The sequence below is a fragment of the Pectobacterium brasiliense genome, assembly GCF_016950255.1.
GTDB lineage: Bacteria > Pseudomonadota > Gammaproteobacteria > Enterobacterales > Enterobacteriaceae > Pectobacterium > Pectobacterium brasiliense.
The window spans coordinates 3051742-3109412 of the sequence record NZ_JACGFN010000001.1; the positions used below are offsets into that span (position 1 = coordinate 3051742).

A 57671-nucleotide genomic window follows, 5' to 3' on the forward strand; every position below is an offset into this window, starting at 1 on the left:
AAAGCATAAGGCGGATTTTTTATATCCATTTTTTAATTGTGATTATTGTTCTGCTTCACAGTCCAGCGAACTATTTGATAAAAACCTGAATCTCTAAATCATGTTTCTTTTGTCAAGTTATCTTTGTTTTGTGTAAAATAGTTTTAATGATGCATTAATTTTACACCTTGCATCAGCAACGTGTTTTTTGGCAGTACTGTATTTCTCTATGGATAGGAACTTTATGAAAAAGCAGCTTATTTTTTCGGGATTGGTCTGTGTTTTAGCGTTGGCTGGTTGTGCTCGTACAGCGCCAGTTGCCAACGTTACGAAACCTATTGCGGTACAAGTGACAACCGATCAGGTAAAAATCGCCATCCTTCAGGCTGGTTTGGAGCGTAAGTGGGTAATGACACCCGTTTCTCCAGGGGTGATTAATGGTCATCTTAGCCAGCGTGACCATGTTGCTGATATCCGCATTACCTATTCACAGACAAGCTATTCTATTAATTACGTCGACAGTAAAAACCTCAAAGCAAAAAATGGTGAAATCCATAACAGTTATAACCGTTGGATAAGTAACCTCGATCGTGATATTCAGTTAAAACTCGCCAGCCAACAGATTAAATAATTTTAATAGTCGGATATCTTCATTGCTATCCGACTCTATTTTTCATTGTTCTTTCTGATCGTTTTTGTCCGACCTCAAGGGAAAATTCAGTGTATTACGGATATGACAAAGATAATGTCAGCGCGCTGGATGCTATTACCGAAGCGCAACGAATTGCGTTTGCTCCCATGCTATTTCAGGCCGCTATCAATCTGCGTAATCACGGTATTTTAGATTTTCTGGATAAGCGTGGTCATCAGGGAGCAAATCTTGATGACATTGTTGCCACTACCTCATTAAATCGTTACGCCGTTGAACTACTGCTCGATGTTGGGCTGAGTGGCCGCATTATCATTCAGAAAGAGGAAACCTACGCGCTGGCTAAAATTGGTCATTATCTGCTCCATGACCGCATGACGCGCGTCAACATGGATTTTACACAGGATGTTTGTTATCAGGGGATGTTTTACCTTGATGAGGCGTTGTCAAAAAATGAACCTTCTGGATTAAAAGTCTTTGGTGAATGGCCGACAATATATCCAGCGTTAAGCCAGCTCCCGCCTCAGGCAAAGTCGAGTTGGTTTGCATTCGATCATTTCTATTCCGATGCCGCATTTGAGGCTGTCTTGCCGCATGTATTCCAGCTCAAGCCAAAAAATCTCTACGATGTTGGCGGGAATACCGGTAAATGGGCGATGCGCTGCTATGACTACGATCGTGATGTGAACATGACGATTTTGGATTTGCCGGAGCAAATTGCGCTGGCGACAGAAAATATTGCAGAAGCAGGGAAATCTGATCGTATTCAGGGCTGTGCAGTTGATATGCTCTCCGATTGCCCATTGCCAGGTGAAGCGGATATATGGTGGATGAGCCAGTTCCTCGACTGTTTCAGCGAAGAACACATCGTGGCTATCCTGTGTAAAATCGCTGGTGTGATGAAGCCGGATGCCAGAGTCTGTATTTTGGAGATTTTTTGGGATCGTCAGCGGTGGGAGGCGGGCGCTTTTAGCCTGAATGTCTCTTCGCTCTACTTTACCTGTCTTGCTAATGGTACTAGCCGTTTCTATGCGGCCAAACGATTTTTACCCTTATTAGATCAGGCCGGATTTATCGTTGAAAATCAAATCGACAATATTGGCGTTGGTCACACGCTGCTGATCTGTAAAAAGCGATAATAAATAGCGGACGTAAACGGGAAATTGCAGCGATATAGCTGGAAGAAGGCAGTATGAGATTAGCATTTTCAATCATTGATTGGCAGGCCAGCGCGCCGGGCCTCAGCAGCGCGGACGATTGGCTGAATTGGTCGCGGGTGTCCGCTGCGATCAACGCCGAGCAACCTTTGGATAAATGTCGACATTTACCGATGATGATGGCTCGTCGCCTTAATCAAGGGAGCCGTTTGGCGGTCGATAGCGGGTTAGCGTTACTGCGTCGCCAGTCGGTGGATGCCATTGTCTTCACCTCGCGCCACGGCGAGCTGGAACGCAACCTGAGTATCCTGAAGGCGCTGTCAGAAAATGAGAATATTTCTCCTACTGATTTTGCGATGTCGGTACACAATGCGGCAGTAGGAAGCCTGACTATTACGGCGAAAGCCCCGCTGGTTTCTACGTCGATTGCCGCAGGGATGGATTCTTTCCAGCAAGGCCTTATTGAAGCGAAGGCGTTACAGGCTGCGGGATACCGCAATATTCTATTGGTTGATTTTGATGGCGCGATCCCTGATTTCTACCACCCACATGTTTCGGCAGAGATGCCTCGTTACCCCTACGCCGTCGCCCTATTGTTAGGGGATGGTGATGACATGGTGTGTGAATCGCGACCTCAGACGCAATCTCACAGCAGCGATTCACCACAAAGCCTGTTGTTCTTGCAGGATTTTCTTGCTGATAAGCCGAGTTTTTCCCTACCAGGTGAACGCGTTGACTGGGCGTGGGAGAGAAAGGATGTCTGAGTCATCGCTGGTGCTTCGTTCTTCTGCTCGTCTGAATCGTTTGTGGCGATTAATGATGACCAGCGTGTGTTTTGCCATGTTTGGCGTTGGCGGTTTACTGCTTTCTCTGGTGTGGTTCAATGTGTTGTTACTGATTCAGCGTGATACTACTCGCCGCCGCCAACTGGCTCGTCGCAGCATTTCCGCCAGCTTCCGATTTTTTTTATGCAGTGCCCGCAGATTAGGGGTGCTGGATTACCGCATTGACGGTATCGAAACCTTACAGCGCGATCGCAGCTGTTTGATTGTCGCCAATCACCCGACGTTAATTGACTATGTTTTGCTGGCATCCGTCATGCCAGATGCCGACTGTCTGGTTAAGGCTGATTTACAGAAAAACCTGTTTTTCCGCGGCGTCATTCGTGCTGCGGATTACCTGCTTAACAGCCAGTCTGATGCGCTATTGCCGGACTGTCAGCGACGGCTTGATAACGGTGATGCGATCATTATTTTTCCTGAAGGCACACGTACGCGTTATGGCGAACCCCTGGTTCTGCAACGCGGTGCCGCAAATATTGCGGTGCGTTGCGGATGTGATTTACGGGTTGTACATATTCGCTGTAGTCAAAAAACATTGGGAAAACAAAGTCGCTGGTATCACATTCCGTCTGAAAAACCGTGTTTCACAGTGAGCGTACGTGAACGCATTAATAACGACACTTTTATGGCGCCTGAAGAGGCGCGATCCTTGGCGGCTCGCCGTTTGAATCGCCTTTTGCAGCAATCTTTAACACCAGAAAGCTGATCACCATTTGGAAATACGTATGGAAAATCTGTTTGTTGAAATCAAAGAGATGATTATCGACTCTCTTAATCTTGAAGATATCAGCGTTGATGAAATAGAAACGGACGCCCCGCTTTTTGGCGAAGGCCTGGGTCTGGATTCTATCGATGCGCTTGAGCTGGGATTAGCGGTAAAAAACCGTTATGGCGTCGTGCTTTCTGCGGAAAGTGAAGAGGTACGCCAACACTTCTTTTCCGTTGCAACCCTTGCAGCTTTTATCAACACTCAGCGCGCCGTGAGTGCCTGATAGTAAAATAAAATGAGTTGATGATGGATAAAAACGAAATTTATCAGGAAATTACAGGCTTACTGGTCAAGCTGTTTGAACTGGATGCTGATGATATCAAACCTGAATCCCGCCTCTATGAAGATCTTGAGCTAGATAGCATTGATGCGGTGGATATGGTGGTTCACCTGCAAAAACGCATCGGGCGAAAAATATCGCCGGAAATTTTTAAATCTGTGCGTACCGTGCAGGACGTGGTTGATGCGGTAGAAAGCCTGCTCCGTGAAGGTTGATGAGTTCGCCAAGTGATGCGTGTGCTGATAAGTAGTCTGAACATCTTAATGACGCTCGCCTGGCCTTTTCTGGCCTGGTTTAGCATCACACACCCTGAGCATCGCTGGCTACTCGCGGTATTGGCGCTGATGTTTGTTCTTCGTTTCGCTACGTTGCGTGATGCAAACAATGCATTTAAAGGGACGGCGCTATGGCTGGCTGCGGCTGGGGTTGCGCTTTCCGTTGCCAGTTTATTACTGCGCGATGGCGGTTGGCTGCTGTGGTATCCCGTTGCGGTAAATAGCGTCATGTTGATGCTGTTTGGTGGCTCGCTCTATAGCGGCATGCCGCTTGTTGAGCGCCTTGCCCGCCTTCGGGAACCGGAACTCCCTGCTCAGGCTATTTCCTATACGCGTCGCGTGACGAAAGTCTGGTGTTGGTTCTTTATTTTTAACGGCAGTATCGCCGTGCTGACCTGTCTTGTCGGCAATCTTCATTGGTGGACGTTATGGAACGGCGTGATCAGCTATGTGCTTATGGGGTTGTTGATGGGGGGAGAGTGGTTGATACGCCAGCGTCTGAGGAAGCGCGTATGAACGGGTCGACTGTCCGCGCCGTCAAGGACTGGCTGGCGGGACATGATTCCCCTCAGCGCATTGTTGCCAGTAATGGTGCCAGTACGTTCACGCTGGGGTCGTTGAAAGCACAGGTAGTTGCACTTTGTCAGCAGCTAAGCCTGCGACATGAGACGCGCTGGGCGCTGTGTTTTGAAGACAGCTACCGCTTCACTATCGGGCTTTTGGCTGCTCTGCATGCGGGAAAAACCCCGGTCATCCCCGGCCACTGTCGCCAATCCGTATTAGAAGAACAGGCGGATGAGTTTGACGGAGTGTTGACTGATGTGTCCCTGCATCTGGATTGTCCGGTGTTTGCTCTGACGGCAGAGATGGAGAGCGTCGCGGATGACGTGCTGCCCACCATACCGGATGATGCCTGCGTTGTGTTATTCACGTCAGGTTCCACCGGCAAGCCTCGTCAGATTGTTAAACCGGTACGCTGTCTGGATGAAGAGTCACGTTGGCTGGCGGATCGCTGGGGCTCACGTTTACAAGGCTGCGATGTGATCGCTTCCGTTACCCACCAGCACTTATATGGCCTGACGTTTCGTGTCTGGCTGCCGATGGCGCTGGGGCTGCGCTTTGACAGCCGCCAACTGCTTTATACCGAACAGCTTACTTCACAACATCGCCAGCGGCGTTACGTGTTTATCAGTAGTCCGGCATTCCTACGTCGCATCGATCGTGCGCTCCCAGCTCTTTCGTGTTCGTTGATCGTTTCTGCGGGGGGAACCTTGCCCTGGCTGCATGCTGAGGCGGCAGCAGCGTGGTTTAGGCAGCCGATCAATGAGATATACGGCAGTACAGAAACGGGCGTTTTAGCATGGCGCTCGCGTGAGACGGATACCGTGCCGTGGCAGCTGTTCCCCGGCGTGTCACTGCGGCGCGATGAACAAGATAATTGGTGGGCGCAGTCGGCGCTGATTCCACATGCTCTGGGGCACAAGCTGGATGATCGACTGGCGTTTGATGACGCGGGGCATTTTCAGCTGTGTGGTCGACATGACCGCGTAGTGAAGATCGAAGATAAACGTATTTCGTTAAGTGAGATAGAACGGCGTTTACTCGATCTGCCCGACATTGCTGATGTGGTTGCGCTCCAGGTGACGCGCCCGGAGCGGAGCGGCATTGGCGTGGTGCTGGTGTTGACTACTCCCGATAAGGCCGATGACTTACCGAATTTGAAACGCCAATGGCGGCATGAATTGCAAAAATGGCTGGAGCCGTTAGCGATGCCGCGTTTCTGGCGCATCGTCGACGTTATTCCCCACAACAGCCAGAGTAAACGTGCCTGGCCGCAGATACAGGAATTGTTTCATGTTGCCCGTTGAGCTTGCCCGGCACGATGTAAAAAAGACGGATGAAACGTCTCAGGTTGAATTGATGCTACAGGCTGAGCCTGAACTGTTCTGGTTCAAGGGACACTTTACGGGTCAGCCGTTGTTGCCGGGCGTGGCACAGCTGGATTGGGTCATGCATTACGCAACGACGGTGCTGGCGCAAGGATGGACGTTTTTGTCCATCGAGAACATTAAATTCCAGCAGCCGATTTTGCCCGGCAAAACCCTGCGTCTGGTGCTGACCTGGAATGCCGGAAAGCAACAGCTGACTTTTAGCTACACCATTCTGGATGGCGAGACTGAGCGCACGGCCAGCAGCGGGAAAATAAAGCTCACGCCGATGAGGGAAGCTAGCTCATGTCAGTAAATGGCGCATTCTCGCCCTGCGTGGTGATCCCTTGTTATAACCACGGTGCCATGATGGCATCGGTGCTGGCGCGTTTGGCACCGTTAGCGCTGCCCGTTTTTATTGTTGATGATGGAAGCGATGCGGCAACGCAACACGTTCTCACGCAGCTGGCCGCGGAAAATGACGGTGTGACGCTGATTCGGTTGGCGCACAACAGCGGTAAAGGTGCGGCGGTGATTCGTGGTCTCGAAGCCGCAGCGCAGGCTGGCTTTAGCCATGCTTTACAGGTTGATGCCGACGGGCAGCATCAGATTGAGGATGCACCGCTTTTGTTAGATGAGGCTAAAACGCACCCGCATTGTCTGATTTCCGGGCGACCGCGTTACGATGCCTCTGTACCGAAATCACGCCTTTACGGGCGCTATGTCACCCATGTTTGGGTCTGGATTGAAACGCTATCCCTCTCCATCAAGGACAGCATGTGCGGCTTCCGTGTCTATCCGGTTGCTGCCACGGTCTCGCTTCTCTCCCGAAAGTCTCTCGGTCGCCGTATGGATTTTGATACGGAAATTATGGTGCGTCTGTATTGGGCGGGAACGCCCAGCCGCTTTATTGAAACGGCGGTGACGTATCCAGAAAACGGCCTGTCTCATTTTGATGCGCTGCACGATAACCTGCGAATTTCCTGGATGCATACCCGCCTGTTTTTCGGCATGCTTCCGCGCATTCCCGTGCTGCTAATGCGGCAACGTCAGCAACACTGGGCTGGCGTGTCTGAACGCAAAGGGCTGCTCGGTATGCGGTTCATGCTGGCGGTCTATCAGCGGTTAGGTCGCGGGGTATTTACGCTGTTTCTCTGGCCTGTGATTGCGTTTTACTGGCTGACGGGCCGTACCGCGCGTCAGGCGTCTCAGTCATGGCTACGGCAAGTCGGGGATTATGCGCGTCAGCACGGTATTCCGCTGCCTAAACCGCTTAACAGCTATCACCATTTTCTCCGTTTTGGTCAGGCGATGCTGGATAAAATCGCCAGCTGGCGTGGCGATCTACACTGGGGCCGCGATATTGATTTTGCCCCCGGCGCGCGCGAAACCATTGAACACAGCAGACAAAAAGGGCAGCTGATTCTGGCTTCACACCTCGGTGATATTGAGGTGTGCCGGGCGCTTGCGCAGAAGGTGAGCGGGCTGGTGATAAACGCGCTGGTGTTTACTGAAAACTCCCAGCGTTTTAAGCAGGTGCTGGAAGAGATTGCCCCGCAGGCCGGTGTGAACCTGATCCCCGTCAGCGACATCGGGCCGGATACCGCCATCATGCTGCAAGAAAAGCTGGATGCCGGTGAATGGGTGGCGATTGTCGGCGATCGCACGGCGGTCAATCGTCAGCGCGGCGGTGTGCGACGTGTGGTGTGGAGCCCGTTTTTGGGAAAAGAAGCGCCTTTTCCCCAAGGGCCTTTTATTCTGGCGGCGGCGCTGCGTTGCCCCGTACTGCTGATGTTTGTCATTCGCGAGCAGAAAAAGCTGCGCGTCTACTGTGAATCCTTTGCTGAGAGCATTGCGTTACCGCGTCCAACCCGACAGCAGGCCTTACAGCAGGTCGTCGATCGCTACGCCGAACGGCTGGCGCACTATGCGCTGAAATCCCCGCTCGACTGGTTTAATTTTTTTGATTTCTGGAGCCTGCCTGATGATGACGGCCAGGCTGCTGGGAAAAAGGAGTAAGGGTGCTAAACGATTCTCGCTTAAGCCATGAAGTTGAACTAACGGTGTCTTTCCATGACTGCGACCCGATGGGCGTGGTGTGGCATGGTAACTATTTTCGTTTTTTCGAAGTGGCGCGTGAGGCGCTGCTGAGCAAATTTAACTATGGCTATCGCGAAATGCAGGCCTCTGGCTATGTGTGGCCTGTGGTCGATACGCGGGTGAAATACCGTGCGGCGCTGACTTACGAGCAGCGTATACGCATTCGCGCCACTATCGAGGAAGTCGAGAATCGTTTGCGCATCGCCTACCAGATTTTCGATGCCGAAAGCGGCCAACGTGCCACGACTGGCTATACGATTCAGGTCGCGGTACAGGAAGGATGTCGCGAGCTGAGTTTTGTTTCCCCTCCTATTTTGTTTGAGCGCCTTGGAGTGACACCATGATACGACTGATTGTCGCGGTTCTTGTGCTGTTGAGCGGTGTGGCGCAGGCCGTTACGCTGGATGATTTACAACAGCGGTTCAGTAGCCAGCCTGTTGTGCGGGCTGATTTCACCCAACTGCGTGAAATAAAAGGCATGGCAAAGCCGCTGAAATCCGGCGGACAACTGCTGATCGCGCAGGACAAAGGGCTGTGGTGGCATCAGGCCACGCCGTTTCCGTTGACGATGGTGTTGGATGAAACGCGTATGGTTCAGGTAATGAACGGGCAAGCGCCGCAGATTGTTACGGCGGAAAGCAATCCGCAGATGTTTCAGTTTAACCACCTGTTACGCGCCTTGTTTCAGGCCGATCGCCTCGTATTAGAGCAGAATTTTTCCATCGATTTTACCGATCTCGGTAAGCAGCAATGGAGACTGGTGCTGACGCCTAAAACGTCGCCGCTAGATAAACTGTTCAACACGATTACGCTGAACGGCGGTGAGTTTCTTGACGGCATTGCGCTGGATGACCGCCAAGGCGATATGACCAGAATTACGCTGAGCAATCAGCGGATCGAACCCCGGATGTTGAGCGATGATGAGCAACAGCGTTTCGTTTTCTGACGGCATTCGTCGCGCGGCGCGGGTTTGGATTGGCTGCTGTGTCGCGTTGATTGCCGCGCTGGCGCTGCTGTTGCCGAAGGCACAGATCAACAGTAGCGTATTGGCGCTGTTGCCCAAGCAGTCGATGGGCGCACTTCCTCCTGAGCTACAGCAAGGCTTTATGCAGCGCCTCGATCGGCAGATGGTGTGGATGGTGACGCCGAGTGTGCAGGCGGGGCCCGAAGTAGCGGACTGGTGGCTCAAGCATCTGCGTGCGCTTCCCGATCTACAGCAGGTTAATGGCCCGATTGATGCCGAACAGCAGCAGCGATGGGGGAAATTCGTTTTTGAACATCGCAATGGTCTGGTCGATCCCGTCACGCGTGCGCGGCTGGAGAATGGCGGCGCGGCGCAGGCCGACTGGGTGCTGGCACAGCTTTATTCCGCGTTTGCCGGCGTGAGCGGCAAGGAGTTAAATCACGACCCTTTGATGCTGGTGCGCGGATCGCAACTGGCGTTGCAGCAAAATGCCAGCCAGTTGGGGCTGTCTCAAGGCTGGTTAACGGCAAAAGATACGCAAGGCCGCACCTGGTATTTCCTGCACGGTGAGCTTAGCACTGGCTCATTTGACATGGCGCGTAACCAGCAGTTGGTTGATAAACTCGGTGTCCTTGAGCGCGATCTCAAGGCTGCATTCCCTGATGCCGAGGTGCTCACTCGTGGGACGGTACTGTTCAGCAACTACGCCAGCCAACAGGCCAGGCAGGACGTCTCTACTCTCGGCGTCGCCACCGTGGCGGGCGTTCTGCTGCTGATCTTCTTTGTGTTTCGTTCACCGCGCCCGCTGTTGCTATGTGGATTATCGGTGGGCATTGGCGCGCTGGCAGGCACGGTCTTTACCCTGCTGCTGTTCGGTGAACTGCATTTGATGACGCTGGTGATGAGCATCAGCATTGTCGGGATCTCCGCGGATTATACGCTCTATTATTTGACCGAACGGATGGTGCACGGCGGCCATGTCTCGGCGCTGGAAAGCCTGAAAAAGGTGCTGCCTGCGCTTTTGCTCGCGCTGGGTACGGCGGTGGTGGCCTACTTGATCATGGCGCTGGCTCCGTTCCCCGGTCTACAGCAACTGGCGGTGTTCGCCGCAACCGGGCTGACAGCTTCCTGTCTGACCGTGGTGTGCTGGTATCCTTTTCTGGTTAAGGGGCTTCCTGTAAGGCCCGTTCCCGCGATGGTGCTAATGGGACGCTGGCTGGCCGCGTGGCGGCGTCAGCGTGCCGTGCGTTTGGGGATCCCACTGGCGCTGCTGGTGCTTTCTGTCGTGGGGCTGCTGCGACTGGAGGTCAATGATGATATCTCCCAGCTACAGGCGCTGCCGCAGGATTTGATGCAACAAGAGCGGCAGTTGACGGCATTAACGGGGCAGAGCGCCGATCAAACCTGGTTCGTGGTCTACGGCGACAGCGCAGAAGAGACACTGCTGCGTCTGGAACAGCTCTCACCTAAACTGCGTGACGCGCAGCAACAGGCGTGGCTAAAGCAGTACCGGCTGCTGCCGCTTTCTTCTCAGGCTCAGCAACAGCGCGATAGTCAGCTTATTGCATCGGCCGCGCCTGCGGTTATCGAGCGGCTTAAAGACACGGGCGTTGATGTGGTCATGCCGGATGTGCGACCGATGCCGGTCACGCCGGAGCGCTGGCTCGATAGCCCGATCAGTGAAGGGTGGCGGCTACTATGGCTGACGTTATCCAATGGGAAAAGCGGTGTTCTGGTTCCGGTCAGCGGCGTGAGCGATAGCGCTGCGCTGGGACAGATGGCTAAAACGCTGCCGGGCGTGGAGTGGATCGACAGAAAAGGGACATTCGATGCCCTGTTCGGTTTCTATCGCGCCATGCTGGGATGGTTGCTGGGGGCTGCGCTGGTCGTGATTGCGCTGAGCTACGTGATCCGTCTTGGGCTGCGTCGTGGCATCATCAATGTGGTGCCGTCGGTGCTGTCGCTAGGCGGCGGACTGGCGGTGCTGGCGTTGAGCGGTCATTCGCTGAACCTGTTCTCATTGCTGGCGCTGGTTCTGGTGCTGGGGATCGGCATCAATTACACGCTGTTTTTCAGCAACCCACGCGGTACGCCGATGACTTCGCTGCTGGCAGTGACGCTGGCGATGTGCGTCGCCATGCTGACGCTGGGTATGCTGGTTTTCAGCAGCACTCAGGCCATTAGCAGCTTCGGAATTGTGCTTTGTAGCGGTATTTTTATCGCCTTCTTGCTGGCGCCTCTGGCGTTGCCTGATTCAAAAGGGAAACGAAAATGACATTATTGCGACGTGGGCTTCTGCTTATTGGCGTGCTGCTGCTCAGCAGCTGTGCCAGCAAACAGCATGATGATAGTCGCCCACAGGCGTGGCTCAAGCCGGGTGTGAAAGTCACGCTACCCGCTCCCGCTATTACGCCATCGGTCAACGAGCAGCAACTGCTGACGGGAACCTTTGACGGTAAGCAGCAATCGCTGCTGGTGATGTTGAGTGCCGATGATAAGCAGCTTTCACTGGTCGGACTTTCCTCTATCGGTATTCGTCTGTTTAAGGTCACCTATGATGCGCAGGGTGTGCATACGGAACAGTCCATCGTCCTGCCGCAGTTGCCACCAGCCAGTCAGGTACTGGCGGATATTATGCTGAGCCATTGGCCGATTGCCGTGTGGCAGACGCAGCTGCCAGCCGGTTGGACGCTGAAAGATAGCGATGACAAGAGACAGCTGCGTGACGATCGCGGCACGCTGATTACAGAAATTCGCTATATGACGCGGAATAACCAGCGCGTGCCGATGAGCGTTCAGCAATTTGTCTTTGGTTATCACATCGTGATTCAACATCTGGATAGCTAGCATGATTTACATTAACGCCGTCGGGGCGCTGAATGCGCTGGGCAATAATCTGGATGAGATTGCCGGCAACCTTGCCAGCGGTCATGCGCCGGGCATGCGCCCTGATACCGAATGGCTACTGCATGACAAGCCCTGTTGGACAGGAAATGTGGATGCGGAATTACCGGTTATTCCGGTAGAGTTGGCGGCGCATAACAGCCGTAATAACCAGCTTTTGCTGGCCGCTCTGGAACAAATTCGACCTCAGGTGGACGCGGCTATCGCGCAGTTTGGCCCCGAGCGGGTAGCGGTGATTCTGGGCACCAGTACCTCAGGATTGGATGAAGCCGATCGGTATGTCAGCGAAAATCGTCCCACTTATCACTATGCGCAGCAGGAACTTGGCGATCCTTCCCGGTTTCTGGCCGCTTATCTGGCGTTAAATGGACCTGCTTACACGATATCAACCGCTTGCTCTTCCAGCGCCAGAGCGCTGATCAGCGGTAAGCGATTGATTGATGCCAGGCTGGTGGATGTCGCTATCGTCGGCGGCGCGGATACGCTGAGCCGTATGCCGCTAAATGGCTTCGACAGCCTTGAGTCGCTCTCTGCAACGCGCTGCCAGCCGTTCAGCGAAGAACGTAACGGGATTACCATCGGCGAAGGCGTGGCGCTTATGCTGATTGGGCGGCAGCCCGATCGCGTGGCGATATTGGGCGTCGGGGAGTCGTCTGATGCTCACCATATGTCGGCACCGCACCCGGAAGGTGAAGGGGCGATTCGCGCGATAAATATGGCGTTGTCGCAAGCGGGATTGCAGCCTGAGGACGTGGGGTATATCAATTTACACGGTACTGCCACGCGCCTGAATGACCAGATTGAAGCCAGCGTGGTTCACGCTGTGTTTGGCGATCGCGTGCCTTGCAGCTCAACGAAGCATCTTACCGGCCATACGCTGGGAGCTGCGGGGATCAGTGAAGCCGCGATCTGCTGGCTGCTTCTCACGCGGGATCTTCCTTTGCCTGCGCAGGATTTCTCATGCAGTCACCCCGATGCCTCACTGCCATCATGCGGCTTGCTCAATGTGCCTGCTCCGCTGAGCAAACCGGTCATTCTGTCTAACTCTTTTGCGTTTGGCGGCAATAATACGTGTCTGATTCTGGGGACGACTCATGAGTGAGTATCTGGCTGCGGCCTGTTATCTGCCCCATTCATCCCCAATGGTGCTGGTGGATGAGGTAGTCCATGTTGATGATGAACACGCACACTGTCGTGTAGCGGTCAGCCGCGAGAGTATTTTGGCACCGTTTCTGAATGCTCAGGGGCATCTGCCAGCCTGGTTTGGTATCGAAATTATTGCTCAAACGATCGGGGTCTGGTCTGGCTGGCACGGGCGTCAAATCAGCGGGCTGCAAGAGAAGCCGCGTCCTGGCATGTTGCTGGGCGGGCGGGGTTATCGCTGCAAGCAGGATAATTTTCCTGCCGGCTCCCTACTTGATGTGACCGTTACGCTGCTGATGCGTGACGATAAAATTGGTAGCTTTGAGGGTGAGATCGCGATAGCCGGGGAGACGTATGCCTCTGGCCGGTTGAACACCTATCAGCCTGACGAACATGAGTTATCAGCACTTTTAGAACAGGGAAAGCAACTATGACAACCGGAAGAACGACTATGACAACCGGGAAAACAAGCATGACGCGCTCTGTGTTAGTGACCGGTGCCAGTAAAGGGATTGGGCGAGCTATTGCGCTGCGTCTGGCGGCGGATGGTTTTACCGTGGTGGTGCATTATCACAGTGATGAAAACGGGGCGCAGGAAACCTTACGCCAGATTACGGCGCAAAGCGGTTCCGGTCGTATCGTCAGTTTCGATATCGCCGATCGGGAAACGTGTCGTACCGTGATCGAACAGGATATTGAGGCGAACGGTGCCTATTATGGCGTGGTCAGTAATGCGGGTATCACCTGTGACGGCGCTTTTCCCGCCCTCGACGAGCAGGCGTGGGATAGCGTCATTCACACCAATCTCGATAGTTTCTATAACGTGATTCATCCCTGTGTGATGCCGATGATCGGTCTGCGTAAAGGCGGACGCATTATCACGCTGTCTTCGGTTTCCGGGATCATGGGGAATCGGGGGCAGGTCAACTACAGTGCCGCAAAAGCGGGCATTATCGGCGCAACGAAAGCGCTGGCTATTGAACTGGCGAAGCGAAAAATCACCGTTAACTGCATTGCTCCCGGTTTGATTGATACCGGCATGATTCAAATGGAGCCGGTAGCCGTTGAAGAAGCCATGAAGATGATTCCCATGAAACGCATGGGGCAGGCGGAAGAAGTCGCCGGGCTGGCGAGTTATCTTATGTCTGATATCGCGAGTTATGTCACGCGTCAGGTCATTTCTATTAATGGAGGGATGCTGTGATGCGTCGTGTCGTGGTAACAGGAATGGGCGGTGTCACCGCGTTCGGTGAGTCCTGGGAAAGTGTCTCTGACGGGTTGCGTGCGGGTCGTAATGCGATACGTAAGATGCCCGAATGGCAGATTTATGATGGCCTGAATACGCAGCTGGGTTCGCCGATTGATCATTTCAGTTTGCCAGAACACTACACGCGTAAACGCATCCGCTCGATGGGGCGCGTGTCTCTGATGGCAACCCGAGCAACCGAGCTGGCGCTGGAACAGGCGGGATTGATTGGTCATCCGGTGCTGACTAATGGAGAAACCGGCATTGCTTACGGTTCCTCAACGGGCAGCACAGGGCCGGTGAGCGAATTCGCCACCATGCTGACCGAAAAGCACACCAATAATATTACCGGTACGACCTATGTGCAGATGATGCCGCATACCACCGCGGTGAATGCGGGCCTGTTTTTCGGCCTGCGCGGCCGTGTTATTCCGACGTCCAGCGCCTGTACGTCGGGGAGTCAGGCGATTGGCTACGCCTGGGAAGCGATTCGTCATGGCTATCAGACGGTCATGGTGGCGGGCGGTGCGGAAGAACTGTGCCCGTCAGAAGCCGCCGTGTTTGATACGCTGTTTGCCACCAGCCAACGCAACGACGCGCCGGAAACGACGCCGTCGCCTTTTGACACCAGCCGTGACGGTCTGGTTATCGGCGAAGGGGCGGGTACGCTAGTGCTTGAAGAGCTGGAACATGCCGTTGCGCGTGGGGCGACGATTTATGCCGAACTGGTTGGGTTTTACACCAACTGTGATGCGGCACATATTACGCAACCTCAGCGTGAAACCATGCAGATTTGTATTGAAGGATCGCTGCGCTGTGCGGGTTTGCAATCTGGCGATGTGGGGTATATCAGCGCACACGGTACCGCAACCGATCGGGGCGATGTCGCGGAGAGTCAGGCTACCGCCGCCGTGTTCGGTAAATCCACACCGATTTCGTCGCTAAAAAGCTACTTCGGCCATACGCTGGGTGCCTGTGGGGCGCTTGAAGCGTGGATGAGTATTGAAATGATGCGTGAAGGTTGGTTTGCACCGACGCTTAATTTACGGCAACCTGCAGAAGACTGTGGCGAGCTGGATTACATCATGGGTGAGCCACGCCATATTGAGACGGATTATATCCAGTCTAATAACTTCGCCTTTGGCGGCATCAATACGTCGCTGATTTTCCGTCGTTGGCAATAATGGATTGAGAACGTTAACGGGTTCATGATGAATAACAAACAACAATACCTGGATATCGCGGAAGGGAAGGGGGAAAAAGTACCTTCAACGATGGTGGCCTTTTCCTCACGAGAGATGAACTATCCGCTGCTGGAAAGCCTGCTAGAGGCGCAGTCATTTTTCACCGATGGTGAAGTAAGCTATACCGAGCAGGGACAGGGCGGATTCTTTTATACCTGTCGTCATCACGATCGCGAGCTAACCTTTTATCTTGAGGTATCGGAGCGTGATCCCGAGAATAGCATCACGCCGATACATTCAACCGACCCGATTTCACCCGAGCTGCTGGCGCAGGCTAATGCGGCGACGCAGGAAGTGATGGTTGAGTGTATTTTTGGGCCAAATCCGCTGGAAGACTACGTTCATCAGCTTCGTTTATTAAGCGCTGTGGTACCGGATTTTCTCCTGGGCATCGATATTTCCGCGGCTGGTAACGTGTTTACCCGTGAATGGCTGAATTTTCAGTTGGAAGATGATGTCCTACCGGAAATTGAATCGCTGTATACCATTCATGCCGTGTATGACACCGAGAACGATCCGCCAACGACCTTCTGGTTTCACTCGCATGGTCTGGCACGATGCGGCCTGACAGAGGCTGAATTAGTCATTCCAGAGACGCTCAGTTCGTATTATGGCATCCCGGATTTATTCAGAAGTTTTGTTAATAATGCCATTCAAAATCAGCAAATTACCTTTAACGAACCGATTCTGTGCGGGCAAACGGACAGCGGCTATGAATATCTGGTGGCGTTGCCGTTTGAAGAAGGGCTGCGGCATGTGAATCAATCCACGCCGATTGACCAACTGCGACCTTTGGAAGACATGCGCTACGATCTGGAAGGGACGCCGGAAGGCGTGTTTCTGGGCGATCGTGCCGATCGGGATGACGTGCATCAGGAGCCTTCCTGTATGCTGTTTCGTACCAACGAAGAAAATCCGGTACTGCAAACGTTCTTCAAAGGGTTTGATGAGCAGAACGCCATCATGTTCTGGCGCACGAATGCAGAAACGGCAGAAATGTCACGTAAGGCACAGCTGCGCTGGCGCTATTTCGTCAACATGTTTAAAAACTACCACGTGAGTGACGAACCAGCTAAGCCGGGTTTTTTAGCTAAGCTACTAAAAAAAGCACCTAAACCTGTCGAAAGTGAATGGCGCTTTATGGTGAAGTTTGGCATTCCTCATGGCGAAGAGGGGGAAGAGCGCGAGCACATGTGGTTTATACCCGAAAAAATCGACGACACGGTAGTGACGGGAACCTTAATCAATCATCCGTTCTACGTTGAGGATATGCAGGAAGGTGGCGTGTATTCCGTTGATATATCGCGAGTAACCGACTGGGCGATTTATTATCAGGGCGATAGCTATAAGCCTGATACGATTTACAAATTACTTAGCCATAGCCAGACTCACTGACCGATCTCCTGCACCAGTCAGAACGCCTGTTCTGGCTGGTGATGCTTGAATTTTCCTGCATCCTGCGCCATTGTCATAAAACTGTCATATTGCGTACATTTTACTGTCACCAAACTGTCCTATTTTTCCTCCTGCGAACTACACTCTGATTTGATAACTCTGATTGATAACGGCTCCATGTCGACACGTCGATTATCCCACAGGAGGGATTATGAAACTGATGCGTACCACTCTTGCCAGTGTTGTTGCGGCAACCTTTTCTCTGACGGCATTTTCTGCTTTAGCTGCTGCTAACCTCACCGGTGCCGGTGCGACATTCCCTGCGCCTGTTTATGCCAAATGGGCTGACTCCTATCAAAAAGAAACCGGTAATAAAGTTAACTATCAAGGCATCGGTTCTTCTGGTGGTGTAAAACAGATTATCGCTAAAACAGTCGATTTCGGTGCTTCTGACGCCCCTCTGGCTGACGACAAATTAGCACAGGATGGTTTATTCCAGTTCCCAACCGTTATCGGTGGCGTGGTGCTGGCAGTGAACGTTCCTGGTATCAAATCTGGCGAATTGACGCTGGATGGTAAAACGCTGGGTGATATCTACCTGGGCAAAATCAAAAAATGGAACGACCCAGCGATCACTAAACTGAACCCGAATGCCAAACTGCCGGATCAGGACATCGCTGTGGTTCGTCGTGCTGACGGTTCTGGTACGTCTTTCGTATTCACCAGCTATCTGGCAAAAGTGAACCCAGAGTGGAAAGAGAAGATTGGTTCAGGTTCTACTGTGAACTGGCCGACCGGTCTGGGCGGTAAAGGTAACGATGGTATCGCCGCGTTCGTACAGCGTCTGCCTGGTTCTATCGGTTACGTAGAATATGCGTATGCCAAGCAGAACAATCTGGCTTACACCAAACTGATTTCTGCCGATGGCAAAGCGGTTAGCCCGACTGAGCAGAGCTTCAGCAACGCGGCTAAAGAAATCGACTGGAGCAAGTCTTTCGCTCAGGATCTGACCAACCAGAAAGGCGCTGATGCATGGCCGATCACCTCAACGACGTTCATTCTGGTTCATACCAAACAGGAAAAACCTGAGCAGGGCGCTGAAGTGTTGAAATTCTTCGACTGGGCGTTCAAGAAAGGCGGCGAGCAGGCTACTGCGCTGGATTACGCTACCCTCCCGAATGAAGTGGTTGAGCAAATCCGTGCTGCCTGGAAAACGCAGGTAAAAGACAGCAGCGGTAAAGCACTGTACTAATTATTGTATCGACACATCGTGTTGATAACCGGAGCATGATGAGGCTGTCAGGTTCTGGGAAATACGTAGTGGAATAACAAGTCGTATCGGGGCGGAGAGGTGATAGTAACCTCTCTGCCTTCAATAGCTTATCAAATGTAGTTAAAACGAGAAGAGAGACGTATGGCGGAGTACAAGCCAACTATCAAAGCCCCGGGAAAGTATGGCGATATCCTCTTCAGCACGCTGGTAAAACTGGCGGCGCTGGTCACGCTACTGTTATTGGGTGGCATCATTGTTTCCCTGATTGTGGCGTCCTGGCCTAGCATCGAGAAGTTCGGTTTTGCCTTCTTGTGGACGAAAGAATGGGATGCGCCCGCAGAGCAGTTTGGTGCACTGGTTCCGATTTACGGCACCATCGTTACCTCACTGATTGCACTGATTATTGCGATTCCGATTAGCTTCGGTATTGCGCTATTTCTGACAGAACTGGCACCAGCCTGGTTGAAGCGTCCGCTTGGCGTGGCGATTGAATTGCTGGCGGCCATACCAAGTATTGTTTACGGCATGTGGGGGCTGTTCATTTTCGCTCCGCTGTTTGCCGAATACTTCCAACAGCCGGTAGGCAACGTCCTGTCTGGTATTCCTATTGTTGGCGCACTGTTCTCCGGCCCGGCGTTCGGGATCGGTATTCTGGCGGCCGGCGTCATTTTGGCCATCATGATTATCCCGTACATTGCGGCGGTGATGCGTGATGTGTTTGAGCAAACGCCGGTGATGATGAAAGAGTCCGCCTACGGCATCGGCTGTACGACGTGGGAAGTCATCTGGCGCATTGTGCTGCCTTACACCAAAAACGGCGTGATCGGCGGGGTGATGTTGGGACTGGGTCGCGCGCTGGGGGAAACCATGGCGGTCACCTTTATCATCGGTAACACCTACCAGCTCGACAGCGCGTCGCTATATATGCCTGGCAACAGTATTACCTCTGCGCTGGCGAACGAATTCGCCGAAGCGGAATCCGGTCTGCACACGGCGGCGCTGATGGAGCTGGGGCTGATTCTGTTTGTGATTACCTTTATTGTTCTGGCGTGTTCAAAGCTGATGGTTATGCGTCTGGCAAAAAATGAGGGAGCGCGCTAATGGCTACATTAGGCATAGAGCAAGAAGCCGCACTGGCACGCTCGCGGCGTAAAATGCAGGCCTGGCGTCGCCAGAAAAACCGCATTGCGCTGTTCTTATCCATGTCCACGATGGCATTTGGCCTGTTCTGGCTGGTCTGGATTCTGTTTTCGACCGTGACCCGAGGCGTGGATGGCATGTCTCTGGCGTTATTTACCGAAATGACGCCGCCGCCCAATACGGCGGGTGGCGGGTTGGCGAATGCCATCGTCGGGAGTGGATTGCTGATTCTGTGGGCAACGCTGCTGGGGACGCCGCTGGGGATTATGGCGGGCATCTATCTGGCGGAATACGGTCGTAAATCCTGGATTGCCGAAGTGATTCGTTTCATCAACGACATTCTGCTGTCAGCACCGTCGATTGTGGTGGGTCTGTTTGTCTACACGCTCGTCGTAGCAAAGATGCAGCACTTCTCCGGCTGGGCGGGTGTGATTGCGCTGGCGCTGTTGCAGGTGCCGATTGTGATTCGTACCACTGAGAACATGCTAAAACTGGTGCCGGATAGCCTGCGTGAAGCGGCTTATGCGCTGGGTACGCCGAAATGGAAAATGATTTCTGCGATTACGCTGAAGGCATCGGTATCGGGCATCATCACTGGGGTGCTGCTGGCTATCGCGCGTATTGCCGGGGAAACCGCACCGCTGCTGTTTACGTCGCTGTCGAATCAGTTCTGGAGCACGGATCTGATGCATCCGATTGCTAACCTGCCGGTCACCATATTTAAGTTTGCCATGAGCCCGTTTGTGGAGTGGCAACAGCTGGCCTGGGCGGGTGTACTGCTGATTACGCTGTGTGTGCTGCTGCTGAATATTCTGGCGCGCGTTATTTTCTCTGCCAAGAAGCACTAATTCGCTAAGAAATAGTCGTTTTCTGAGAAACATTAAATAAATTCAAGGTGCTGCCAGGCAGCGCCAGGAAAAAGAGAGAAGTCTTGATGAGTATGGCTACTGAGACATCCAACAAAATCCAGGTACGCGATCTGAATTTCTATTACGGAAAATTCCACGCGTTGAAAAACATTACGCTGGATATTGCCGCCAATCAGGTTACCGCGTTTATCGGCCCGTCCGGCTGTGGTAAATCCACACTGCTGCGTACGCTGAACAAAATGTATCAGCTCTATCCTGAGCAGCGCGCCGAAGGCGATATCCTGCTGGATGGCAATAACATCCTGACGGATAAGCAAGATATCGCGCTGCTGCGCGCCAAAGTCGGCATGGTATTCCAGAAACCGACGCCGTTCCCGATGTCCATTTACGATAACATCGCGTTTGGTGTGCGCCTGTTTGAAAAACTCTCTCGTGCCGATATGGATGAGCGTGTCCAGTGGGCGTTGACTAAAGCCGCGCTGTGGCAAGAGACGAAAGATAAACTGCACCAGAGCGGCTATAGCCTGTCCGGTGGTCAACAGCAGCGTTTATGCATTGCGCGCGGTATCGCGATTCGCCCGGATGTCCTGCTGCTGGATGAACCGTGCTCTGCGCTCGACCCGATTTCTACCGGCCGTATTGAAGAGCTGATCTCCGAGCTGAAAAAAGACTACACCGTGGTCATCGTGACGCACAACATGCAGCAGGCGGCGCGTTGTTCAGATCATACGGCGTTTATGTATTTGGGTGAGCTGATCGAGTTCAGCGATACTGATACCCTGTTTACTGCCCCACGGCAGAAACAGACTGAAGATTACATCACCGGCCGTTACGGTTGATTAGGAAGCATCATGGATAATCTGAATCTGAACAAACACATTTCCGGTCAGTTTAACGCCGAACTGGAACACATCCGCACGCAGGTCCTGACCATGGGCGGGCTGGTGGAACAACAGCTGAGTGACGCGATTACCGCGATGCATAATCAGGATGCGGAGCTGGCTCAGCAGGTTATTGAAGGCGATGCCAAAGTTAACCTGATGGAAGTGGCGATTGATGAGGCCTGCGTGCGCATTATTGCGAAGCGTCAGCCTACCGCCAGCGATCTGCGTCTGGTGATGGCGATCATCAAAACCATCTCCGAGCTGGAACGTATCGGTGACGTAGCGGATAAAATCTGTCGCACCGCGCTGGAGAAATTCTCCCATCAGCATCAGCCGCTGCTGGTGAGTCTGGAGTCATTAGGACGCCACACCGTGCAGATGCTGCATGACGTGCTGGATGCGTTTGCCCGCATGGATCTGGACGAAGCGATTCGTATTTATCGCGAAGACAAAAAAGTGGATAAAGAGTACGAAGGGATTGTGCGTCAACTGATGACTCACATGATGGAAGATCCTCGTACTATCCCTAGTGTACTGACTGCGTTGTTCTGCGCCCGTTCTATCGAGCGTATCGGTGACCGTTGCCAGAATATCTGCGAATTTATCTTCTACTTCGTCAAAGGTCAGGATTTCCGCCACCTCGGCGGCGATGCGCTGGAAAAGCTGTTGGCGCAGAAAGATAAAGCGGAAGAGTAAGCTAGTTTTTGTGCTCATCGTGATAACGCCCTGCTCGCAGGGCGTTATTTTTTATCAGGATAGTGAATCAAATCGTGGAAGCGCACCATGGTGCCGGCAGGGTTGTGGTAGCGGTGGTCTCTGTCGGCAGCAAAGCGTAGAGCATCCCCAGCGGACAATACATGCGTCTGCCCATCAACAGTCATCTCCAGTTGTCCCTCCAGCACAATAATATGCTCGATCACCCCGCTTTCATGCGCCGATGAGGTGCTGCTGGCACCCGCCTCCAGTTCAATAACCAACATATCAAAACGCAGTTTTTCGTCGAAGGGGAAGAGGGGAACCACGTGCATTCCCGCTTCGTTTTCCTTGAATGACGACCCCGCACCCGAGCGATAGGTCACGTCTTCATCCGCGAGCGTCGGTTCGATAAAGGTGGAAAACGCCACATTCATGCCGGTCGCAATTTTCCACAGCGTGGCGACCGTCGGGCTGGATTCACCGCGCTCGATCTGGCCGAGCATTGCTTTGCTCACGCCCGTCTCTTCTGCCGCCCGTGTGAGGCTCCAGCCTTTCTCTTGTCTTAACGTTTTCAACGTATTGCCAATACGGCGGGTTAGCTCATCAGACATCAATATTAGCTCCTTATTGTGCGTTATAGCGCACGATGTTATGTTAATGCTTTCTGTGCGTTATAACGCACGACAAGAGTGAAGGTATACCATGCCTGCGTCATTTGCGCTAAAAGATGTCACCTTTTCGACCCTCATCGCCGGTTTTGTTGCGGTGCTGGTAGGCTACACCAGTTCAGCCGCCATCATTTTTCAGGCAGCGGAAGCGGCAGGGGCCAGTGCGATGCAGATCGGAGGCTGGTTAAGCATGTTGGGGATTGCCCAAGGGCTGGCGTCGATTAGCCTGTCGCTATACTACCGTGCGCCGATACTGGCGGCTTGGTCAACGCCGGGGGCAGCGCTGTTGGTCACCAGCCTGCCGGGTACATCGCTCAATGAGGCGATCGGCGTGTTCCTGTTTGCCTCCGCGCTTATTTTTATCTGCGGGATCACCGGTCTTTTTGCCCGTCTGATGAATGTGATTCCGCAGGCTATTTCTGCCGCGATGCTGGCGGGGATTTTGCTGCGTTTTGGCGCGGATGCCTTTCTTTCCCTGCAACAGGATTTCTGGCTGGCTTTTGCGATGTGCGTGACCTATTTGCTCAGCCGTCGGCTGCTGCCGCGCTTTGCCATTGTACTGACGCTGCTTGCTGGCCTGCTGTTGGCCCTATTTCGTGGGCAAATTGCGGTTTCTGATTCGCCGCTGGTGTTCGCTGTACCGGAACTCATTACACCGCATTTTTCGTGGGCGTCTTTGCTGGGCGTTGGCATTCCATTCTTCATTGTCACCATGGCATCACAAAACGCACCGGGCGTTGCCACGCTGAAAGCGGCGGGCTATCAGGTTCCTATCTCACCGCTGATTACCGTTACGGCATTAATCGCGCTGATTTTGACGCCGTTCGGTGGTTTTTCCGTATGTATCGCCGCGATTACCGCCGCGATCTGTATGGGACCGGATGTGCATCCCGATCCGAAGAAACGCTATCTTGCCGCCATCGCTGCCGGTGGCTTTTATCTGCTGGCGGGCGTTTTTGGCGGATCGATCGGACAGCTTTTCACGGCGCTACCGCAGCCGCTGATTCACGCTATCGCCGGTTTGGCGCTGCTCAGCACCATTTCGGGCAGCCTGTATCGCGCTTTGCTGGATGAACAACAGCGCGATGCCGCAGTGGTCACTTTCCTGATCACCGCCTCCGGATTAACGCTATGGGGAATCGGTGCGGCGTTTTGGGGACTGATCGGGGGGATGATGACCTGGTTAGTGCTGTCCGGGGGAAAGCGACGCCACGCTGATGGCATCAGGAATACAGGCGAGCGCTAATCTTAAATTAATCCTCAACGAATAAGAGAACGCCGTTTTTTCGGCGTCGCGATTTTAGTTTCATTGATGAATGTCCCGCTACGATTTCGTCATCTTAATCATGGTGACATTCATGGACATTACTTCTACACAATCACTTGGCAATACGAAAACCCAGTTTCGGGCCGCATTTTCCCTGTTGCTGGCATTGGCAACGGGTAAACACAAGCCGGATCGGCGCTGGGAGAGCCTCCAGTGGCGTATGAAATATACATCCCGAGTGATGCTTCACCCGCTGCTGACCATGAAATGGCTCAGTTTTATCGTCGATTATCCCGTACAGGATATTTTTCAACGTGACGGAAATGAGCTGTACAGTAAGCTCCAGCGCCCATACCTGATGGCGTCGCTACCGGCACATAAAACCTGTACGGCCTTAATGGATCATTACCGCTTTATTCGAACGTTGCCGTTACACCGCCAGCGTTTGTTATATAGCCAGAACGGGGGCGGTAACGTGCTGGCCAGTTTTCAGGGAAAAAGCGGTGAAAATTACACGCTTCGCCTGATGACTAACGATCAAATGTGTAAGGAAGGTGAGCTCTCCCTACAGCTTGAGAACAGCAAGCACGTGTTGGCACAGATGACGTTCTCCATCCTGCGCATTGAAGGGGAAATGAGCCTGTTTGTCGGTGGGATTCAGGGACCGGATGCACAAACGCCGCATCAGGTTATCCAGGGCGCGACGCGAGATTGCCATAGTCTGTTTCCCAAACGTATTCTTCTGGAAGGCCTGATTAACCTGGCCTGTAACCTTAATTTGGCGCACGTTATCGTGGTCAGTAACGAAACGCATATCTATAAACACTGGCGCTATCGCAGTAAGAAACGCCATGTTTTTCTGGCCGACTACAATGCGTTCCTTTTCGCTCATGGCGGTCAACTGCGGCCTGATGGCAACATTGCGCTTCCGTTATCGCTTGCGAGAAAGTCTGAACAGGACATACCCAGCCGCAAGAGGGCAGAATATCGCCGACGCTATGCGCTCTTTGATGAGGTAGCCTGCCAGATTAATGACGTACTCGCCGGTAGTCCGCCGCTTTCCATCAATCTACCTAGCCGTACCTGAATCAGGATAATCTGCCAGAATACCGAAGTAACATAAGGTTATATTATAGCTATTTATGTTATTTCCCGCGTTTTCGCCCTGCTGATAGCCTGCGGTTAATACAGCAATAATTAAGGGGCAGGGAATGAAAAAGCAGATTTTGACAGTGACTTTATTGGCCGGGTTGGCTTCCGTTTCTGGTGCTGCACAGGCCGATAAATTAGATGATATTCAGAAGGCGGGCGTGGTGAAAATTGCCGTCTTCGACAGCAATCCGCCGTTTGGCTATGTCGATCCGCAGAGCAAAAAGCTGGTGGGTTATGACGTAGATATCGCCGAGGCGATTGGTAAGGCGTTGGGCGTAAAGGTGGAGCTGCGCGCGACCAACCCAGCGAACCGTATTCCTTTGTTAAGCTCGCAGAAAGTCGATCTGATCGCCGCGAACTTCACCATTACCGATGAGCGTGCCAAGCAGGTTAACTTTAGTATCCCTTACTTCGCGACCGGGCAAAAATTCATCGCCCGTAAAGGCGTGCTGAAAACGCCGGAAGACATCAAAACGCTGCGTATTGGCGCGGATAAAGGCACCGTGCAGGAAATTACCCTGCGCGAGCATTATCCGACGGCCAAAGTGATTTCCTACGACGATACGCCGCTGGCTTTCGCCGCGCTGCGTAACGGCAACGTTCAGGCCATCACGCAGGACGATGCCAAGCTGGTCGGCCTGCTGGCTAACGTGCCCGATGCGCAGAAGGCTGAGTTTGAAATCTCTCCGTTCAGCATTACCAAAGAGTATCAGGGTGTTGGAATTCCGAAGGGCGAAGAGCGTCTGACGGCGAAAATTAACGACACGCTGATTAATCTGGAAAAACAGGGTGAAGCGAAGACGATTTACGATCGCTGGTTTGGGCCGAGTACGAAGTCATCCCAGCCGCGCGGCGATTTCACCTTTGCCCCGTTGGATCAACAACCTAAATCCTGATAGCTGACGCCTGATGCTATGATCCCAGCCCTCTGCAATACAATGCAGAGGGCATTTCTATTTGTACTTCGTAATAATGACAAAGAGAGATAAAACGCATGGATACGGCGCTGCAATCGCTTGAATCGTGGCTGTTGGCTCCTCAATACCTCCTCTGGCTGTGGCACGGTTTCCTGATCACGCTGGGTATTTCCCTGAGTACGATCGTTCTGTCTACGGTGCTGGGCTTTCTGTTGGCGGCGGCCAGAGACAGCCAGATTCGTGTGCTGCGCGGCGTTGTGGTGGCCTATAGCTCGCTATTTCGTAATACGCCGCTGCTGGTGCAGCTGTTTTTCTGGTATTTCGGGGCCGGGCAACTCTTTCCCTCAGCGATGATGCAATGGTTGAACACCCCGCATGCTCTTTCCCTGTTGGGCACGACGTTAGCGTGGCCTTCTTTTGAGTTTCTGGCAGGCCTGGCAGGGCTGACGCTCTACTCCAGCGCGTTTATTGCGGAGGAAATCCGTTCCGGTGTTCGCGGTGTAGCACGCGGGCAGAAGTACGCGGCGCATGCTCTGGGGTTAACCGGCTGGCAATCCATGCGTTATGTGGTATTGCCGCAGGCGCTAAAAATCGCCCTGCCACCGCTACTTGGGCAGTACATGAATATCGTTAAGAACTCGTCGTTGACGATGGCGATTGGCGTCGCTGAATTGTCCTACGCATCGCGTCAGGTGGAGACGGAAACCTTGCGCACGTTTCAGGCATTTGGTGTAGCGACGGTGTTGTACATCGTGATTATTGCGGTGATGGAAGGCTGGGGCATGTGGCGTCAGCAGCGTAGTCTGGCTGAGAGGCATTAAGATGGATTTTACCGTTATCACCGATAACATCGACTATTTGATGTGGGGTACGTTCCCAGATGGTCCGCTGGGTGGCGCGGCGCTGACGCTGGTGATGAGCCTGCTGGCTGGCGTAGCCTCTGCCATCTTGGGTACGATTTTGGGCGTGGCGCTGGCAATGTCCCGGGGATGGTGGAGTGCGCTGTTGGCGATGGTGCTGGGGTTCTTCCGGGCGATTCCCGTCATCATGCTGATTTTCTGGACCTACTTCCTGCTGCCGATCGTTTTTGGCGTCGATATCCCTGAAATTACGACCGTGGTGTGCGCGCTGGCGCTGATCGCCTCGGCGTATCTCGCGCATGGCGTGAAGGCGGGCATTGTCGCTATTGGGCGCGGTCAGTGGCAGGCCGGACTCTCGCTGGGATTAAGCCGCTGGCAGGTACTGTGGCAGATTGTCCTGCCGCAGGCGCTGCGGATGATGGTGCCCTCTTTCATTAACCAATGGATTTCCCTGATTAAAGACACCTCACTGGCCTACATTGTTGGCGTCGGCGAACTGACGTTTCTCGCTACGCAGGTCAATAACCGCAGCATGGTCTACCCGATGGAAGTTTTCTTGTTTGTCGCGCTGGTCTACTTTGTGTTTTGCCTGTCGCTGGAGCTGCTGGCGAACGGGGTTAATTCCCGTTTTAGCCAGCAGGAAAAGCAGCCGAAGCGTCGTCTGCTATGGTGGCGGAATAAGCCAGCTTGAGGTTGCAGATTGTCGACAAACTTATTTGCAGAACGAAAACGCCGACCTTTTTCAGCAACCTTAAGTTCGCCTTTGCTACTACGCGGTGATATTCCAGCCTTTTTCGCGCCAGATTTGCGGCAGTTCGCGCATGTCATCGAACATTGTGACCAGCGGGTGATGAATCGGCTGATTGTGGGGATCGGCGCAGTAATAGAACACCGGAATGCCTGCAGCGATGCCAGCCTGTACGCCAGCGGCGGAATCTTCAACCAGAATGCAGTGCTCGATAGGAAGCTGTAACTGCTCGGCGGCGTGATACAGCACTGCTGGATCGGGCTTCCATTTTTTCAGATCGTAGCCGCTGTAGAGATGGTCGCCAAACAGATCGAGCATATGCGTCAGGCCGAGCGAATGCTGCATCTTGCTGACCGGACCATTGGACACCACGGCCATCGGGACAGTAATCGACTGCACTAACTCACGTGCACCCTCGATAGGTTGCAGGAATTCATCAAACAGACGTTTCACCTCTTGCCGGAAATGACGCTCCGCATCGTCTACCGATACGGTTAAGCCATGCTGCTGGCTGATGCGGGCAATAATCTCGTACAGCTTCACGCCCTTGTAGGTTTTTATCACCTCCTCCAGCGATAAGTTCACCCCATACGGGATGAAGATATTCACATAAGCCTGGCAACACAGCACTTCGCTATCAACCAGCGTGCCATCACAGTCGAAGAAGACGCATTCAATACGGGGCATGACCAATCCTTATCGATGAAATAAAAGATGAAGTCCTTACTTTAACCAATTGACCCAATATTGCGACCTATAAAGCCATTTTCACTGCTATCTTGCGTAAAATCGGGGGGATTTAACCGAGAGAAAACGATGACGTTAATAGGTTCTTCTTATTCGATGAAAAAAAACGTGGGATCAACGTAAAAACACCGCATTTTGTTATAGGATACCCGACGACAGTTATTCCCTTCTTTGGATTGTTACTCATGAATAAATCACAACCCGGTCTTGCTACCGAGCAAGGCCTGCTGGAGCGCGTGTTTAAACTTAAACAACACGGCACGACAGCACGTACGGAAACGATTGCCGGTTTCACGACGTTTTTGACGATGGTTTACATCGTTTTTGTTAACCCGCAGATTCTGGGTGTGGCAGGGATGGATACCAAAGCGGTCTTTGTGACCACCTGTCTGATTGCGGCATTCGGCAGCATTTTGATGGGGCTGCTGGCTAACCTGCCTGTGGCGCTGGCGCCTGCAATGGGGCTGAATGCGTTTTTCGCTTTTGTCGTCGTCGGTGCGATGGGGCTGCCATGGCAGGTTGCGATGGGTGCTATTTTCTGGGGCGCAATCGGTTTCCTGTTGCTGACTATCTTCCAGATTCGCTATTGGATGATCGCCAATATCCCGCTTAGCCTGCGTTTGGGTATTGCCAGCGGTATCGGGTTGTTCATTGCCATGATGGGCCTGAAAAACGCCGGTATTATCGTTCCTAACCCTGAAACACTGGTGACGATTGGTAATCTGACGTCACACAGCGTGCTGTTGGGCGCTCTGGGCTTTTTCATTATTGTCGCGCTGGCTTCACGCAATATTCATGCCGCGGTACTGATTTCTATCGTCGTGACTACCTCAATTGGTCTGCTGCTGGGCGATGTGACGTATTCAGGCGTGTTCTCCATGCCGCCGAGCGTCATGTCGGTGGTGGGTCAGGTTGATCTGGCTGGGGCGCTGAACCTCGGGATGTCTGGCATTATTTTCTCCTTCATGCTGGTTAACCTGTTTGACTCCTCCGGTACGCTGATTGGCGTGACGGATAAAGCCGGTCTGGTTGATGCGCGCGGTAAATTCCCACGCATGAAGCAGGCGCTGTATGTCGATAGCGTTAGCTCTGTGGCTGGCTCATTTATCGGAACATCCTCCGTTACCGCATATATTGAAAGCTCTTCTGGCGTGTCCGTGGGCGGGCGTACCGGCCTGACGGCCGTGATTGTGGGTCTGCTGTTCCTGCTGGTAATCTTCCTGTCGCCGTTGGCGGGGATGGTGCCTGCCTATGCTGCCGCTGGTGCACTGATTTACGTGGGCGTATTGATGACGTCCAGTCTGGCGCGCGTGAAGTGGGATGACTTGACGGAAGCCGTTCCGGCCTTTATTACCGCGGTGATGATGCCGTTCAGCTTCTCTATTACTGAAGGGATCGCGCTGGGCTTCATTTCTTACTGTGTGATGAAGCTGGCGACGGGCCGCTGGCGTGAAATCAGCCCTTGTGTGGTCGTGGTTGCGCTGCTGTTCCTGCTGAAAATCGTGTTTATCGACGGGCATTAATGTGTTCGCGGCTCCGGGTTTTTTCCGGAGCCTCAGCCTGCGACAAGGCGGCTGGCTACTGTGAGGCGGTAGAGGTGGCTTTTTCTATCGTATGGCTGGTTAATTTCATATAGCGTACAGACTGACGCTGCTGCTGTAGAATTTCCCCCGACTTTCTCATGCCCGTTGCCGACGTGTATTTCCACATGATCAATCGGTTAAGTGTGGGGATATGGGCGCAGGCCCAGGCAAGGTAATCATCAACATCGCTCATCACTTCTACGGCGGGGGTGCAGGTTGAACGCAGCCTGCCAGAGGCGGGGTGGAGTTTCAGGTTATTGGGAGGGTGGCTGTTCACGCCAGGGATCTTCATCAATGACTGGCGGATGGTGCATAGCTGCGTTGCTGCTTCCAGCGGATCGCGCTGCGCGTCGATCCACGCCTGTTCGGCCTGTGTCTGCGCCTGCATCTGTGGAACGACCTGATTTGTTGGCCTGACATGAACGATTTCGATATCCATACCGACGCTGCCTTCTTCGCTCAGGAGAATGGCGATAGTATTGCCTGCATAGCCGATGCTGAAATTGGGCATATTGGGATCGGCAAAGTAAGGGCGTCCTTCAGGGGACACGAGTAGCGTGGGCAATAGCGGATAGCCGAAAAAATAGAACATCATCTCAGCTAGCAGCACTCGACTTTTCAGATAACGCTCGCGGCGTTTGGCTGAAAAACCTTGTGTTGAGGAGATGAGCCTATCGGGCAGTCTTTGTAAGTCAGGAAGCGCTTCCGTGCTTGTCCACCTGACAAAATGGCAGGTCATTGTTCACTCCGTGATCGTGATAAAAGATGGGAACCTATCAGGCATTACCAATGCATATTATCAGACTAATATGTGATCTAAAGAAAAATCGATGGATAAATCGGCGATAATTATTAATTAGGCACACCGAATTTTCTGCATGGTATGTTTTGTGGCGATCCTTCCCTGTCCGCCACCTGCCAGTCTGTTTTAATGGCTCGGCCACCCCAGTGCGGAACGCCGCTGTTTTTCCAGCGTCTGTTTGCGCAATTCATCCGCTGTCACTAATCGCAGCGCCGATGTCGGACACACGCTGACGCAGGAAGGGCTCTGGGCGACATCCACGCATAAATCACATTTGTGAACCTCGCTTTGCGTGAGGTGCGCTTCCCCCTCGTCATTCGACGCTTTTGTCACCACATTGATGGCTCCGAAAGGACAGGCGACGACGCAGCTTTTGCAGCCGATACAGCGGGACTGAATAACCTGAATGCTATCCCGATCGCGCACCAGCGCGTCATTCGGGCATACGCTGGCACAAGGGGCGTTCTCACACTGACGGCAAAGAACGGGAACGCTGACGCTGGCGCTTTTAACGACCTTCAGGCGGGGAAAGAAGTGAGAAGGCCGTAGCTGTGCACTTTGACCCCCGCTATGGGCTACCGCGCAGGCGATCTCACAGGTCCGGCAGCCGATACATTTTTCTGCTTCGGCGATAACAAATTGATTCATGAGCGGATCTCCTCGCAGGTTGCGTTCATTTCAGGGCGCTGCGGGTGTGCGGGAATGGCTCCCGTGATGGCGGTTAGCCCCATCGTCGCAATCATGCCCAATGCGGCTTTGCGCCCGTCGGCAATGGCGGTCACGACCAGGTCGGCACCGCGTACGGCATCGCCACCGGCAAAAATACGCGGATGGTTGGTCTGGCAAGGTATCTGACTATCAAGCGGGGCGGTGATGTATCCCCAGTTATCCAGGCCGATGTCGGCGTCTTCCAGCCACGGCATGCTGTGTGACTGAAAGCCAAATGCCGTTATCACGGCTTCCGCTGGCTGCACGAATTCTGAACCGGGAATCGGGCGCGGGCGACGACGGCCGCTGGCGTCTGGTTCGCCCAGTTCGGTGCGAATCAGACTAATGCCGCATACTTCGCCCTGTTCATTGAGGCAGATTTTTTGCGGCTGGACGTTAAACAGGAACTCTACGCCTTCTTCGCGGGAGTTTTTCACCTCTTTTTTCGATCCGGGCATGTTGGCTTCATCGCGACGATACGCGCAGGTTACGGATACCGCGCCTTGCCGAACGGATGTACGCAGGCAGTCCATCGCGGTATCCCCACCGCCGAGCACCACGACGCGTTTGCCTGCCATCGAGATATAAGGTTCATCCTCTAATTCCGGTAGCCCCATGACGTGTTTGGTATTGGCGATCAGAAACGGTAGCGCATCGAAGACGCCGGGAGCCTCTTCATTATCAATGTTGGCCTTCATGGAGCGGTAGGTGCCTACGCCGAGGAACACGGTGTCATAGTCGTCCAGCAACTGAGCCAGAGAAATATCTTTCCCCACTTCGGTATTCAGCCGGAACTCAATTCCCATGGCGCTGAACACTTCACGACGATGAATCAGGACGTCTTTATCCAGCTTGAATGACGGAATCCCGAACGTGAGCAGCCCACCAATTTCTGGGTGGCGATCGAACACCACGGTCTGCACACCGTTGCGGGCTAGCACATCGGCACAGGCTAGCCCTGCTGGGCCAGCACCGACGATCGCCGCGCGTTTGCCACTGGGAACAACATGCGTCATATCGGGCGACCAGCCCATTTCTATCGCAGTGTCGGTAATGTAGCGTTCAACGTTACCGATGGTAATCGCCCCGTATTCCTTGCCCAACGTACAGGCTCCTTCGCATAGCCGATCCTGCGGGCACACTCGGCCACAGATTTCCGGCAGGCTGCTGGTTTGGTGTGATAGCTCTACGGCTTCAAGAATGCGTCCCTGTTTTGCCAGACTCAGCAGTTCGGGAATATTGTTATGCAGCGGGCAGGTCCACTCGCAGATCGCGCGTTTGCCGCAAGAAAGGCAGCGATCTGCCTGATCTTCTGTCTGCTGCATGGAGAAGCCATGATAGATTTCATCAAACGTGGAGATTCTCTGGGCCAGTGGCTTTTTCTCGGCATCCCGGCGCGGCCAGTTTTTTCTTTTGCTGAGCGGATGGGTTGTCAGCGTTTTCAGCACGGGCGTTTCACGCTGCCAGTGAGCGGAGGAACGCAGCGCCATTACCTGCTGTTTCTCCTGACGGCGGGCCGCTAACGTTTGCTCGCTGACGAGCTGTAAGGCCTGAGTTGGACAGGCTTCTACGCACGCTTGCCCTTCTGGACGATCGGCGCAGAGATCGCATTTGTGGGCGATGGTGCTGTTGTCCACAGGGCTTGTCACCATGGACATCGCGCCGAACGGGCAAGCCAGTACACAGCTTTTGCAGCCGATGCACTTTTCCTGAACGAGCTGAATGCTATTGTCTTTTCTGATCAAGGCCTGTGTTGGGCACACGCTGGCGCAGGGGGCATCTTCACAATGACGGCAGGTCACGGCAGCCCGCAGTGTTGGCGTATTGAATGCTTTGATTCTGGGCTGAAACACCGCTGCGCTATCTGGATAGCGCTCGTCATTGTGTGAAATGACACAGGCGATTTCGCATGCATGGCATCCCATACAGTCTTGAGTACTGGCAATAACAAATCGGTTCATTACCTTTTCCCACTCTGGATCCCTCGATCGTAGCCTTTATCCTAATAGCTGGATAACCCTCTGATCTTGATATAGAGCAGGTAAAAAGTCGGTTAATGTTAAATCTCATCCGTGTTATTAATAAAATTATTGAATCGTTTCAGTAAGTTGTCATGTTATGCGAAAGTAATGGTCTGGTTGCATATAACCTTATTTTTTGTCTGGTTTACAGTGGTTTATCTCGGGTAAAAATTCTGGTTTTCATTATTTTTGTTAATTTTCCCATGAAATAACTCGTTACTTTTCCTTACGCCCCTCATAATGTTGGTCGCTATTTGCATGCAGCAAAACAATGTTGCAGCTAAATAACGCGTTTACGGCATTTTCATTATGAATCAATAACAGAGCGTTGCTCAGGTTAATGGATTGTCACTAAGGGATAGTGTTATGAATAAAAAAGTCGTTCTTTGTTCTGTATTCATGTCAGCTGCGCTATTGAGCGGATGTGCCACAGAGTCTTCCCGTACCGTAGAAGCACAAAAAGTGACTTCTTACAGTACGCTTTATCAGGGCGTTCGCAGCCCGATTTCCGTCGGAAAATTTGAAAACCGCTCTAACTACATGAACGGGATTTTTTCTGATGGCGTTGACCGCTTAGGTAATCAATCCAAGACCATTCTTGTTAGCCATCTTCAGCAGAGTGGCCGCTTTAACGTGTTGGATCGCACCAATATGGAAGAGCTGAAAGCAGAAGCGGGTATTAAAGGGCAAACGCAGACGCTGAAAGGCGCTAGCTATGTTGTTACCGGCGATGTGACCGAGTTTGGTCGCAAAGAAGTGGGTGACCATCAGCTATGGGGCATCCTGGGTCGCGGTAAAACACAGGTTGCTTACGCAAAAACCACGCTGAACATCGTGAACGTGCAAACGTCTGAAGTGGTGTATTCCGTACAGGGTGCGGGCGAGTACACCTTATCCAACCGTGAAATTATCGGTTTTGGCGGCACAGCTAGCTATGACTCGACGCTGAACGGCAAAGTACTGGATTTGGCGATTCGTGAGGCCGTTAATAATCTGGTTGCAGGAATTGAAAGCGGTGCCTGGCGCCCAGCGAACTAAGGGAATAGGAATATAACCATGTTATCTCATAAGAAAATTGTCCTGCTACTGGCAGCGACAGTATTAGCAGGCTGTGCGTCCCAGCCAAAAACGATTTACAGCTGGGATAAATACCAGCCTGCACTTTATGATTATTATCAACAGGATAAAGTCGGCCCAGAGCAGCAGATTCTTGCGTTGAATGAATCGATCGAAAAAGCGAAAGCTGCCAATAAACCTGTCCCGCCGGGACTCTATGCTCAACTTGGGTTGCTGTACGCCAACACTGGCCGTGATAGCGAAGCTCGCCAACAGTTTGAAACTGAAAAAGCGAAATTCCCTGAATCAGCACCTTTTATGGACTTCCTGTTGAGTAAAAATAAAGGGAGCATTAAATGAATCGTTTCTTAGGATTATGTGGTCTGGTTTTTGCGCTGGTACTGACCGGCTGTGCTAAACCCGTGCCTTATGACTACACGGCATTTAAGCAGAGCAAGCCTAAGTCCATTCTGGTATTGCCGCCAGTTAACCATTCCCCAGATGTGAAAGCGAGCTATAGCCTGCTTTCTCAAGTCACCTATCCGCTGGCGGAGTCGGGTTATTACGTCTTGCCTGTCGCTGTAGTGGACGAAACGTTCAAACAGAATGGTCTGTCGACCGCGGCGGATATTCATGCGCTGAGTACGGCGAAGTTGCATCAAATCTTTGGTGCTGATGCTGCGCTGTATTTGGACGTAAAAGAGTACGGCACGTCATACATCGTGATTAATAGCGAAACCCGCGTTTCTGCGGATGCGCGTCTGGTGGATCTGCGTACCGGAAAACTGTTGTGGAGCGGAAGCGCAACGGCGTCCAGCAACGAACAGCAGTCAAATTCTAACGGCGGCATCATCGGTATTCTGGTGCAGGCTGCGGTGAATCAAATCGCGGACACGATCTCCGACAAAGGCCACGATGTTGCTGGCGTGACCAGCGCGCGTCTGCTGGCGGCGGGCCATTCACGCGGTATGCTGTACGGGCCTCGGTCACTGCAATACGGTAAAGAAGCCTACTAAGTTTCTTGGTAGTTCATCGTTACCTTGCAGTACGTCGTTATAGTGTAAGACGTCGCTAAATCATCAACGCCGTTCGTGATTGAACGGCGTTTTTTATTGTCTGAACCGATGAGTCGGTGGTGCTATACATCAGCGGCCTGATGACGATGCTGTTTACTATTGCGGGTTGTCCAGACGAAGGCCGCGGTCAGCAGCAGGATCAGCGTGGCTGCGGCCAGCACAATGGAAAAACCTGAATCAAAGGCAGAATGGGCCTGTGTGGTAAGCATCTGCCGCATATTTTCCGGTAAGGATTCGGCAAAAATTAACGCTTCATCCAGACTGTCATACGCGGTGTCCGGTGCAGCAAACCCAGAGGGCAGCATAAACGTTGCGGAATAAGCGAAAGACAGCAAACTGCCCATCAGCGTCACGCCCGTTGCGCCCCCTAATTCATACGACACCTCTTCGATTGACGCCGCCATACCCGCTTTTGACGCTGGCGCAACCTGCATAATGGTGCTCGAAGCGGCCGTCATGGTGGAGCCCACGCCTGCGCCAATAACGGTTAGGCTGATGATTTGTATAATGGTGGGCGCATTGTGCAGCAGCAGATAGCTTCCCATCCCCAGCCCCGAAATCAACAGGCCAGCGGCTAGCATTGTCCCGCTATTCACGCGCGGCAGTATCTTTCCGGTTAACGGGCCAGAGATAAAGGACGCCAATGACAGCGGTAAAATGAACAACCCCGCCTGTAACGGAGATAGTCCGACGACGAGCTGCAATCGCTGGGTGAAAGCCAGTTCCATACCGATCAAAGCGGCAGCGGCCACGATAGCGGCGGCTACAGCCGCGCTGAAAGGCGGCAGGCGGAAGAGAGAGAAATCGACCAGAGGGTGCTTGCTGTTACGCTGACGCCGCACGAACAGAGTAATGAAAGCCACGCCGATGAGCAGAGCGATTAGCGCATCCTCATAAGATGGAACCCGCTTGCCCAGCTCTTTTATGGCATAGGTTACACCAATCAAACCCACCATAATTAATAGAGAACCGATGAAATCCCAGCGTTGGGAGGCGTTGCCCGGCCGGTGTGGAATCACGGTGATTCCCATGATGAGCGCAAGCAAAACGACCGGTACATTAATGAGGAAAACCGATCCCCACCAGAAGTACTCAAGCAGTATCCCGCCCATCACGGGGCCAAACGCCGCGCCACCGGATGCCACAGCAGCCCAGATACCGATCGCCAGTGCGCGTTCCCGTTCATCAGTAAATGTCAGACGAATAATCGACAGTGTGGCGGGCATCATCATTGCGGCACCGATCGCGAGTAGCGCGCGAGCAGCGATAAGCATACTAGGTGTGGGCGAATAGGCGGCAAACAGTGACGCCGCACCAAAGACCACCAGTCCAGAAATAAATAGAGGTTTATGGCCTAGCTTATCGCCCAACGTGCCCATCCCCAGCAGTAAACCGGAGGCAACCAGCGCATAGATATTGACGATCCACAGCTTTTCCGATGCAGTCGCGTGCAGGTCGTGAGTCAGTGTCGGGAGTGCGGTGTACAGCACCGTCATGTCGATAACAATCAGGAACAGGGCGCTGGAAACAATGGCCAGGGTCAGCCACTTCTTTGGTGATTGCATAGCAGGATCTCTACCTTGAACTTCTATTTTTCATCTGTTGGATAGCGTTCTGATGATATAGAATTGCTTTTTAAATACAAACGTATTTTAAATTGAGGAAGACATGGGGCGTCATAAGAGTATTAATCGTGCGTGCGTGTTGGATGCGGCGGAGCAGATTGTCCGTACGCAGGGAACGGCTGCGTTGACTATCGATGCGGTCGCTAAAGCTGCGGGCGTGACAAAAGGCGGTATTCAGTCGAGTTTCGGGACGAAAGACGAGCTGATTCACGCGATGTATCAGCGCTGGGAAGATGAGTTTGATGAGATGGCCGCCGTGTGCATCGGTACGGATGATAGTCGGGAAGCCAGAGTGCGTGCGCACGTTGATATCACTTATCGGACGGATGCCGCAGAAGGCGATCGAGCGGCGGGCATGATGGCCTCGTTGTTGAATACGCCTGAGCACCTTGCTAGATCGCAGGCGTGGTACGACAGCCAATTGGCTGGGCTTGACCTGGATTCGCAGGAAGGGCGAGATGCTCGGCTGGCGTTTCTGGCATCCGAAGGGGCATTCCTGCTGCGCTATTTTGGCTTTATGGCGGTCGATGACGAGACCTGGAAAGCCATTTTCTCTGATATTTCCCGCCTGCTACCCGAGCGCACTGCTTCCTGAGTCAGAACCTCTTTTCAGAAGGCGCATTGATTATGGTTTGGCGGATGATTGTTCGTCTGACTGCTGCGTCGCCATAATCTTGTCCAGATTCCCTTCGACCCATATCGCCAGCTCTTTTACCCGTACACCTACCTCTTTGCCTAATGGGGTGAGGCTATACTCAACATGTGGTGGGACAACCGGATAGGCTGTTCGCAGGACAAAACCATCACTTTCCAACCATTGCAGGGTCTGCGCCAGCATGCGCTCGCTCACGCCGCCAATCCGTCGACGCAGTTGACTGAAGCGATGAGTATCATCAAGTAATGCGATCAGAATCAGTACGCCCCAGCGGCTGGTGACGTGGTTAAGTATCTGGCGAGACGGACATTTTTCCGCGAAGACATTGCCGGTTGGCAGAATGGGGAGCAATAAATCAATGGGTGTTTTGGGTTGACTCACTATACTTACCTTTATGTATGTACTTACTTAAAGTTAGCTTTGCCGATATTATGCCAGCCAGTATCTGTTAATAAAAGACAGTTAATAAAGACAGTCAATAAAAGGAGATCAAGATGATTGCTATTACTGGTGCATCCGGCCAACTGGGCCGTTTGGTTATCGCACAACTGTTAGAGAAGGTTCCGGCGAGCGACATCGTGGCGCTGGTGCGTGATGTCAATAAAGTTGCCGATCTGTCTGCAAAAGGCGTGCAGGTGAAAGCCGCGGATTACAATCAGCCAGAAGCGCTGGCTTCCGCGCTGCAAGGTGTGGATAAGGTGCTGCTGATCTCTTCAAGCGAAGTGGGTCAGCGTGCGGTACAACACCGCAATGTCATCGATGCGGCGGTGAAAGCCGGTGTGAAGCTGGTGGCGTACACCAGCCTGCTGCACGCGGATAAGTCCCCTCTGGTGCTGGCAGAAGAACACCGCCAAACGGAGACGTTGCTGAAGGATTCTGGTTTACCGCATGTCCTGCTGCGCAACGGCTGGTATACCGAAAACTATGCGGCCAGCATCCCTGCGGCGCTGGAACACGGTGTGTTTATCGGTAGCGCGGGTGAAGGAAAAATTACGTCTGCAACCCGTGAAGACTTCGCTGCCGCAGCGGTCGCAGTGCTGACGCAGGAAGGACAGGCTGGCAAGGTTTACGAACTGGCTGGCGACGAGCCTTACACACTGGCAGAGCTGGCGGCGGAAGTTAGTAAACAGTCTGGAAAAAGTATCGGTTATCAAAATCTGTCCGAAGCGGAGTTTGCCGCCGCGCTGGTTTCAGCCGGCCTACCTGAGGGTTTCGCGCAGATTATTGCGGATTCGGACACTGGTGCATCTAAAGGTGGTCTGTTTGATGACGGTAAGCAACTGAGCCGCCTGATCGGTCGCCCAACCACGCCGCTGTCAGCCGTCGTGAAAGCGACGCTGCAAAAGTAACAAGAATAAAAAGTAACGTGTTAACAATCGGTCCGGAGGTCATTCTGGGCCGATGGCTTTTCGTGCGGCGGATGGAACCGTGAGGATGTCGGTAGAAGCTAAAATCGAGATGGCCTCTGCATTGGTGCAATAACAGAAATGGCGTAATAACTGAAAATGGGCGTTTCGTCGCACGGAAACGCCCATTTTATACCGTCAGAAATCGTAATCCCGAAACCGGGCAACCATCGCAAGTAAATTACGAAGATCTTAATACCGCATTTAATAAGGATGCTTGCCAGATTTACAGAGAAAAAGTAGCGGCGGTAATGGCAGGCATCATACGTCACATTGAACCCCGTAGGCGGGGTTATACTGAAGCTCTTTTGTTGTGCGGTAGGCTTGGTCAGGATGATTGACCACTTCTGGATAGAGATAATCGATTAAGTCTTCTTGCTCTCTGATTTAATCTAAATGATTGTATTTTGAAGTTATATATTTTCGTGCTAGCCGTGAAAAAGCAAAGACTATATGATACAAAAATTACAATTTGTAGGTTTTGTAAATTATATGCAAGCAACCAAGATAGACTCTCAACTACTTGAAAAAGCTACGAGCATCTTCGCTGAATTGGGCTTACCGATTGAGCAGGCCATCAACGTATTTTTAGCAAAGTCCGTTCAGGCCAAAGGCTTTCCGTTTTCTGTTGCCCTTGAAAATGAAGCACAAGCACAGGAAGCTGCACAAACGCAACACAATATCAGCAACACCGAGATCACTGAAGCGATCCAATACTTGGTTGAACATGCTCTGCCACTAAGTGAAATAGAAAACCTCACGCAGCTAACCTATTGTCGCAACACCTTTGGGTTGTCATTCCCTGTGCTCAAACTCGCTAAATCACCACGGCCAGAAGACATTCGTAGTGCGGCCAAAGATGCCAAAGAACGAAACCGCTATTCCACCACCAGAGTGGCTCAGCGAGACCAAAAAACCTACGTTATTTGCACCCAATGGACCGACAGACACCGTAGCGCATTTTGCCGTTGGCAAGCCATTTTTAGCCGTGACATCTAGATAACTCGCAAGATGAACCTCAAACAATGAACTGGTTTTTAACGATTTAACTTTATTTAGGCAGTATCAATGAACTTACAAGACAAAGAACAAAGCGCCAGGCTCTGCTGAAAGAAGGTGATATCGCTCGAACGCTGCTCAAAGACCAACAAGTTATGGCGAGTTATGTTGAGCTGATTTTTGACATGATGAAGCAGAGGGCGGCTGATCCACTGAATAACCAACATGGCTAAAGATTTAACAGAGTCTTTGAATGACAGACAAAAAGCGGAGTAACACCTCACATTGAGTGGTGTTCAGTTTAATGGTGATGCGGTGTTCACTAAGCAACAAGGCATTATTGGCTCTGTAACAGCTATGGGGCAAAAATGACAAACGCAATAAGGTTAATTGAATGACAGATAACATCCCACTTGCCCCTCAAGGTGAGTTTGTTCTTTTTACCAGTGCTGATGGGCAAACCCGTGTTGAGTGTCGCTTTGAGTCCGATACGTTGTGGCTTTCTCAGGCCATGATCGGTGAGTTATATGGAAAAGCGAAAGCGACCATTAGCGAACATATAAAAAATATTTTTGCTGAAGGTGAATTGGACGAAAATTCAGTTGTTCGGTTATACCGAACAACTGCGGCAGATGGGAAATCATACAATGTCCAATACTTTAGCCTGCCACTGGTATTAGCGGTGGGGTATCGCGTCCGTTCAAGCCGCGGCACTCAGTTCCGCCAGTGGGCAACGCAAACCTTACAAGAGTACCTGATTAAAGGATTCGTTATGGATGACGAGCGCCTGAAAAATCCGCCCGTTGGTCATTCTGCGGTGCCAGATTATTTTGATGACTTGCTGGAGCGGATCCGCGATATCCGCGCCAGTGAGCGTCGCGTTTATCTGCGAGTCAAAGAAATCTTTACCATGGCTGCCGATTACGAGCCATCCAACCAAGAAACCAACCGCTTCTTTCAAACTATCCAGAATAAGCTGCATTATGCCTGTACGCATATGACCGCGGCTGAGCTTATCGCCAGCCGTGTGGATGCCAGCAAACCGGATATGGGTCTGACCAGCTATAAAGGCGATGAAGTCCGCAAAACCGACGTCACTGTTGCCAAGAACTATCTGCGTGAAGACGAAATCAAAGAGCTCAACCGCATCGTCAATATGTGGCTCGATTTTGCTGAAGACCAAGCCTTACGTCGCAAGCAGGTGTTCTTACAAGACTGGACCGATAAACTTGACCAGTTTTTAAGTTTTAATGATCGGGACGTTTTAAATGGAGCAGGAAAAATCTCCAGAAAAGAGGCAGATGACAAAGCGAAATTGGAGTTTGATCGCTTTGCAGTACAGCGCCGTCGTTTAAAAGAAGCCGAAGGCGCACGGGCCAATATTGCAGCACTCAAGGCCATTCTCAAAAAAGACAAATAGCCGCTACATCAACGCGAGTGTTCCAGGATATGGATGGCCAGGTCGTTTATCTTGAATAGCATTCTCATACTCGATCTTACCCATGTCACGTGGACACAAAAATCCCTGACTCTTGGTGAAAGCGAATAGACATCAATGGAAAAAAGATCTCGCATAACAATCAGCTATGCGAGATCAGCGGAAGTGAATGGACGCTTACGAACTCAGCGTCACTTCCCAATACAAAAACTCGAAAAGATACGCCCCAGCAGGTCGTCGGAGGTGAACTCGCCAGTGATTTCACTCAGGGACTGCTGCGCCAGCCGCAGTTCTTCAGCCAGCAATTCGCCCGCGTAGGCGCTCACCAGCTGTTCTTTCCCTTGAATCAGATGCTGTGCCGCCAGTTCCAGTGCTTGCAGGTGGCGACGTCGGGCCAGAAAACCGCCTTCCGTATTGCTGGTGAATCCCATGCTTTGCTTGAGATGGTCGCGCAGCGTATCGATGCCTTCACCCGTGCGGGCGGACAGTCGGATAAGTGAGTGAGTATTCACCTCTTCGATGCCAAGCGTTTCGCCAGTCACGTCAGCTTTGTTGCGTACCACGGTAATCGGCAGCGTTTTTGGCAGGCGTGCCATAAATTCTGGCCAGATTTGCTCAGGCTCGGTCGCCTGCGTGGTAGTGCCGTCTACCATGAACAGCACGCGATCGGCCTGTTCGATTTCCTGCCAGGCGCGCTCAATACCAATGCGTTCGACTTCATCGCTGGCATCGCGTAGCCCGGCGGTGTCGATGATATGCAGCGGCATGCCGTCGATATGGATGTGTTCACGTAGTACGTCGCGTGTCGTTCCGGCGATATCCGTCACAATGGCGGCTTCACGACCGGCTAACGCATTGAGTAAGCTGGATTTACCGGCATTAGGGCGACCTGCAATTACGACTTTCATCCCTTCACGTAGCAGGCTCCCCTGATGCGCTTCGGCTCTGACGGCATCCAGATCGGCCATCACGCCATTGAGCTGTGCTTCAATTTTGCCATCGGAGAGAAAGTCGATCTCTTCATCTGGGAAGTCGATGGCAGCTTCGACGTAGATTCGCAGGTGAGTGAGTGCTTCCACTAACTGATTTATACGGGTCGAAAATACGCCTTGCAGAGAGTTCAGCGCTGAGCGGGCGGCCTGTTCTGAACTGGCGTCAATCAGATCGGCGATAGCTTCCGCCTGCGCGAGATCGAGTTTGTCGTTCAGGAAGGCACGTTCAGAGAATTCGCCAGGACGCGCAATGCGCACGGTAGATAGCGTCAGAATACGTTGCAGGAGCAAATCAAGAATAACCGGACCGCCGTGACCCTGAAGCTCTAATACGTCTTCACCGGTAAAGGAGTTCGGGCCGGGAAACCAGAGGGCAATACCCTGATCGAGCGTGGTGCCGTTGGCATCACGGAACGGCAGATAATCGGCGTGACGCGGCTTGGGAAGTTTACCCAGAACGGCATGCGCCACGTCTGCGGCCGCCTGTCCTGAAATACGCAAAATACCCACGCCTCCGCGTCCCGGTGGCGTGGCTTGGGCGACGATGGTGTCGGTATTACTCATGATGTTCTCTCTGCATTGATGCCTGTCTGGCAGGCTATTTTACGTATCGTTGGCTGATAAAACAGCCATTAAAAAAATAAGGCGGTCAATGACCGCCTTACGCTTTCTATCGGTTAGCCATCAACCGGATTATTTTTTCTCGCGGCTATGCAAGCCACGTTTTTCCAGACCGCGGTAGATCAACTGCTGCTGGAGAATGGTAACCAGGTTGCTGACGATGTAGTACATAACCAGACCTGACGGGAACCACAGGAAGAAGACCGTAAAGATGACCGGCATGTAGGTCATGATCTTCTGCTGCATTGGGTCGGTCACGGTGGTTGGTGACATCTTCTGGATGAAGAACATCGTCACGCCCATCAGGATCGGCAGAATGTAGTACGGGTCTTGTGCAGACAGGTCATGAATCCACAGCGCGAACGGCGCGTGACGCAGTTCAACAGAGCCCATCAGCATGTAATACAGTGCCAGGAAGATTGGCATCTGAATCAGCAGTGGGAAGCAGCCGCCCAGCGGGTTCACTTTCTCTGACTTGTACAGCGCCATCATTTCCTGACTCATGCGCTGTTTGTCATCACCAATACGCTCACGCATCGCCTGCAGTTTAGGCTGCAGCAAGCGCATTTTCGCCATAGAGGTGTATTGCGCTTTCGTCAGCGGGTACATGATACCGCGCACGATAAAGGTAATGGCAATGATGGAGAAGCCCCAGTTGCCAATAAAGCTGTGCAGGAATTTCAGCAGCTTAAACAGCGGCTGAGAAATAAACCACAGCCAGCCGTAATCGACAGTCAGATCCAGATGCGGTGCGACAGCAGCCATCTTGTCCTGAATTTCCGGGCCGACCCACAGAGTGGTTTTCAGATCCTGTTGGCTACCTGCGGCAACCACAACCGGAGCGGATTTGAAGCCAATGGCGGCCTGACCGTTACCCAGTTTACTGGTGTAGAAGGTGTTAGCGCCTGCCGTAGTTGGGATCCACGCGGTTGCGAAGTACTGTTGCAGCATCGCTACCCAGCCACCGTTGGTGGTGATGTTCAGGTTTTCGTCCATGTCGCTGAAGCTGTACTTTTTGTACTTGTCTTCACTGGAAGAGAACGCCGCGCCACGATAAGTGTGCAGTGCAAAGTTGCTGCTGCCGGTATCGCGGTGCTTAGGTAATTCGATAGATTGCTTTAACTGACCGAACAACGTGAGTTCCAGAGGCTGAGCGCTGGTGTTGTTGACGCTATAGTCAACGTTCAGTGCATAGTCGCCACGTTTCAGAACGAACGTTTTGGTATAGGTTACGCCGTCAGCCGCAGTGTATGTCATCGGGATGCGCAGTTCGCTCTGACCATCTGCCAGCTCGAAGCTATCTTGCGTGGTGGTAAACAGCGGACGCGGGCCGTTAGCCGGGTTGTCCGGGCCGTTTTTGCCAGTCAAACCGCTCTGAGCCTGATAGACAAACTCGGATGTGGTTTCCAGCAGGTGGAAAGGTTTATCTGAACCCAATGTGTCCGGGTAAGCCAGCAGATGCGCTTGCTCGATGTCACCGCCACGCGTGTTGATTGTCAGCGACAGCACATCGGTTTTCACCGTGATCAGTTTGCCTTGACCGCTGGCAGGTACGCCCTGGTTGGTAGCATCACCGGTCACTGCGTTCGTCGCCTGCTGTATGGCCTGCGTGGTTGCTGGCGGATTTTTATCCGTCTCCCAAGCCTGCCAAAGCATAAAGGTTACGAATAGCAGAGCGATGAGAAGAAGATTGCGTTGCGAATCCATCGTTAATGTTCTCTGTTATTGTCGGTTTTTGGCGGTACGGGATCATCACCACCAGGGTTCAAAGGATGGCATTTTAATACGCGTTTAAGCGTCAACCAACAGCCTTTTATCATGCCGAACCTGCGTATTGCTTCAATACCGTATTGCGAGCACGTTGGCCGGAACCGACAATGCGGTCCGAGCAACGGGCTGATAACGAGTTGATAACCGCGTATCAACCCGATCAGGAGTCGGGAGCCAAACGACAATGCCGACGCCATAGTTTTTCCAATGCTTCCGTCAGGGTACGGTTATCCAGTTCAGACACCCCTTTTTTCACAAGCACCACAAAGTCCATTGAAGGCAATGAATGTTGGTGCAGGCGAAAGCTTTCGCGCGTCAGGCGTTTAATCCGATTGCGTTCATGAGCACGTTTTACATGCTTTTTGGCGACGGTAAGACCGATGCGGGGATGCCCCAGCGAGTTCAGGCGGCCGAGAATGGTGATGTGCGGCGTGCCAGCCCGTTGCGGTTGCTGGAAGACGAAAGTGAAATGACTGGGAGTTAACAAACGTAACTCCCTGGGAAATGCTAGCTTAACCACTCGGTGGGTTAGCTTTTATTACTTAGAAACAGACAGACGAGTACGGCCTTTCGCACGACGGCGGGCCAGAACTTGACGACCATTTTTGGTGGCCATACGAGCACGGAAACCATGGCTACGGTTACGCTTCAATACGGACGGTTGGAAAGTGCGTTTCATGGCGATTTCTACCTAAACTTGGAAAATTATAACTTCACAGTAAACGCGTTTGGCTGTTCGGCGTGAAAAAATGACCGACGCCTCAATCGCATATCACAGCTATATAACGGAAAGAGGCAGGATTGTAATAATTGTACAGTCCTGAGTCAATTAACATCACACTTAACACGCCAGCCATTCCGATTATTTTTGGAATTTCTGCCTGCCAGAGCACAGAAAAGGCGTAGACGCGCGGGCAGGGAATTATACGGACTCTGCTGCAAAGCGCAAGGATCCTCCAACGATCTGTCCGACAAGATCATGATCGATGTCACCGTAACGATCGTGCCTCCGAGGGTATGCTTGGGTGCGCTTCATCGCAGGCGGATAAAATGTGTGCTAGCCGCCCCTTTGCCGTGTTGCGGGGTGCTGCGATAAGAATAGCCTGTGGATAAAAAGGATCGAAACTGTGCAGAAGGGGAAGATCTCTTCGGCGGATTAGGTTATGATCCGCGGTTCCGTTAGCGATCCTTTTGACGGGATCGTCGGAGTAAACCGCCGCGCTACGTGGTGTGCCTGCTGTCTGTATTGTGAATGAAACAATCGTGGATGACGCAGGTGCCAAAAAATCATGAGTCACATAAATAACGTCTTATTCTTTTCTTTTTGATCGTTCTTGTTCGAGTGGAGTCCGCCGTGTCACTTTCGCTTTGGCAGCAGTGTCTTGCCCGTTTGCAGGATGAGTTACCTGCCACAGAATTCAGTATGTGGATACGCCCGTTGCAGGCGGAGCTGAGTGATAACACTCTGGCGCTCTACGCCCCCAATCGTTTTGTGCTGGATTGGGTTCGTGATAAATACTTAAATAATATCAATGTCCTGCTGAATGATTTCTGCGGGATGGATGCCCCTTTACTGCGTTTCGAAGTGGGGAGCAAACCGCTGGTTCAGGCAGTAAGCCAGCCGGCGCAGTCGCACCACAATCCTGTCAGCGTTGCGCGGCAACAGCCAGTGCGTTCGGCTCCGGTACGGCCAAGTTGGGATAACTCGCCGGTACAGGCAGAGCATACCTACCGTTCGAATGTGAACCCCAAGCATACGTTTGATAACTTCGTTGAGGGTAAATCGAACCAGCTAGCCCGTGCAGCGGCGCGTCAGGTGGCTGATAACCCCGGCGGCGCGTATAACCCGCTGTTTCTGTATGGCGGCACTGGCTTAGGTAAAACGCACTTATTGCACGCGGTGGGGAATGGCATCATTGCCCGCAAACCCAATGCGAAAGTGGTTTACATGCACTCCGAGCGTTTCGTGCAGGATATGGTGAAAGCGTTGCAGAACAATGCGATTGAGGAATTCAAACGCTACTACCGTTCTGTTGATGCGCTGCTAATCGATGATATCCAATTCTTTGCTAATAAAGAGCGCTCGCAAGAAGAGTTCTTTCATACCTTTAATGCGTTGCTGGAAGGCAACCAGCAAATCATCCTGACGTCTGACCGCTACCCGAAAGAGATCAACGGCGTGGAAGATCGCCTGAAATCCCGCTTTGGTTGGGGGTTAACGGTCGCGATTGAACCGCCAGAGCTGGAAACCCGCGTGGCGATTCTGATGAAGAAAGCGGATGAAAACGACATCCGTCTGCCTGGTGAAGTGGCGTTCTTTATTGCCAAACGCCTGCGTTCTAACGTGCGTGAGCTGGAAGGCGCACTGAACCGCGTTATCGCGAATGCCAATTTTACCGGCCGCTCGATCACTATTGATTTTGTGCGTGAGGCGCTGCGCGATCTGCTGGCGTTGCAGGAAAAACTGGTTACTATCGACAATATTCAAAAGACCGTGGCGGAATACTATAAAATCAAGGTAGCCGACCTGCTGTCTAAACGTCGTTCCCGCTCGGTGGCGCGTCCGCGCCAGATGGCGATGGCGTTGGCGAAAGAACTGACGAATCACAGCCTGCCGGAAATCGGCGATGCCTTTGGCGGGCGTGACCATACGACGGTGTTGCATGCCTGCCGCAAGATTGAGCAGTTGCGTGAAGAAAGCCACGACATCAAAGAAGATTTTTCCAATTTAATCAGAACTCTATCGTCATAACACTATGAAATTTATTGTTGAACGCGAACGTCTGTTAAAGCCATTACAACAGGTCAGCAGCCCGCTGGGCGGCCGACCGACTTTACCGATTCTGGGCAACCTGCTGATTCAGGTGACGGAAGGCGCGCTGTCGCTGACCGGTACCGATCTGGAAATGGAAATGGTGGCGAAGGTTGCGCTGACGCAGCCGCATGAGCCGGGCGCTACGACCGTCCCTGCTCGCAAACTGTTTGATATTTGCCGGGGTTTGCCGGAAGGCGCGGAAATCACGATTATGCTGGATGGCGATCGCATGCTGGTGCGTTCTGGCCGCAGCCGTTTCTCGCTGTCCACGCTGCCCGCAGCGGATTTCCCTAATCTGGACGACTGGCAGAGCGAGGTTGAATTCTCGCTGCCGCAGGCGACGATGAAGCGTTTGATCGAAGCGACGCAGTTTTCGATGGCGCATCAGGATGTCCGTTACTATCTCAACGGTATGCTGTTTGAAACCGAAGGCGAAGAGCTGCGCACGGTTGCGACCGATGGTCACCGTCTGGCGGTTTGCTCCATGCCAGTTGGGCAATCTTTACCGTCACATTCGGTGATCGTACCGCGTAAAGGCGTGATGGAGTTGGTGCGTCTGCTGGATGGCGGTGATACCCCGCTGCAACTGCAAATCGGCAGCAACAATATTCGCGCGCATGTCGGCGACTTCATTTTCACGTCAAAGCTGGTCGATGGGCGTTTCCCGGATTATCGCCGCGTATTGCCGAAGAACCCGGATAAAACGCTGGAAGCCAGCTGCGATTTACTCAAGCAGGCCTTCTCCCGTGCGGCAATTCTATCGAATGAAAAATTCCGCGGTGTGCGTCTGCATCTGATTCAGAATCAGCTCAAAATTACTGCTAACAACCCAGAGCAGGAAGAAGCGGAAGAGATTCTGGATGTGCAGTACGACGGCACCGAGATGGAAATTGGCTTTAACGTTAGCTACGTACTGGATGTGCTGAACGCGCTGAAGTGCGAAGGGGTGCGTTTACTGCTGACCGATTCCGTTTCCAGCGTGCAGATCGAAGATAGCGCCAGCCGGGCGGCGGCCTATGTCGTCATGCCAATGCGGTTGTAGAATTATCGGGCAAGTTTACTTGCCCTTTCATCATTAAGATAACTGCAACATGGCTCTTACTCGTCTTCTCATCAAAGATTTCCGTAACATTGAGGCGGCCGATCTGGCGCTGGTTCCCGGCTTTAATTTTTTAGTGGGTGCCAACGGCAGCGGTAAAACCAGCGTGCTGGAAGCGATTTATACGCTAGGGCACGGGCGGGCGTTTCGTAGCATCCAGGCGGGGCGCGTGATTCGTCACGATCAGCCAGAATTTGTACTGCATGGTCGTATTGATGGTACGGAAACGGAGCGATCCGTTGGGTTAAGCAAAAACCGTCAGGGCGACAGCAAGGTACGGATTGACGGCAGCGACGGCCATAAAGTCGCTGAACTGGCGCAACTGCTACCGATACAGCTGATCACTCCGGAAGGATTTACCCTGCTCAACGGCGGCCCGAAATTTCGTCGCGCCTTTCTCGACTGGGGCTGTTTCCATAATGAACCCGGATTTTTCGCGGCCTGGAGCAACATGAAGCGTTTGTTGCGTCAGCGTAATGCGGCGCTGCGTCAGGTGAGTCACTATGGGCAACTTAGAGCCTGGGATCAGGAACTAGTGCCGCTGGCGGAACGTATCAGCGAATGGCGTGCGCAATACAGCGCGGCGATTGCCAATGATATCGCCACGACCTGTACGCAATTTTTGCCTGAATTTTCTCTCAGTTTCTCTTTCCAGCGCGGCTGGGATAAAGAAAGTGAGTATGCAGAACTGCTGGAACGGCAGTTCGAACGCGACCGTATGTTAGGTTATACGGCGCTGGGGCCGCATAAAGCCGACTTCCGCATCCGCGCCAGCGGCGTGGCCGTCGAGGATATGCTGTCCCGTGGTCAGCTCAAGCTACTGATGTGTGCGCTGAGGCTGGCTCAGGGTGAATTTCTCACCCGTCAGAACGGACTGCGCTGTCTGTATCTGATCGATGATTTTGCTTCCGAACTGGATAGTACCCGCCGCCGTTTGCTAGCCGAACGGTTAAAAGCCACCCATGCACAGGTTTTTGTTAGTGCCGTCAGCGCTGAACAGATAGAGGACATGGTTGGTGAAAAGGGCAAGATGTTCCGCGTAGAACAGGGTAAAATAACGGTTCAATCACAGGACTAAAATGAGCGAGAAACGTTGATGTCGAATTCTTATGACTCCTCAAGTATCAAGGTATTGAAAGGGCTGGATGCGGTACGTAAACGCCCAGGTATGTATATCGGCGATACGGACGACGGTACCGGCCTGCATCACATGGTATTCGAGGTTGTGGACAACGCTATCGACGAAGCACTCGCTGGCTATTGTAAAGACATTATCATCACCATCCATGCTGATAACTCGGTATCGGTGCAGGATGATGGTCGTGGTATTCCGACTGGCATTCACGAAGAAGAAGGTATCTCCGCGGCTGAAGTCATCATGACCGTGCTGCACGCGGGCGGTAAGTTCGATGATAACTCGTATAAAGTTTCTGGCGGCTTGCACGGCGTAGGGGTTTCCGTGGTTAACGCCCTGTCGGAAAAACTGACGCTGGTTATCCACCGCGACGGGAAACTTCACGAGCAAACCTATAAACACGGCGTGGCACAGGCACCGCTGGCTGTTACGGGTGAAACCAACAGAACCGGTACGACGGTGCGCTTCTGGCCGAGCCATGAGACGTTCACCAACGTGGTGGAATTCGAGTATGAGATTCTGGCCAAGCGTCTGCGCGAGCTGTCGTTCCTGAACTCCGGTGTCTCCATCCGCTTGATCGACGAGCGTGAGAAAGATAAAGCCGATCATTACCATTATGACGGCGGCATCAAGGCGTTTGTTGATTACCTGAACCGTAACAAGACGCCAATTCACCCGAACGTGTTTTATTTCTCGACGGTGAAAGATGATATCGGCGTGGAAGTGGCATTGCAGTGGAACGACGGTTTCCAGGAAAACATTTACTGCTTTACCAACAACATTCCACAGCGCGACGGTGGTACGCACTTGGCCGGTTTCCGTGCCGCGATGACCCGTACGCTGAATACCTACATGGATAAAGAAGGCTACAGCAAGAAAGCCAAAGTCAGCGCCACCGGTGACGATGCGCGTGAAGGGCTGATTGCCGTGGTTTCCGTGAAAGTGCCGGATCCGAAATTCTCCTCGCAGACCAAAGACAAGCTGGTTTCTTCCGAAGTGAAAACGGCGGTTGAATCGCTGATGAACGAGAAGCTGGTGGACTATCTGATGGAAAACCCATCGGATGCCAAAATCGTGGTCGGTAAAATTATTGATGCCGCACGTGCCCGTGAAGCGGCGCGTAAAGCGCGTGATATGACGCGTCGTAAAGGTGCGCTCGATCTGGCTGGCCTGCCGGGCAAACTGGCAGATTGTCAGGAACGAGACCCCGCGCTGTCTGAACTGTACCTGGTGGAAGGGGACTCAGCGGGCGGCTCTGCTAAGCAGGGGCGTAACCGTAAGAACCAGGCGATTCTGCCGCTGAAGGGTAAAATCCTGAACGTTGAGAAAGCGCGTTTTGACAAGATGCTTTCCTCGCAGGAAGTCGCGACGCTGATCACCGCGCTGGGCTGCGGCATTGGCCGTGATGAATACAACCCGGACAAACTGCGCTACCACAACATCATCATCATGACCGATGCTGACGTGGATGGTTCGCACATCCGTACTCTGCTGTTGACCTTCTTCTATCGTCAACTGCCTGAAATCGTTGAGCGTGGTCACGTGTATATTGCTCAGCCGCCGCTGTACAAGGTGAAAAAAGGCAAGCAGGAACAGTACATCAAAGATGATGAAGCGATGGATCAGTACCAGATCGCACTGGCGCTAGACGGCGCGACGCTGCACACCAATGCACAGGCTCCTGCGCTGGCGGGTGAACCGCTGGAGAAACTGGTTTCTGAACATTACGCCGTACAGAAGATGATTGGCCGCATGGAACGTCGCTTCCCACGTGTGTTCTTGAACCGCCTGATCTATCAACCAACGTTGGCTGAAGCCGATTTGGGCGAGCGTGAAAAAGTACAGGCGTGGGCGGAATCGCTGGTTAGCAGCCTGAACGAAAACGAGATTCACGGCAGCACATACAGTTTTGTCATTCATCATGATGAAGAGCGCAGCGTATTTGAACCCGCGCTGCGCGTGCGTACGCACGGTGTGGATACCGATTATCCGCTGGGCGCAGGCTTCGTGGCGGGTAGCGAATACCGCAAATTGAATCAGCTGGGTGAAAAACTGCGCGGCCTGATTGAAGAAGATGCGTACATTGAACGTGGTGAGCGTCGTCAACCGGTTGCCAGCTTTGAACAGGCGCTGGAGTGGCTGGTGAAAGAATCCCGCCGTGGTCTGACCGTACAGCGCTATAAAGGTCTGGGTGAAATGAACCCGGATCAGCTGTGGGAAACCACGATGGATCCGACTAGCCGCCGCATGCTGCGCGTGACGGTGAAAGACGCCATCGCCGCTGATGAGCTGTTCACGACGCTGATGGGTGATGCGGTTGAACCACGCCGTGCATTTATCGAAGAGAACGCCCTGAAAGCGATGAATATCGATATCTGATTTAGATAGATTCTGACCGCTGATAAGTCTTTCTGAAGAGTGAAAACGGTGATAATGGAATAGAAGAGTAAAGCGTTTGCGCCAGGGATGGCGCAATCCGAGCGCACAGGGATGTGTTTACAGCGTCTTTACGATCTATCCATTATCACCGCTCGATCGGTTTATCAGCAACCTGAGCCAGCTCCCTGCAGAGCTGGCTTTTTTATGTCTTTTTATCAGGCTAATGCACGGCGTTTGGCGCTGCGCATTTCCTGTAGCAGGGTGATGAAAGACGTGATCAGCATAAAGATAACGGCAGACCAGAAAATGGCGTGAGGATGGCCGTGATCCAGCAGCCAGCCGAACAGCACCGGCCCCGCGGCACCGCCAATGTTGAAACCGGTGGAGACAATCCCAAATACCCGTCCTTCTGCGCCCGGTGGTGACGCGGCGCGCACCAGCATATCCCGAGAAGGAGCGATCATGCCGGAGAGAAAACCAGCGGCGGCCAACAACGGCACGAGCACAACGGTGGGTAAAGAATACATGGCAACGATACTGACCAGCACGGCGGTGACGGCCAACGCCGCCGTCGCGACCAGCCCGTGGCGTTTAGTTTTATCTGCCAGTGAGCCGCCAGCTAATACGCCAAAGGCGCTGGCGAACAGGAACGCGGTCAGCGCCACGTTAGCCTGTGACAGCGACAAATCGTAGCCCGTGACTAACGCCGTCACCGAGAAGTTCTGGATTGAACCCGTACTTAAATTCAGCAGCAGGAACAGAATGAGCAGCGCCAGAATCGGCAGCGTGAAAACGGGCGCGCGCGATTTGCTCGGCTGGGTGCCTGTTGCTGTCGCAGGTTTCACCCGACTGGGTTCATCGCGATCGGTCAGAAGCAGCGGTATCGTCAGTAAGCCGAGGACGCCGGAAACGATGAATGCGCTACTGATGCCGGAAAAGGCGGCAACGGACAGCAAAATACCGGGCGCAATCGCGGTGCCTAAAAAGCCGGAGAAGGTATGTACCGAGAACGCGCGGCCCATGCGTTTCTCATCAATCCCGCGCGACAGCAAGGCGTAATCCGCCGGATGGTAAACCGCGTTCGCTACCCCAGCGAGCCCCATCGCGGCGACCAGCCAAACGTAGCTGCCTGAAAAGCCGAGCGAGAGAAAACAGAGGCTCCCGAGCGTGATACCGGCGGTTAACGTACGGCGTGCGCCGATGCGGTCCACCATAAAACCAATCGGTGTCTGCACGCAGGCGGAGACAATATTGAATACGCTGAGCGCAAACCCGAGCTCGACAAAGCTAATATCACGCTGGGCTGAAAGCAGCGGAATGAGCGCGGGCAGCACCATCATATGGAAATGACTCACCAGATGTGCCGATGAGATTTGCGCCAGTAGCGGGAGTTTTATAAATTTCATGTCACCCTTGCAGCATACAGGTTTGTAGATTTTAATCTGGTGAGAGCTGGCGCAAGAACAGGGCGTCACTCCCTGGTAAATGGATCATAAGGTTAGCATATTACTTATATCATCGATGGCGAATATTGATACCCGCCTTGTCGGCAGAATAGGGGGAGAATGGCGTGACGATAAAATCATATTTGGGTGGGTGTTTATGTGGTCAGATTCGGTTCAGAGCGACGGGTGAGCCGGGTAACCCACATGCCTGTTCCTGCACCTACTGTCAGCAGCATTCCGGTGCGCCAACGCTACTGTGGGTTGAGTTTCCCCGGTCGGCGGTTGAGTGGATCGGTGAAGGTGGAGAGCCTGCGCGCTATCGCTCCTCCGACTATTCCAGCCGAGCTTTTTGTCCGCACTGCGGCAGCACGCTTGGGGCGATTGATGATGAGCCGACCATTGCGCTGACGATTGGGAATTTTGATGAGAAAAACAGCCCAGAGCTGAAGCCAACATCGCATTCGTTCGAGGATTGCTGTCCACGCTGGGAATAACGCACAGGCCGTTTCCGGCCTGTGCAGGATTTTTACTGGTGAAAGGCTGTGATTACGAGAGCTTAAATACCAGCACTGTTTGCGTGAGCTGCCTGGCTTGTTCTTCCAGTGACGCCGCCGCCGCTGTGGCTTCCTGAACCAGCGCGGCGTTCTGCTGGGTGACGCCGTCCATCTCGTGAACCGCCTGCGTCACCTGGCTGATTCCGCGTGATTGTTCATCCGATGCTGAGACAATCTCGTCCATGATGTCTTTTACCGACGTGACGGCACTCAGCATTTCCTGCATGGTCTCACCGGCGTTCTGAACCAGCGTAACGCCGCTATCGACGCGACTGGCGGACTCCGTAATCAGTGCGGTGATGTCTTTTACGGCACTGGCGCTGCGCTGAGCGAGGTTGCGCACCTCGTTGGCAACAACCGCGAAACCGCGCCCTTGTTCGCCCGCTCTGGCGGCTTCCACCGCTGCGTTGAGTGCCAGAATATTGGTCTGGAATGCGATCCCATTGATGATGCTGGTAATGTCGGCAATCTTCTTCGAGCTGTCGTCGATCTCATTCATAATGTGAACAACCTGACCGACTATTTTGTCGCCTTTTTGAGCGATCTGCGCGGCATTCTGCGCCAGCGTTGTGGCGTTATGGGCGTTATCCGCATTCTGTTTTACCGTCGCCGTAATCTGTTCCATGCTGGCGGCGGTTTCTTCCAGCGCTGCCGCCTGTTGCTCGGTACGGGAAGCCAGATCGGTATTGCCAGCCGCAATTTCCGTCGCACCGTGGCTGACAGATTCGCTGGTGCTAATTAGCTGCTCGGCGATATCTCTCAACTGCGTCTGCATGGCATTCATGGCGTAAAAAATACTGCTGTCATCCTTTGGTTGCACAGGGATGGTTTGTGTTAAATCCCCTTGTGCGACGGACAGGGCAATTTGCGCCGCCTGAGCAGGTTCACCACCGATAGGGCGCGCAACCTTGCGGTTAAAGATGATGCCCAGCACACCGGAAACCACCACGATACTCAGTATCATAAGCAGCAGGCCCACGTTGCGCTGCTGCACCGTTTCCGCCATCACCACATTGACGGGGGCAGACAGGCCGAGCATCCAGGGCGTACCGGTATTGCCGATGGTGACTGGCACATACACGTTAAACGCTGGCGTATTCAGCACGGCATTGTCACGTTCGATCTGATAAGACTGACCTGTGGTGACATGCTCAAGCAGCGTTGGGTCGTTTTCAATTTTCTTGGTCACCCGAGCTTTGTCAGGATGAGAAATATAGGCACCGGTGTGGGACAGTAACTGGGCGTAGCCCGTGCCTTCATAGGGTTTGATGTTGTTGGTGAGCTGTTGCAGCGTATCCAGCGAAAAGTCCGCGGTGACGGAGCCGTAAAATTTGTTGTTGATGATAATAGGCACGGCAATGGAGGTCAGCAGAACATCGACGCCGTTGTAGGGATAGCTATACGGTTCCAGAATCACTTCTTTCTGGAGTTTCTTCGGCAGCAGATAGTAATCGCCGCTGCCGGGCGTTTCATAATCCAACAGAGTATGCAGAGCAACGTTGCCTGCGGTGTCGCGGTCAACGTAGCGGACGAAGCGACCTTGCGGATCCTGATCGGGTTGACCCGCGTACTCCCGATCTTTGCCGTCAAACGCATCGGGTTCCCACGCCAGCGACATCGAAAGGAAATCAGGATGGCTCTTCAGTGCATTTTTCAGCAGTGTCTCCGCGGTTTTTCGATCGGCGTTACCTGCTTCTTGCAGGCTGACAACGCTCTGCACCAAATTACGTGCCGCATGTAGCGCGACATCCAGTTTTTGCTGAATCAGGTAGCTGTTGGTATACGCCGTTTGCTCAAGATACTGCTGTGCGATGGTTTTTTGCTGCTGACCAGATTGCCAAATCAGCAGGCCGATAGTGAGAATAAAACCGAGTGCGATAGTGGTGACGCCCGCCAGGAGCATCAGCATCCGTGTGCTGAGCTTTCTTTTTGACGCGGTTGGCGAGGTGTGAATGGATAGGTTGCTGTGGTTAACCGGTAATAGTGTTGTAGACATATGCGTAATATCCCCTGGGATATAAGCGCCCGTAGGCACCTTTTTTCATAAAAGAATCAATTGATTGTCTTCCTTTCTGTTTTTGGGTCATTCCCTTGCGCGGCTCGTCATTATTTGTGATGTAAGTCACAAATAAATTATCGGCGAGAAACAATATCTCTTTAGGCTATTCACGAAAATGTCACAAATCAGCGAAGGTATAAAATTGGTATCGCTGTGAACGGACAGAACAGTGAGGCATGGTGCCTCACCGCGTGAGCGAGGATTAGGCGGCAGGGCCTTTGCTGACGGAATCGCGGATAATCAATTCGCCCTTGAAGGCTGGCGTAGGCGCGATGGTTTCACCCTCCAGTCGGCACAGCAGTTTTTCAAGTGTATAGCTGATCATCTCGGCGACGGGCACATGCACGGTAGTGAGGGGCGGGTAGAACCATGATGCCATCGGTAAATCATCGAACCCCAGCAGCGAGACATCCTGCGGAATCGCGAGGCCGTGTTCGCGTAGCGCTTTGGCCGCGCCAATCGCCATGTCGTCATTACTGGCGACGAGTGCGCTGAAGGTGGCAGACCGCTGAAGCAAGGTTTGTGCCGCCGTATAGCCGCTGTCGTGGGTCCAGTCACCTGACGCAACCAGCCCGTCATTATAGGGAACCCCGTTTTCCTCCAGCGCCTGCCGATAGCCCGCCAGTCGGCTTGTACCCGTGGGGGAGTTCGCCGATCCGCAGACAAAGGCGATATCACGGTGGCCCTGTGCAATGAGGTAATTGACGGCATCATGGCAGTGCAGCTGGTGATTGGCGCAGATGCCATTATCGCCATGCTGATGCAGTGTGCGGTTCACGACCATGATCGGCTGATCGTGCTGTTCGATAATCTCTTCCAGTTCATTCGTAGAGAGAAAACGTGGATAGATAATGACGGCATCGCAGCGTAAATCGAGCAGGAACTGGATCGCTTCACGCTCTTCTTCCGCGCTGTGCTTGCCATCTGCCATGATGAGCTGCCGCCCGTATTTCTCCGTCATGGTTGCCGTTTGGAACAGCAATTCGCTGAAATAGGGGCCGCTGTATAGCGTGTTGGTCACAACCAAACCAATAATTTGCGATTTGCTCGTGGCGAGCTGGCGCGCCAGCAGGTTGGGCCGGTAGCCAATCTCTTCAATCGCCTGGAATACCCGATCCCGCGTGGTTTTACTGACGTAGTTATTCCCTGTCAGCACGCGTGATACGGTGGCTTTGGATACACCGGCTTTTTTCGCTACATCGAGCATGGTTACCATCGTACTTTCCCGTTCTCCTGTACTGCCTGATGTCGTCATTATAGGGAAAAACCTTCCTTTTTTATCACCAATAACAAGTGTAGGGATAAAAATATTCCCCGATTGCGCTATTTATGATCGC

The 57671-nt window shown here is 52.8% G+C and carries 57 protein-coding genes; 42 read left to right on the forward strand and 15 right to left on the reverse strand.

Going from position 1 to position 57671, the window contains the following annotated elements; all coding sequences use genetic code 11:
• The first annotated feature begins 223 nt into the window (after positions 1-223).
• The 24 genes from H4F65_RS13540 (at position 224) to phoU (ending at position 21737) form a co-directional block, all read left to right on the forward strand.
• Complete coding sequence (locus tag H4F65_RS13540) at positions 224-610, forward strand: hypothetical protein (protein ID WP_010681459.1); 387 nt, start codon at positions 224-226, stop codon at positions 608-610.
• Positions 611-699: 89 nt separating this feature from the next.
• The gene (locus tag H4F65_RS13545) at positions 700-1767 is read left to right on the forward strand and encodes a methyltransferase (protein WP_010681458.1); all 1068 of its coding nucleotides are present in this window, start codon (positions 700-702) and stop codon (positions 1765-1767) included.
• A gap of 53 nt (positions 1768-1820) precedes the next feature.
• Positions 1821-2549, forward strand: a complete 729-nt coding sequence (locus tag H4F65_RS13550; RefSeq protein ID WP_010681457.1) for a beta-ketoacyl synthase chain length factor — start codon at positions 1821-1823, stop codon at positions 2547-2549.
• Positions 2542-3333, forward strand: coding sequence for a lysophospholipid acyltransferase family protein (locus H4F65_RS13555; protein ID WP_010681456.1), 792 nt, complete (start codon positions 2542-2544; stop codon positions 3331-3333). Before H4F65_RS13550 ends, H4F65_RS13555 begins: the two co-directional genes overlap by 8 nt.
• A gap of 19 nt (positions 3334-3352) precedes the next feature.
• Positions 3353-3619 (forward strand): phosphopantetheine-binding protein, encoded by a 267-nt coding sequence (locus H4F65_RS13560; RefSeq protein WP_010681455.1) that lies wholly within the window; start codon positions 3353-3355, stop codon positions 3617-3619.
• Positions 3620-3642: 23 nt separating this feature from the next.
• A complete protein-coding gene (locus H4F65_RS13565) occupies positions 3643-3891 on the forward strand; it encodes an acyl carrier protein (protein ID WP_010681454.1) in 249 nt (82 codons plus the stop codon).
• A 15-nt stretch (positions 3892-3906) separates the two neighbouring features.
• Positions 3907-4467 (forward strand): COG4648 family protein, encoded by a 561-nt coding sequence (locus H4F65_RS13570; RefSeq protein ID WP_010681453.1) that lies wholly within the window; start codon positions 3907-3909, stop codon positions 4465-4467.
• Complete coding sequence (locus H4F65_RS13575; RefSeq protein WP_010681452.1) at positions 4464-5819, forward strand: AMP-binding protein; 1356 nt, start codon at positions 4464-4466, stop codon at positions 5817-5819. The genes H4F65_RS13570 and H4F65_RS13575 overlap by 4 nt, the downstream gene beginning before the upstream one ends.
• A complete protein-coding gene (locus tag H4F65_RS13580; protein ID WP_010681451.1) occupies positions 5806-6195 on the forward strand; it encodes an ApeI family dehydratase in 390 nt (129 codons plus the stop codon). The genes H4F65_RS13575 and H4F65_RS13580 overlap by 14 nt, the downstream gene beginning before the upstream one ends.
• Positions 6186-7898 carry a glycosyltransferase family 2 protein gene (locus tag H4F65_RS13585; protein ID WP_010681450.1) on the forward strand — a complete coding sequence of 571 codons (1713 nt, stop codon included), beginning with the start codon at positions 6186-6188 and terminating at the stop codon, positions 7896-7898. Before H4F65_RS13580 ends, H4F65_RS13585 begins: the two co-directional genes overlap by 10 nt.
• A gap of 2 nt (positions 7899-7900) precedes the next feature.
• Positions 7901-8323, forward strand: coding sequence for an acyl-CoA thioesterase (locus H4F65_RS13590; RefSeq protein WP_010681449.1), 423 nt, complete (start codon positions 7901-7903; stop codon positions 8321-8323).
• The gene (locus H4F65_RS13595; protein WP_010681448.1) at positions 8320-8925 is read left to right on the forward strand and encodes a LolA family protein; all 606 of its coding nucleotides are present in this window, start codon (positions 8320-8322) and stop codon (positions 8923-8925) included. Before H4F65_RS13590 ends, H4F65_RS13595 begins: the two co-directional genes overlap by 4 nt.
• The gene (locus H4F65_RS13600) at positions 8897-11218 is read left to right on the forward strand and encodes an MMPL family transporter (protein WP_010681447.1); all 2322 of its coding nucleotides are present in this window, start codon (positions 8897-8899) and stop codon (positions 11216-11218) included. Before H4F65_RS13595 ends, H4F65_RS13600 begins: the two co-directional genes overlap by 29 nt.
• Positions 11215-11790, forward strand: a complete 576-nt coding sequence (locus H4F65_RS13605) for a DUF3261 domain-containing protein (RefSeq protein ID WP_010681446.1) — start codon at positions 11215-11217, stop codon at positions 11788-11790. Before H4F65_RS13600 ends, H4F65_RS13605 begins: the two co-directional genes overlap by 4 nt.
• Before the next feature lies 1 nt (position 11791).
• Positions 11792-12949, forward strand: a complete 1158-nt coding sequence (locus H4F65_RS13610; RefSeq protein WP_010681445.1) for a beta-ketoacyl-[acyl-carrier-protein] synthase family protein — start codon at positions 11792-11794, stop codon at positions 12947-12949.
• Positions 12942-13424, forward strand: a complete 483-nt coding sequence (locus H4F65_RS13615) for a hotdog family protein (protein WP_010681444.1) — start codon at positions 12942-12944, stop codon at positions 13422-13424. Before H4F65_RS13610 ends, H4F65_RS13615 begins: the two co-directional genes overlap by 8 nt.
• A gap of 38 nt (positions 13425-13462) precedes the next feature.
• Entirely contained in the window at positions 13463-14194 is a 732-nt protein-coding gene (locus H4F65_RS13620) for a 3-ketoacyl-ACP reductase FabG2 (protein WP_010681443.1), read from the forward strand.
• The gene (locus H4F65_RS13625; RefSeq protein ID WP_010681442.1) at positions 14194-15420 is read left to right on the forward strand and encodes a beta-ketoacyl-ACP synthase; all 1227 of its coding nucleotides are present in this window, start codon (positions 14194-14196) and stop codon (positions 15418-15420) included. The genes H4F65_RS13620 and H4F65_RS13625 overlap by 1 nt, the downstream gene beginning before the upstream one ends.
• Before the next feature lie 27 nt (positions 15421-15447).
• Positions 15448-16875, forward strand: coding sequence for a DUF4026 domain-containing protein (locus H4F65_RS13630; RefSeq protein WP_039320213.1), 1428 nt, complete (start codon positions 15448-15450; stop codon positions 16873-16875).
• A 211-nt stretch (positions 16876-17086) separates the two neighbouring features.
• A complete protein-coding gene (gene pstS, locus H4F65_RS13635; RefSeq protein ID WP_010681440.1) occupies positions 17087-18127 on the forward strand; it encodes a phosphate ABC transporter substrate-binding protein PstS in 1041 nt (346 codons plus the stop codon).
• 162 nt (positions 18128-18289) lie between these two features.
• Positions 18290-19249 carry a phosphate ABC transporter permease PstC gene (gene pstC / locus H4F65_RS13640; protein ID WP_010681439.1) on the forward strand — a complete coding sequence of 320 codons (960 nt, stop codon included), beginning with the start codon at positions 18290-18292 and terminating at the stop codon, positions 19247-19249.
• Positions 19249-20136 (forward strand): phosphate ABC transporter permease PstA, encoded by an 888-nt coding sequence (pstA, locus tag H4F65_RS13645; RefSeq protein WP_010681438.1) that lies wholly within the window; start codon positions 19249-19251, stop codon positions 20134-20136. Before pstC ends, pstA begins: the two co-directional genes overlap by 1 nt.
• 86 nt (positions 20137-20222) lie before the next feature.
• Positions 20223-20996 carry a phosphate ABC transporter ATP-binding protein PstB gene (gene pstB / locus H4F65_RS13650; protein ID WP_010681437.1) on the forward strand — a complete coding sequence of 258 codons (774 nt, stop codon included), beginning with the start codon at positions 20223-20225 and terminating at the stop codon, positions 20994-20996.
• Between the two features lie 12 nt (positions 20997-21008).
• On the forward strand, positions 21009-21737 hold the full coding sequence (gene phoU, locus H4F65_RS13655; RefSeq protein WP_010681436.1) for a phosphate signaling complex protein PhoU: 729 nt from the start codon (positions 21009-21011) through the stop codon (positions 21735-21737).
• A gap of 44 nt (positions 21738-21781) precedes the next feature.
• On the opposite strand, the gene H4F65_RS13660 is transcribed toward phoU, so the two are convergent.
• Positions 21782-22348, reverse strand: coding sequence for a helix-turn-helix domain-containing protein (locus H4F65_RS13660; protein WP_010681435.1), 567 nt, complete (start codon positions 22346-22348; stop codon positions 21782-21784).
• Between the two features lie 91 nt (positions 22349-22439).
• Here H4F65_RS13660 and H4F65_RS13665 point away from each other — a divergent pair, with 91 nt between their 5' ends.
• The 5 genes from H4F65_RS13665 (at position 22440) to H4F65_RS13685 (ending at position 27292) form a co-directional block, all read left to right on the forward strand.
• Positions 22440-23651 carry a benzoate/H(+) symporter BenE family transporter gene (locus H4F65_RS13665; RefSeq protein WP_010681434.1) on the forward strand — a complete coding sequence of 404 codons (1212 nt, stop codon included), beginning with the start codon at positions 22440-22442 and terminating at the stop codon, positions 23649-23651.
• A gap of 112 nt (positions 23652-23763) precedes the next feature.
• Entirely contained in the window at positions 23764-24759 is a 996-nt protein-coding gene (locus tag H4F65_RS13670) for a VirK/YbjX family protein (RefSeq protein WP_010681433.1), read from the forward strand.
• A 124-nt stretch (positions 24760-24883) separates the two neighbouring features.
• Complete coding sequence (locus tag H4F65_RS13675) at positions 24884-25720, forward strand: ABC transporter substrate-binding protein (protein WP_010681432.1); 837 nt, start codon at positions 24884-24886, stop codon at positions 25718-25720.
• Between the two features lie 98 nt (positions 25721-25818).
• Positions 25819-26562 carry an amino acid ABC transporter permease gene (locus tag H4F65_RS13680; protein ID WP_010681431.1) on the forward strand — a complete coding sequence of 248 codons (744 nt, stop codon included), beginning with the start codon at positions 25819-25821 and terminating at the stop codon, positions 26560-26562.
• A gap of 1 nt (position 26563) precedes the next feature.
• Positions 26564-27292, forward strand: a complete 729-nt coding sequence (locus H4F65_RS13685) for an amino acid ABC transporter permease (protein ID WP_039281355.1) — start codon at positions 26564-26566, stop codon at positions 27290-27292.
• Between the two features lie 78 nt (positions 27293-27370).
• Here the strand turns inward: H4F65_RS13685 and yieH are convergent, their stop codons facing one another.
• On the reverse strand, positions 27371-28036 hold the full coding sequence (gene yieH / locus H4F65_RS13690) for a 6-phosphogluconate phosphatase (protein ID WP_010681428.1): 666 nt from the start codon (positions 28034-28036) through the stop codon (positions 27371-27373).
• A gap of 245 nt (positions 28037-28281) precedes the next feature.
• Here yieH and H4F65_RS13695 point away from each other — a divergent pair, with 245 nt between their 5' ends.
• The gene (locus H4F65_RS13695) at positions 28282-29619 is read left to right on the forward strand and encodes an NCS2 family permease (protein ID WP_010681427.1); all 1338 of its coding nucleotides are present in this window, start codon (positions 28282-28284) and stop codon (positions 29617-29619) included.
• Between the two features lie 55 nt (positions 29620-29674).
• On the opposite strand, the gene H4F65_RS13700 is transcribed toward H4F65_RS13695, so the two are convergent.
• From H4F65_RS13700 to aegA, 3 genes are all read right to left on the reverse strand, one after another.
• Positions 29675-30418 (reverse strand): 4'-phosphopantetheinyl transferase family protein, encoded by a 744-nt coding sequence (locus H4F65_RS13700; RefSeq protein ID WP_010681426.1) that lies wholly within the window; start codon positions 30416-30418, stop codon positions 29675-29677.
• Between the two features lie 189 nt (positions 30419-30607).
• Complete coding sequence (locus H4F65_RS13705) at positions 30608-31129, reverse strand: 4Fe-4S dicluster domain-containing protein (RefSeq protein ID WP_010681425.1); 522 nt, start codon at positions 31127-31129, stop codon at positions 30608-30610.
• Positions 31126-33150 (reverse strand): formate-dependent uric acid utilization protein AegA, encoded by a 2025-nt coding sequence (gene aegA / locus H4F65_RS13710; RefSeq protein WP_039320136.1) that lies wholly within the window; start codon positions 33148-33150, stop codon positions 31126-31128. The genes H4F65_RS13705 and aegA overlap by 4 nt, the downstream gene beginning before the upstream one ends.
• A 426-nt stretch (positions 33151-33576) precedes the next feature.
• Here aegA and H4F65_RS13715 point away from each other — a divergent pair, with 426 nt between their 5' ends.
• Genes H4F65_RS13715 through H4F65_RS13725 form a run of 3 tightly spaced genes read left to right on the forward strand, consistent with a single transcriptional unit; the run spans position 33577 to position 35282 of the window.
• Positions 33577-34248, forward strand: a complete 672-nt coding sequence (locus H4F65_RS13715; RefSeq protein WP_010281267.1) for a CsgG/HfaB family protein — start codon at positions 33577-33579, stop codon at positions 34246-34248.
• 18 nt (positions 34249-34266) lie between these two features.
• Positions 34267-34626 (forward strand): DUF4810 domain-containing protein, encoded by a 360-nt coding sequence (locus tag H4F65_RS13720; RefSeq protein ID WP_010281265.1) that lies wholly within the window; start codon positions 34267-34269, stop codon positions 34624-34626.
• Positions 34623-35282, forward strand: a complete 660-nt coding sequence (locus H4F65_RS13725; protein WP_010281263.1) for a DUF799 domain-containing protein — start codon at positions 34623-34625, stop codon at positions 35280-35282. The genes H4F65_RS13720 and H4F65_RS13725 overlap by 4 nt, the downstream gene beginning before the upstream one ends.
• A 122-nt stretch (positions 35283-35404) precedes the next feature.
• On the opposite strand, the gene H4F65_RS13730 is transcribed toward H4F65_RS13725, so the two are convergent.
• Positions 35405-36907 carry an MFS transporter gene (locus H4F65_RS13730; protein WP_010281261.1) on the reverse strand — a complete coding sequence of 501 codons (1503 nt, stop codon included), beginning with the start codon at positions 36905-36907 and terminating at the stop codon, positions 35405-35407.
• 103 nt (positions 36908-37010) lie between these two features.
• On the opposite strand from H4F65_RS13730, the gene H4F65_RS13735 reads away from it, so the two are divergent.
• Positions 37011-37562 carry a TetR/AcrR family transcriptional regulator gene (locus tag H4F65_RS13735; RefSeq protein WP_010281259.1) on the forward strand — a complete coding sequence of 184 codons (552 nt, stop codon included), beginning with the start codon at positions 37011-37013 and terminating at the stop codon, positions 37560-37562.
• Between the two features lie 30 nt (positions 37563-37592).
• Here H4F65_RS13735 and H4F65_RS13740 read toward each other — a convergent pair whose 3' ends face one another.
• Positions 37593-38003, reverse strand: a complete 411-nt coding sequence (locus H4F65_RS13740) for a winged helix-turn-helix transcriptional regulator (RefSeq protein WP_010281256.1) — start codon at positions 38001-38003, stop codon at positions 37593-37595.
• A 113-nt stretch (positions 38004-38116) separates the two neighbouring features.
• Here H4F65_RS13740 and H4F65_RS13745 point away from each other — a divergent pair, with 113 nt between their 5' ends.
• From H4F65_RS13745 to H4F65_RS13755, 3 genes are all read left to right on the forward strand, one after another.
• Entirely contained in the window at positions 38117-38971 is an 855-nt protein-coding gene (locus H4F65_RS13745; protein WP_010281252.1) for an SDR family oxidoreductase, read from the forward strand.
• 510 nt (positions 38972-39481) lie between these two features.
• A complete protein-coding gene (locus tag H4F65_RS13750; RefSeq protein WP_010281248.1) occupies positions 39482-40027 on the forward strand; it encodes a type II toxin-antitoxin system RelB/DinJ family antitoxin in 546 nt (181 codons plus the stop codon).
• A 394-nt stretch (positions 40028-40421) separates the two neighbouring features.
• Positions 40422-41447 carry a virulence RhuM family protein gene (locus H4F65_RS13755; protein WP_010281245.1) on the forward strand — a complete coding sequence of 342 codons (1026 nt, stop codon included), beginning with the start codon at positions 40422-40424 and terminating at the stop codon, positions 41445-41447.
• A gap of 209 nt (positions 41448-41656) precedes the next feature.
• On the opposite strand, the gene mnmE is transcribed toward H4F65_RS13755, so the two are convergent.
• The 5 genes from mnmE to rpmH form a co-directional block, all read right to left on the reverse strand.
• A complete protein-coding gene (gene mnmE / locus H4F65_RS13760; RefSeq protein WP_010281242.1) occupies positions 41657-43021 on the reverse strand; it encodes a tRNA uridine-5-carboxymethylaminomethyl(34) synthesis GTPase MnmE in 1365 nt (454 codons plus the stop codon).
• Positions 43022-43150: 129 nt separating this feature from the next.
• Entirely contained in the window at positions 43151-44785 is a 1635-nt protein-coding gene (gene yidC, locus H4F65_RS13765; protein ID WP_010281240.1) for a membrane protein insertase YidC, read from the reverse strand.
• A 2-nt stretch (positions 44786-44787) separates the two neighbouring features.
• A complete protein-coding gene (yidD, locus tag H4F65_RS13770) occupies positions 44788-45045 on the reverse strand; it encodes a membrane protein insertion efficiency factor YidD (RefSeq protein WP_010281237.1) in 258 nt (85 codons plus the stop codon).
• Positions 45009-45368, reverse strand: coding sequence for a ribonuclease P protein component (rnpA, locus tag H4F65_RS13775; RefSeq protein ID WP_010281235.1), 360 nt, complete (start codon positions 45366-45368; stop codon positions 45009-45011). Before rnpA ends, yidD begins: the two co-directional genes overlap by 37 nt.
• Before the next feature lie 18 nt (positions 45369-45386).
• Entirely contained in the window at positions 45387-45527 is a 141-nt protein-coding gene (gene rpmH / locus H4F65_RS13780) for a 50S ribosomal protein L34 (RefSeq protein WP_005976668.1), read from the reverse strand.
• Positions 45528-46202: 675 nt separating this feature from the next.
• Here rpmH and dnaA point away from each other — a divergent pair.
• Genes dnaA through gyrB form a run of 4 tightly spaced genes read left to right on the forward strand, consistent with a single transcriptional unit; the run spans position 46203 to position 52276 of the window.
• Positions 46203-47600: a chromosomal replication initiator protein DnaA gene (gene dnaA, locus H4F65_RS13785; protein WP_010281224.1), complete on the forward strand. Its 1398-nt coding sequence runs from the start codon at positions 46203-46205 to the stop codon at positions 47598-47600.
• Between the two features lie 4 nt (positions 47601-47604).
• Positions 47605-48705, forward strand: a complete 1101-nt coding sequence (gene dnaN, locus H4F65_RS13790) for a DNA polymerase III subunit beta (protein WP_005976672.1) — start codon at positions 47605-47607, stop codon at positions 48703-48705.
• Between the two features lie 49 nt (positions 48706-48754).
• Complete coding sequence (gene recF / locus H4F65_RS13795) at positions 48755-49840, forward strand: DNA replication/repair protein RecF (protein ID WP_010281217.1); 1086 nt, start codon at positions 48755-48757, stop codon at positions 49838-49840.
• 18 nt (positions 49841-49858) lie between these two features.
• Positions 49859-52276, forward strand: a complete 2418-nt coding sequence (gene gyrB, locus H4F65_RS13800; RefSeq protein WP_010281212.1) for a DNA topoisomerase (ATP-hydrolyzing) subunit B — start codon at positions 49859-49861, stop codon at positions 52274-52276.
• Positions 52277-52491: 215 nt separating this feature from the next.
• Here the strand turns inward: gyrB and H4F65_RS13805 are convergent, their stop codons facing one another.
• Positions 52492-53682: an MFS transporter gene (locus H4F65_RS13805; protein WP_010281210.1), complete on the reverse strand. Its 1191-nt coding sequence runs from the start codon at positions 53680-53682 to the stop codon at positions 52492-52494.
• 164 nt (positions 53683-53846) lie between these two features.
• On the opposite strand from H4F65_RS13805, the gene H4F65_RS13810 reads away from it, so the two are divergent.
• Complete coding sequence (locus H4F65_RS13810) at positions 53847-54215, forward strand: GFA family protein (RefSeq protein WP_010281208.1); 369 nt, start codon at positions 53847-53849, stop codon at positions 54213-54215.
• Positions 54216-54267: 52 nt separating this feature from the next.
• On the opposite strand, the gene H4F65_RS13815 is transcribed toward H4F65_RS13810, so the two are convergent.
• Positions 54268-56271 (reverse strand): methyl-accepting chemotaxis protein, encoded by a 2004-nt coding sequence (locus H4F65_RS13815; RefSeq protein ID WP_039320145.1) that lies wholly within the window; start codon positions 56269-56271, stop codon positions 54268-54270.
• 265 nt (positions 56272-56536) lie between these two features.
• Positions 56537-57550, reverse strand: coding sequence for a LacI family DNA-binding transcriptional regulator (locus tag H4F65_RS13820; RefSeq protein WP_010281204.1), 1014 nt, complete (start codon positions 57548-57550; stop codon positions 56537-56539).
• Positions 57551-57671 lie beyond the last annotated feature (121 nt).

Coding starts and splice junctions, on each gene's coding strand:
- H4F65_RS13540 (WP_010681459.1), top strand. CDS start 224: ATGAAAAAGCAGCTTATTTTTTCGGGATTGGTCTGTGTTTTAGCGTTG.
- H4F65_RS13550 (WP_010681457.1), top strand. CDS start 1,821: ATGAGATTAGCATTTTCAATCATTGATTGGCAGGCCAGCGCGCCGGGC.
- H4F65_RS13555 (WP_010681456.1), top strand. CDS start 2,542: ATGTCTGAGTCATCGCTGGTGCTTCGTTCTTCTGCTCGTCTGAATCGT.
- H4F65_RS13560 (WP_010681455.1), top strand. CDS start 3,353: ATGGAAAATCTGTTTGTTGAAATCAAAGAGATGATTATCGACTCTCTT.
- H4F65_RS13565 (WP_010681454.1), top strand. CDS start 3,643: ATGGATAAAAACGAAATTTATCAGGAAATTACAGGCTTACTGGTCAAG.
- H4F65_RS13570 (WP_010681453.1), top strand. CDS start 3,907: ATGCGTGTGCTGATAAGTAGTCTGAACATCTTAATGACGCTCGCCTGG.
- H4F65_RS13575 (WP_010681452.1), top strand. CDS start 4,464: ATGAACGGGTCGACTGTCCGCGCCGTCAAGGACTGGCTGGCGGGACAT.
- H4F65_RS13580 (WP_010681451.1), top strand. CDS start 5,806: ATGTTGCCCGTTGAGCTTGCCCGGCACGATGTAAAAAAGACGGATGAA.
- H4F65_RS13585 (WP_010681450.1), top strand. CDS start 6,186: ATGTCAGTAAATGGCGCATTCTCGCCCTGCGTGGTGATCCCTTGTTAT.
- H4F65_RS13595 (WP_010681448.1), top strand. CDS start 8,320: ATGATACGACTGATTGTCGCGGTTCTTGTGCTGTTGAGCGGTGTGGCG.
- H4F65_RS13600 (WP_010681447.1), top strand. CDS start 8,897: ATGATGAGCAACAGCGTTTCGTTTTCTGACGGCATTCGTCGCGCGGCG.
- H4F65_RS13605 (WP_010681446.1), top strand. CDS start 11,215: ATGACATTATTGCGACGTGGGCTTCTGCTTATTGGCGTGCTGCTGCTC.
- H4F65_RS13610 (WP_010681445.1), top strand. CDS start 11,792: ATGATTTACATTAACGCCGTCGGGGCGCTGAATGCGCTGGGCAATAAT.
- H4F65_RS13615 (WP_010681444.1), top strand. CDS start 12,942: ATGAGTGAGTATCTGGCTGCGGCCTGTTATCTGCCCCATTCATCCCCA.
- H4F65_RS13620 (WP_010681443.1), top strand. CDS start 13,463: ATGACGCGCTCTGTGTTAGTGACCGGTGCCAGTAAAGGGATTGGGCGA.
- H4F65_RS13625 (WP_010681442.1), top strand. CDS start 14,194: ATGCGTCGTGTCGTGGTAACAGGAATGGGCGGTGTCACCGCGTTCGGT.
- H4F65_RS13630 (WP_039320213.1), top strand. CDS start 15,448: ATGAATAACAAACAACAATACCTGGATATCGCGGAAGGGAAGGGGGAA.
- pstS (WP_010681440.1), top strand. CDS start 17,087: ATGAAACTGATGCGTACCACTCTTGCCAGTGTTGTTGCGGCAACCTTT.
- pstC (WP_010681439.1), top strand. CDS start 18,290: ATGGCGGAGTACAAGCCAACTATCAAAGCCCCGGGAAAGTATGGCGAT.
- pstA (WP_010681438.1), top strand. CDS start 19,249: ATGGCTACATTAGGCATAGAGCAAGAAGCCGCACTGGCACGCTCGCGG.
- pstB (WP_010681437.1), top strand. CDS start 20,223: ATGAGTATGGCTACTGAGACATCCAACAAAATCCAGGTACGCGATCTG.
- phoU (WP_010681436.1), top strand. CDS start 21,009: ATGGATAATCTGAATCTGAACAAACACATTTCCGGTCAGTTTAACGCC.
- H4F65_RS13660 (WP_010681435.1), bottom strand. CDS start 22,348: ATGTCTGATGAGCTAACCCGCCGTATTGGCAATACGTTGAAAACGTTA.
- H4F65_RS13665 (WP_010681434.1), top strand. CDS start 22,440: ATGCCTGCGTCATTTGCGCTAAAAGATGTCACCTTTTCGACCCTCATC.
- H4F65_RS13670 (WP_010681433.1), top strand. CDS start 23,764: ATGGACATTACTTCTACACAATCACTTGGCAATACGAAAACCCAGTTT.
- H4F65_RS13675 (WP_010681432.1), top strand. CDS start 24,884: ATGAAAAAGCAGATTTTGACAGTGACTTTATTGGCCGGGTTGGCTTCC.
- H4F65_RS13680 (WP_010681431.1), top strand. CDS start 25,819: ATGGATACGGCGCTGCAATCGCTTGAATCGTGGCTGTTGGCTCCTCAA.
- H4F65_RS13685 (WP_039281355.1), top strand. CDS start 26,564: ATGGATTTTACCGTTATCACCGATAACATCGACTATTTGATGTGGGGT.
- yieH (WP_010681428.1), bottom strand. CDS start 28,036: ATGCCCCGTATTGAATGCGTCTTCTTCGACTGTGATGGCACGCTGGTT.
- H4F65_RS13695 (WP_010681427.1), top strand. CDS start 28,282: ATGAATAAATCACAACCCGGTCTTGCTACCGAGCAAGGCCTGCTGGAG.
- H4F65_RS13700 (WP_010681426.1), bottom strand. CDS start 30,418: ATGACCTGCCATTTTGTCAGGTGGACAAGCACGGAAGCGCTTCCTGAC.
- H4F65_RS13705 (WP_010681425.1), bottom strand. CDS start 31,129: ATGAATCAATTTGTTATCGCCGAAGCAGAAAAATGTATCGGCTGCCGG.
- aegA (WP_039320136.1), bottom strand. CDS start 33,150: ATGAACCGATTTGTTATTGCCAGTACTCAAGACTGTATGGGATGCCAT.
- H4F65_RS13715 (WP_010281267.1), top strand. CDS start 33,577: ATGAATAAAAAAGTCGTTCTTTGTTCTGTATTCATGTCAGCTGCGCTA.
- H4F65_RS13720 (WP_010281265.1), top strand. CDS start 34,267: ATGTTATCTCATAAGAAAATTGTCCTGCTACTGGCAGCGACAGTATTA.
- H4F65_RS13725 (WP_010281263.1), top strand. CDS start 34,623: ATGAATCGTTTCTTAGGATTATGTGGTCTGGTTTTTGCGCTGGTACTG.
- H4F65_RS13730 (WP_010281261.1), bottom strand. CDS start 36,907: ATGCAATCACCAAAGAAGTGGCTGACCCTGGCCATTGTTTCCAGCGCC.
- H4F65_RS13735 (WP_010281259.1), top strand. CDS start 37,011: ATGGGGCGTCATAAGAGTATTAATCGTGCGTGCGTGTTGGATGCGGCG.
- H4F65_RS13745 (WP_010281252.1), top strand. CDS start 38,117: ATGATTGCTATTACTGGTGCATCCGGCCAACTGGGCCGTTTGGTTATC.
- H4F65_RS13750 (WP_010281248.1), top strand. CDS start 39,482: ATGATACAAAAATTACAATTTGTAGGTTTTGTAAATTATATGCAAGCA.
- H4F65_RS13755 (WP_010281245.1), top strand. CDS start 40,422: ATGACAGATAACATCCCACTTGCCCCTCAAGGTGAGTTTGTTCTTTTT.
- mnmE (WP_010281242.1), bottom strand. CDS start 43,021: ATGAGTAATACCGACACCATCGTCGCCCAAGCCACGCCACCGGGACGC.
- yidC (WP_010281240.1), bottom strand. CDS start 44,785: ATGGATTCGCAACGCAATCTTCTTCTCATCGCTCTGCTATTCGTAACC.
- yidD (WP_010281237.1), bottom strand. CDS start 45,045: ATGGCGTCGGCATTGTCGTTTGGCTCCCGACTCCTGATCGGGTTGATA.
- rpmH (WP_005976668.1), bottom strand. CDS start 45,527: ATGAAACGCACTTTCCAACCGTCCGTATTGAAGCGTAACCGTAGCCAT.
- dnaN (WP_005976672.1), top strand. CDS start 47,605: ATGAAATTTATTGTTGAACGCGAACGTCTGTTAAAGCCATTACAACAG.
- recF (WP_010281217.1), top strand. CDS start 48,755: ATGGCTCTTACTCGTCTTCTCATCAAAGATTTCCGTAACATTGAGGCG.
- gyrB (WP_010281212.1), top strand. CDS start 49,859: ATGTCGAATTCTTATGACTCCTCAAGTATCAAGGTATTGAAAGGGCTG.
- H4F65_RS13805 (WP_010281210.1), bottom strand. CDS start 53,682: ATGAAATTTATAAAACTCCCGCTACTGGCGCAAATCTCATCGGCACAT.
- H4F65_RS13815 (WP_039320145.1), bottom strand. CDS start 56,271: ATGTCTACAACACTATTACCGGTTAACCACAGCAACCTATCCATTCAC.
- H4F65_RS13820 (WP_010281204.1), bottom strand. CDS start 57,550: ATGGTAACCATGCTCGATGTAGCGAAAAAAGCCGGTGTATCCAAAGCC.